Below are 57,671 nucleotides of genomic sequence, written 5' to 3'. Positions count from 1 at the left end.
CTGCGCTCGATCGGCTGAATGCGGACCGCAATCCGATGACCGCCGTGCTCGACTTCGGCGATGCGCTGCGCGACGAACCGGTCGAGCGGATCGTCGCGCGGCTGCCGGCGTTGCTGCAGGTCAAGGACCTGCATGAACTGTCGGCGCTCGTGTTCCTGTGCCTGTCCGGGTCGCGCGCCGAAGACCGGCCGCGTCTCGTCGAAAGGATCGACGCAGCCATCGCGGGCACCGATGACCCGGCACGCCTGCTGGCAATCGCGTACGGGACGTTCGCCGCGGGGCGGGCGCAACCGGTACCGTTTGGCGACCCGGCGCGGATCGCACTCATCAACGACGTATTCGGCGCGCTGAAACGGCGGACGTCGGCACTCGGCGTACCGGTTACGGAAGGGTCGCCGTGGTACGAGTTCTTCACCGCGTATCGGCTAGGCGAATCGGCATCCCGCAACGGCCAGTAATCGCTCGTCAATAGACGACCTCGCAAACGCAATGGCGAATCCCCATCGCCGTTCACCACTCACCGTGCATTGTCCCGGCCATTCATTGGCGTACTCACACCGCGACGAATAAACACCGATTCGATTTTCGATCTATTCGTCGAATTGAATCCGGTCGCCCCGTGTTAAATTCCCGCCCGGCCACAGAGCCAATTCAAATAACCCAAATCAAAAGACCAAATCATGAAATCTCTTTTCCGCCACGCCGCGCTGGCATTCGTGACGATCGGCTTCCTGTCGGGCTGCGCCAGCAGCGTGACACGCGACGCCAGCGATCCGGACGGGGCCGCCGTGACCGCATCGACGACGAAATTCGGCACGAAACCCGTGATCGTGAAGGTCACGCTCGACAATGCCGCGCAGGAAGCGTTGAAAGACAACCTGAAGTTCGACGCGAAGAAACTGCAGGAAAAAATCGAAAGCGCGCTGGATGCACGCAAGCTGCTGGCAAAGGCGGATTCGACCGATGCCATGCATCTGAACGTCGAAGTCAACAGTATTCGCGTGCGCTCGAGCTTCTCCGCCGTCATGTTCGGTTTCATGGCCGGCAACGATCACGTCGACGGCACCGTGACGCTGCTCGACGCCGACAACCACCCGATCGACCGTTTCAAGGTGTCGGCATCGTATGCACTCGGCGGCATCGCCGGCGGGATGGACGATACGCGCATGAACTGGCTGTACGAGAAGTTCACCGAGAAGACGCTGACCACGCTCGAACCGGCGGCCGGCGCGCAGCAGGCTGACGCGGCACCGGCTGCTTCGAAGAAGCTGTAAGACTCGACGCTCGACGGGCCGCGGATGCGCGGCGCGTCGAGCCACGGCGGCATCCCCGTGCCGCCGGCGACGAACGGCCGCGCCGAGCGCAAGCCGGGCGTCAAGCAATGCGCGAGTGAATGCCCTGTGCTCGCATGTGGCAGCGTTCCTATTCCGTTGAACCAGCCGATATGAACCGGATTGCGGCCGCGCCCACCGACCGCCACAAGGCATTCACGCCCGCATGCACCGCGCTGAAAAAGCGGCCGCTCGCAAAAGGAGCGGCCGTCAAGGAGAGATCCCTGTTCGGGATACCGGAGGACACCACATCTCGCCGGTATGCGTATTGTTGACGAGCGGTATTCCGCTGACCATCAGACCAGTCTGATTCGCAGCCCTTCCGAATGTCGGTCACGGTCCTGCTCCACGCGCGTTCACCGAATCCGCAACACGCCGTTACGTTCTCGAAGGGAACCGCGTTGCGCGGCAACCGGTCGAAACGCCGCATGACCGTCGACGGTTTCTTCGCCGCGGCGGACAATCCCTTCTCCTTCCCCGCTCGTTCACCTCCACTCATCCCTTTCATGCTGAGCATCGGTCCCTTCTCGATTCGCGTCGTCGCGGTCGCCGTCGCCGCGCTGCTGGCGTGGCTCGTCGCGCGTTTCATCCAGCGCCGCCCGCCTGACGGACATCACAAGACCGCCTCGAGCCTGATCCTGGACGTGCTGCTGCTCGGGCTGATCGCCGCGCGCGCCGGCTACGTCGCGCAGTGGTGGCCGGACTATGCGGCATCGCCGCGCTCGATCGTCGCGCTCGGCGACGGCGGTTTCGACTGGCGTATCGGTGTTGCGACCGCCCTGGTGTTCGCGGGCTGGCGCTTGCGCCGCCTGCCCGCGCTGCGTCGACCGGTGTTGGCCGGCATCGTCGCGGGCCTCGGTGCGTGGGGGATCGCGCAAGGCACGCTGGCGACGTTGCAGCAGAGCGCCGCGCCGCTGGCCGCGCTGCAACTCCGGGCGCTCGATGCCGCGCCCGTGTTGCCGGCAAGCTTCGTCGGCAAGCCGGTGGTCGTGAACCTGTGGGCGACGTGGTGCCCGCCGTGCCAGCGCGAAATGCCGATTCTCGAACAGGCGCAGCGCGACCATCCCGGCATCACGGTGCTGATGCTCAACCAGGGCGAAAATGCGCAGGTCGTGCGCGCATTCCTCGAACAAAAGGGCCTGCGCTTCGATCACGTGCTGCTCGATCCGTCGCTGCGTGCGATGCATGCGTACGGCTCGCGCGGGCTGCCGACCATCTTGTTCTTCAACGCGCGAGGCGAACTCGTCGAGTCGCACATGGGCGAGCTGACCGCCGCGCGGCTGAAGGATGCCATCGCGCAACGCTTCGGGCAGTAACGCCCGCGGGGCGGCCGGTTGGGCGGCACCGGAATCAGACACGTCCGATAGGCCCTGCGGCGCGTCGTCCGTACACTCGGGCCCATGAATTCGCTGAATCCGACCGCCTTCGACACGGTACGCGATGCCGTCCGGCAATGCGTGCATCGTCCGTCGTTCATCCGCAAGCTCGACGTCGCGGTACTCACGCTGATCGTCGCGAGCGTGCTCGTCGTGATGGCCGACAGCGTGCAGGAACTGCACGCGCAATACGGCCGCACGCTCTACGCGGCCGAATGGGCGTTCACGCTGCTGTTTTCGGCCGAATACCTGCTGCGTCTGTTCACCGCGAAGCGGCCCGCCGCGTATGCGCGCAGTTTCTTCGGCATCGTCGATCTCGTGTCGGTACTGCCGACCTATCTCGCGTTCTTCTTCCCCGGCCTGCATGCGCTGATCGACGTGCGGCTGCTGCGCTTGCTGCGCGTGTTCCGCATTCTCGGGCTGTCGATCTATCTCGAGGAAGGGCAGATGCTGATCCGCGCACTCGCGCGCGCGCGTCGCAAGATCTTCGTGTTCATCGGCGGGATGTTCGTGCTCGTCGTGATTCTCGGCACGGTGATCTTTCTCGTCGAAGGGCCCGAGCACGGGATCACGAGCATTCCGGTGGGGGTCTACTGGGCGGCGGTGACGATGAGCACGACCGGCTACGGCGATCTCACGCCCGTCACGCCGCTCGGCCGGCTGATCACGTCGTGCGCGATCCTGCTCGGCTACGGGATCATCGCGTTTCCGACGGGGATCATGGGCGCGGAACTCGTCGCGTCGGCGCTCGAGCGCAAGCGCGCGGGCGATGCACGTGCCGGCTGTTGTCCGCATTGCGGCAGCGTGTTGCCGAAGGACGATGCGGCCGGTGCCGCGGCGCACGATTCACGCCCGGCCACGCCATCGGCGGAATAAGACCGGGCCGCTTCAGCTCGACTCCGCGACCACCGGCACGGGTGCCAACCCCTTCTTCGTCATCCGCCCTGCCCGCCGAACGTCTTCACGAACTCCGACAGGCCCGTCAGCATGATCTGCACGCCGACGCACAGCAACAGGAACGCGGACACGCGCATCGCGACCTTCGTGCCCTCTCCACCGAGATAACGCGCGAGCGTCGTCGCGCGGCTGTAGGTCTGCCAGATCGCGAACGCGACCAGTGCCGCGACCGCCACCGACACCACACCCGACAACAGATAGTCGGCGGCCGTATGCGCGCGGTTCGCATGCAGCGCGATACCGGCCGCGATCGAGCCGGGCCCGATCGTCAACGGCACCGTGAGCGGAAAAAACGCGCGCGCCATCAGCTTCTGCAAGTCGTCACCATGCACGGCAACGTCGCCGCCCGCCGGCACGTCCGGCGCGTTCAGCATCGACCAGCCGGCCACCGCCACCGCGAAGCCGCCGCCGATGCGCAGCGCCTCCATCGAAATCCCGAAGAAGTTCAGCACCGGCGCGCCGACGAAGAAGATCACGAGCAGCGTGAAAAACACGTTCGTCGCGAGCTGCTTCGACAGCGTCGCGCGCTCGGCTTCGGTCAGCGATTGCGTGCGCTCGAGAAACACGAACGCCATGCCGAACGGGTTGATGATGCCGATCAGGCCCGTGAAGCCGAACAGGATTTCAGGGATCAGGCGGTCGAGCTGCATCGCGATCGTGCTCTCCGGTGACGAACGGGAATAAAAAAGCGGCCAGTCGAGAAGACCGGCCGCGAAGAGGAGATATCTCCATGATCCGGCACACGGGGTATGCCGGGCCGCAGAAACCGAATTGTCGGGAATGTGAACCGGGAAGGGAATCAGCCGAGTCCGATTCTGTCGTCGCAGACCATCAGCATCGCGACGGCCGATCCCGGACAGACACCCTGAAACTGGCTGGACGCCAACAACGGCTCGGGCACATCCTCGCGGGCAATACGGACGAAACCGTGCCCGGCGAAGTAGTCTTCCGCCGTCGTGGTCAGCAACCCGATCGACCGGACGGCCCGCGCGCGGCATTCCGCGAGCAGGCGGGCCACCAGCATCCGCCCGACGCCGGCGCGACGCGCGTGCTCGACGACGGCGATCGAACGCACGAGCGCATGGCGTCCGTGGAACTCGATTCCGCCACACCCCACGATGCCGGATGCCGCGTCGGCCACAACGAAATGCGGCAGAGACAAGGCGACGCCCTCGGTCGGCAAACCGCTGGCTCGAAGCAGTGCTTCGATCGAGGCCAGATCGGACTCGGTCGCTTGACGAACAGGTACCATGGTTCCACTCCCGGTTTGCAGTGACGTCGCTGTATCCAGCACGCTCCAGCCAATCCAACGCCGCGCAACGAAACGTGCCTGAGCGTCTCGGCGTTGATTCGACAACGAACGCTAGATACGCGCTTGATTGACGCGTTTCGACAGTGCCTCCGCGCTTTCTTTCCGCTCGCTGTACCGGTCGACCAGATAGGGGCCGACGTCGCGCGTCAGCAGCGTGAACTTCACCAGTTCCTCCATCACGTCCACCACCCGGTCGAAATACGCCGACGGCTTCATCCGCCCGGCTTCGTCGAACTCCATGAACGCCTTCGCCACCGACGACTGGTTCGGGATGGTCAGCATGCGCATCCAGCGCCCCAGCACCCGCATCTGGTTCACCGCGTTGAACGACTGCGAACCGCCGCTCACCTGCATGACCGCGAGCGTCTTGCCCTGCGTCGGCCGCACGGCGCCGACCGACAGCGGGATCCAGTCGATCTGCGACTTCATGATCCCGGTCATCGCGCCGTGCCGTTCCGGCGAGCACCACACCATCCCTTCCGACCACATCACGAGTTCGCGAAGCTCGACCACCTTCGGATGATGCTCGGGCGCGTCGTCGGGCAGCGGCAGGCCGCTCGGATTGAACACGCGCACCTCGGCGCCCATCGCCGTCAGCAGGCGCCCGGCTTCCTCGACCAGCAGGCGGCTGAACGAACGTTCACGCAACGAACCGTAGAGCAGCAGCAGTCGCGGCGGATGGGTCGACGGCGACGCCGGCCGCAGCCGGGCGGCGTCCGGCACGCGAAACAGCGCGGCATCGAGTTGCGGCAGATCGTTCACGTGGTCGGTCATGTCTGGATTCCCTGGTGTGTGCTCAGGTCCGGCGCGCGTACCAGTCCTTCGACCGGTTGACGATGCGCACGACCAGCAGCATCGCCGGCACCTCGATCAACACGCCGACGACGGTGGCCAGTGCCGCGCCGGAATGGAAGCCGAACAGGCTGATCGCGGCCGCGACCGCCAGTTCGAAGAAGTTGGACGCGCCGATCAGCGCCGACGGGCATGCGACGTCATGTTGCTCGCCGACCGCACGATTGAGCCAGTACGCGAGCGCCGAGTTGAAAAACACCTGGATCAGAATCGGCACCGCGAGCAGCGCGATCACCAGCGGCTGCTTCAGGACCGCTTCGCCCTGGAACGCGAACAGCAGCACGAGCGTCGCCAGCAGCGCGGCGATCGACCACGGGCCGATCTTGGTCATCGCGGCGTCGAACGCCGCGTTGCCGTGCGCGAGCAGCCGCTTGCGCAGGATCTGCGCGAGGATCACCGGCATGACGATGTACAGCACGACCGACGTGAACAGCGTCGCCCACGGCACCGTGATCGCCGACATGCCGAGCAGCAGCCCGACCAGCGGCGCGAACGCGATCACCATGATGCTGTCGTTCAGTACGACCTGCGACAACGTGAACAGCGGATCGCCGCCCGTCAGCCGGCTCCAGACGAACACCATCGCCGTGCACGGTGCGGCGGCCAGCAGGATCAGCCCGGCGACGTAGCTGTCGAGTTGTTCCGCCGACAGCAGCGGTGCAAACAGATGGCGGATGAACAGCCAGCCGAGGAACGCCATCGAGAACGGCTTGACCAGCCAGTTCACGACGAGCGTGACGCCGATGCCTTTCACGTGCCGGCGCACGTCACGCAATGCGCCGAAGTCGACCTTGACGAGCATCGGGATGATCATCACCCAGATCAACAGCCCGACCGGCAGATTGACCTGTGCGTACGCCATCCGGCCGATCTGCTGGAACAGGCCGGGCAGCCACTGGCCAAGCGTGATGCCTGCCACGATGCATGACGCGACCCAGACCGTCAGGTAGCGTTCGAAGAAGCTGATCGCGGGTTTCGCGGCGGCCGCTCCGGGCGGCGTGACGGGGGACGTGTTCATCTGACAAGGTTCGTTTTCGAAGCCGCCGGCGGTCGCGTGTCGCGCACGCCGCGCGGCGCATGATCAGTTTTGCGAGATCCCGACCAGCGCTGCCTGGAGTTCGGCATCGCTGATGCGATCGAGCGGCAGCGCCAGCAACTGCAGCATCCGGTAACCGATCGCCTGCCGCGTCAGTTCGAACGCGAGACGCTTGCCTTCGTCGCCGCCCGTCGCGTTCGACGGATCGGCATAGCCCCAATGGATCTTCACGGGGCTGCCGGGCCAGTACGGGCACGGCTCCGACGCCGCGCTGTCGCACACGGTGATGACGACGCGCATGCGGGGCGCGCCGTCGCCGACGAATTCATCCCAGTTCTTGCTGCGGTAGCCGTCGACGTCGACGCCCGCGTTCGTCAGCGCCGCCAGCGCGAACGGATTGAGGCGGCCGCTCGGCGCACTGCCGGCGCTGTAGGCCCGCACGTCCTTGCCGAGTTTCGCGGCCCAGTGGTTGAGCATGCCCTCGGCCAGCACGCTGCGGGCTGAGTTGTGGGTGCAGAGGATCAGGACGTTCGTGGTCATGAAAGGCGGGCGCGAGCGCGCTTCAGGATTCGCAGGCGCCGGACGGCGCGCATGCCGGCACCGGCGAGCAAGGATTGCCGCCGCAGCAGTTCTCCGTGAGGTAGGCCAGCAGGCCGTTCATCGTCGCGAAGTTCGCGCAATAGAACACGAAGCGGCCTTCCTGCCGGCTGGTCACGAACTGCGCATGCGCGAGTTCTTTCAAGTGGAAGGACAGCGACGACGGCGGGACCTCGAGCAGCGTGGCGATCTGGCCGGCCGGCATGCCTTGCGGCCCGGCCTGCACCAGCGCGCGAAACACCGCGAGGCGCGACTCGTGCGCGAGCGCCGCGAGAGCGGCAAGGGTCTGGTTCGTTTCCATTATTCGATAATAGTCGAAATATGGAAACCAGGGAAGTCGCGTCGAGGCGCGCGTCGCCCGAGAGCGCGCTGTCCCCGAGAAGAGATGCGCCGGGCCCGCGCGCCACGCGTCTAGGTCAGCGCCCGATCAATCGCGTGTGGCTCGGCAGATCGACCGACAGATCGGTGCCGCCCGCGGCCGGCCGTGACGTGTCGCGCGTCACCGCGAGCCATTGCGTGAACTCGGCGGCAGTCATGCCGACGGCCTGGGCCGAACTCGACACCGGCGCGACTGCCGGCGCGTCCGCCACGCGTGCGGCCGGCTGCGCCTGCAGCGTCGCCTCGCGGGACGCGGTGGCTGCGTTCGGCGCCGCGTCCCGCGCCTTCTTGCCGCGCAACGTGGCGGCAGGCTTCGCCGCCGCACGCGCCGCGATCGCGACCGCGACCGGCTTCCTGCTTGCCGGCGATGCGCGTTCCGCAACCGGCGCCGCGGCTTCCGCAACGACGGCATCCGATGCGATGACCATCGCAACGGCAACCGGCGCGCTCGCCGACGCGCGGCCCGCCTGCGCCGCACGCGATTCCGCGGACACGGTTTTCGCCACGACGGTCGCCGCACGGGCCGCCTGTTCACCCGCCGACGCAGCACGATCGGCCGATACGATCGCGACTTCCGCGGATCGGCCGGTCGCCTGCGCAACCTCCGTGGCGGCGACCGCAGCCGTGGGCGCCACCGAGATCGACGCCTCGTACACCGCGCCGTGCCCGGCCGCATGCTGACGTTCATCGACGAAATGCGTCGCGAAGATGCACGCCGCGCCGAACAGCGCGCACGCCATCAGCGTCAGCCGCCAGCGGCGGCGCAACGGATGCGGCCTGACCCACGCGCGGTTATCCGAACCGAAATCCTCCGCGCGCACGGCCTTCGCGGCCTTGTGCGCCTTCGTTGCCCGCGACGCGACCGCGGCCTGCGCCGAGGCCGGCGGCGCCGCGTGACGCGCGCGCTTCAGATCGAACACGACCGGAGTCGGCCGGCGGCTCGCCACGAACGGCCGGCGTCGCCGGCCGTACGGCGGCGGCACGTCCGAGAACGGAAGTGCGAGCGGAATCGCGTATTGCCCGGTGATGTCCTGCATGCTCATGATGTCGACGACGCATTGCGCGACCTCCGCCGCCGCAATCCGTGCTCCCGTAGTTGAACGAATGGCTCCGAGTATCGCCGTCGCACCGGTTGCGGTAAATCGGACTGCGTCACCTTCAGTCCGATCCGGCAGTCAGCCTGGTCCTACCGTCCCCGAGGGCCGGAGCGGACGATGCGTCGCCGCGCCGCCGACGTCGCCGTCGCCGTCGCCGTCGCCGTCAGAACCGGCCGCGCAGGCCGATGAACACTTCGTTCGACGACAGCTTCGCCTTCAGCTGCTCGTCGCGCGCGTTGATGCGGTTCGCGAACGTGTTGAAGCCTGTCTCGACGTTGCCCATGTCGACATAGCGATACCCGAGGTCGATCGAGAAACGCTTGTTGATCGCATAGCTCACGCCGGCGCCGGCCGAGTAGGCGAGGTTGGTCTGCGTCTTCGATGCGAAGCGGCGCGCGTCGTTGGTCTGCCAGCCGTCGGCCGACACGATCGCGACACCGATGCCGAGCGTGCCGTACACGGAGAAGCCGCGGCCGAGATCGACATCCTTGTAGCCGTTCAGCATCAGGCGTTGCGCCGACACGTGGAATTCGTTCGCGTTCGCATCGAACGGCGCCCAGTAGCTGACGAAGTTGTTGTTGCGCTTGAACACGTATTCGCCTTCCGCGCGCCAGCCGTTGCCGAACTGGTAGCCGAGGCCGAGCGAGCCGGTGACGTTCGAGCCCGTCTCCGGGCCGCCGACGCGGCTCGCGACGCGCGGGCTCGTCAGCTCCATGTTCACCGCGTTGTCGAACGCGCCGATGATGCGGCCCGTCGCGTAGTAGCCGGCGTCGCTCATGTCGGCGGCCTTCTTCGGTTCCAGCACGGCGACATTGTCGGCGAAAGCGGCACCCGAGAACAGCAGGGCGAGCGTGGAGGGCAGGGCAAAGCGCTTGATCATGATGAATCCGGTTCCTTGACGATGAATGGCTTGTCGGAGAAACCGTCATCGTAGGAACCGCGCGACGATCGTTGCACCCGGTCGCGTACGGGTCGCGCCTCCGTAGCGCTACGGAGGCGACCCGCCCGCGAGCGCCGCGTAATCGCGCACGAGCTCGACCAGCGACGCGACCTGCAGCTTGTCGAACACGTTCGCGCGATAGGTTTCGACCGTGCGCGGCGACAGCCCGAGCGCGCGCGCGATCGCCTTGTTGCTCCAGCCGCGCACGATGCCGTCCAGCACCTCGCGTTCGCGCGCGCTCAGCGTGGCGACACGGGCCGCGCGCACGTGGTCCGCATCGCCCTGCCCGCGCCGCGCGGCCTGGCGGCGCAGCGCCTGCTGGACCGCGTCGATCAGCTCGTCGTCATCCGCCGGCTTGCGCAGGAAATCGAGCGCGCCGCGCTTGAACGCGCGCCGGCACGCGTCGACGTTGCCGTGGCCCGTCATCACGATCACCGGCAGGTCGCGCCGTGCACGCAGTGCGTCGAGCGCGTCGAGGCCGCTCATCCCCGGCATCCGGATGTCGAGCAGCACGCAGCCGAGCGCCACGTCATCCGCATCGGCAAGAAAGGCCGATGCGTCCGCATAACGGCGCGTCGCGACACCCACCGTGCGCAGCAGCAGCGCGAGCCCGTCGCGCACGGCTTCGTCGTCGTCGACGATCGCGACGACCGATGCGTCGTGCGTCGAATGCCGCGAATCGTTCATGCGGCCTCCCCTGCCAGCGGCAACAGCAGCGCGGCCTCGACGCCGCCCGACGGCCGATTGCGCAGCGTCAGCGTGCCGCCCTGCCGCTGCGCGAGCGTGTCGCACAGCGGCAGCCCGAGTCCGAGCCCGCGTGCACGCGTCGTGAAGAACGGTTCGAACAGGCGCGGCAGCGCGTCTTCCGGCACGCCGGGGCCGTTGTCGACGACGCTGAAGCGGTAATGCCCGCCGACGCGTGCGCCGCTGATGCGAATCTCGCCGCGCGATGCGCGCGCGCCGGCGAGCGCGTCGCGCGCGTTCTGGATCAGGTTGTGCAGGATCTGCTCGACCGCGATCGGCTCGGCGAACGGCCGCGCGCGCGCCGCCGCGTTGTGCCAGCCGAGCGCGATGTGCTCGCGCGCGCAGTCGTCGCGGTACAGGAACAGCAGCGCATTCACGATCGCGTCGGGATCGAGCGTGCGGCGCTCGCCGCCGTGCGCGGTGGTCACCGCTTCACGCATGCGCTCCAGGATCGCCGCCGCGCGCTTCGCCTGCGCGACGCTCGTCTGCAACGCACGGCGCACGCTGTCGCGCTCGGCCGGCTGGTCGAGCATGCGTTCGGCCGCACGCGTGTGGCTGACGATCGCCGTCAGCGGCTGGTTCAGCTCGTGCGCGAGGCCGGCGGCCATTTCGCCGAAGGTGTCGAGGCGGCCGAAGCGGTCGAGGCGCGCACGTGCATCGGCACGGCGCCGTGCCTCGCGCAGCCGCCATGCGCCGAGCGCACCGGCCGCGAGCAACGCGGCCACCGCGTTCCACAGCGCGATCGACAGCCACGGCAGGTCGGCGGCCGTCAGCGTGCGCGTCGTGCGCAGCACGAAGGCCTGCGGCTGCGCGGGCAGGTGTTTCTCGAGATGCATCGTCCACAGCGGTTGCGCATCGCCGGGCGTGGGCGACAGCAGGTCGATGCGGCGGTCGCGCAATTCCAGCGCCGCCGACGAGATTGCCGTGGACCAGTCCCCCGGCTGCAGCATCCGGCGCGGATCGACGCGCACGGCCCAGCCGGTCCCGGCGACGAGCCAGTACGCAGCGGGGCCGTCGAATGCCAGCGTGAACGGCTTGCCGGGCCGCCGCAGCGGCAGCGCGGCGGGCGCCGGCCCGCCATCGGTCTGCCAGCCCGCGCCGGGCCGCCAGTACGCGAGCCCGCCGAGTTGCGGCATGCGTTCGCGCAGGTTGTCGAGCATATGCGCGGGCGGCGAAGCGAGCGACGACGCGCCGAGCGTCGCGAGAATCGCCTCGTGCTGCGCGGCTTTCTGCGCGAGCAGGCGAATCGTGATGCTCGAATCCTGGAAGAAGCGGTCGTACGCGTCGGAGACGGCGCGCGAGACGACCAACGCGGTGCCGGCGAGGCTCAACGCGAGCCACGCAGCCAAGGCGGCGAGTCGGACGGACGGTTTCATGATCGATGGTAATGCGGCCATGCGCGACGGGTACGGGTCGCGCCGCGCGGCAAGCGAAGCGGTTGAGGGTGACGACGAGCGCGCGCATGGGACAAAGTGCCGTCCCTGCGCGCCGGATCGATTGCGCTCATTGTCGGCAAATTGGCACTTCCCGTGGTCCGAATGCCGTTATGTTTGCCGTCAGACCCGTCCCAAATCCGGCCACCATTCGCGAATGGCCGTGCCGCGTCGACGACATCGTCTCGCACCTCCACTCGCACGGCGGCGCCCGCACCGGGTCGCACCGCGAACACGATCGCGGCCGACCACGCGTAATTTCAGACCAGGCTGATTTTCTTCCCACTCCGAACCGAACACAATCGGCCTGCCTGTCCTCCGGAGCCTCCGGGAGCACAGGCTCCATAGTCGATACTTTCTCCCGCCTCCCCTGGCGGGAATTTTTTTGGACGGCGTCACGCCGAACCCTGCCCGGAACCCGTCCGGCCATGATCCCGCTTCCGTTCATCCGATCGCGCATGCATCCCGCCACCGCGCCACACCGGCCTGGGCCGTCCACATCGTGACCGACGCTTCCTCCACCGCCATCGCGATCCTGACGATCGACCACCCGAGCCGCGGCTCGTTCGACGATCGCCTGCGCCGCGCCGGACATGGCTACGACCGGCTGCGCATCGAGGACATCCTGCGCCGCGCCGGCTACCGGCCGTCGCGCTTCGAGTATCTGCCCGATCTGCTCGCAGCCTGCAACACGCGCGCGTTCGATCTGTTCATCGTGCAATGCGAGACGGCCTGCCGCCGCACGACGGACGCGATCCGTGCGCTGCGCGCGCGTTTCGCCGGCACCGTCGCGATCCTGTCGATCAGTCAGCGCGACACGGAACTCGCGCGATCCGCCTGCTTCACGGCCGGCGCGAACGAGCATCTGCCGTACGCCGTGCCGCCGGACCTGCTCGTCGCCAGCATGGCAACGTGGCTGCGCTGGTCCCATCATCGCGCGATCCATCATCGCCACTGGCGCATCGGCAGCTTCGAATTCGACACGGCCACGCGCAGCGTCATCGTCGCTGGCCGCGAGCATGTGCTGACGGAGAAACACTTCCAGATCATCACCGCGTTCTTCCTCAACATGGGCCGCGCGCTCGACCGCGCGCACGTGAGCCAGCTCGTGTGGGGTTCGCTCGTCGCGGCATCCAGCCGGCGGCTCGACACGCACGTCGCGTATCTGCGCGACCGGCTCGAACTCGACGGGCGGCACGGCGTGCGGATGATGACGATGTACGGGGTCGGGTATCGGCTCGTCGCGTGCGAACCGGGCGGGCCCGATTCCGATGGCGCGCCGCCGCAATGACGCCGCGCGCCCCCGCAACCCTGACAGGCCCCATTGCGCGCTGATCGGACTCCATTATCATGGGGGCACCCAGGCCGACCGCCCCGCTCCCGATGGACCACCGCGCCACACCCGATCACGCCCGCGCCGCCGCCGGACACGCGTCCGCCGCGCCGACCCGCGTCGGCCGCCGCCAGCGCGCACTGCTCTATGCCGGCGGCGCGGCCGTGACAGTCACGATCCTGCTCGCCAGCGGCCTGATGCTGTATACGATGGCGCGCGATGCGATCCAGGCGCGCTATACGACGTTCGCGGTACGCCAGTTCCTCGTCCAGATCGAATTCAAGATGCGCACGACGGGCATGGACACGCTCGTCACGCACGACGAAGCCGTATGGAACACGCGCGCGACCGATCCGGCGCGCGTCGCCGCACTCCAGGCCGGCCGCGGCCGACTCGTGATCCAGGGCAGCCCGGCCTTCCCGCCGACGCTCGTGCTGGCCGACCTGTCGCCCGCGCAACCGGCCGCGCGCTACGCTCAGGATCTCGCGATGGCGAGCGACATGAGCTATCGGGTCGGCGCGTACGTCGCCAAGCACGACGCCGACCGCGCGATCGCGGGCTACGCCTATCGCCCCGACCACAGCTTTGCCGTCGTCATCCCCGAACCGATCCCGCCCGATCCGCTCACCGCGTCGCCCGCCACCGATGCAGCGACGCTCGTCGCGAAAGTCGCCGCCGGCATCGACACGCCGCCGCCCGGCCAATACCAATGGTATGCGCCCGTCTACGATCCCGTACAGCGCCGCGACGTGTTCCGGATCGCCGGTGCCGTCTACGATGCGCGTGCGCCCCGCGCCGTCTTCCTGTCGACGCTGCCGGTCGACGTGTTGCGCACCCGTCTGTCGACGGGCGGCACGACCGACGCCGCGATCGTCGCCGACGCGCACGGCCGCACGCTGCTGCGCGCGGGCATCGCGGCCGACGACGACGCCACCCGCGTCGCACTCGAACGCCTCGGCGCGCCCACGCACGAGGCAGCCAATCGCAGCGGGCCGCGCACCGCGTTCGGCGACGGGCTGTTCTCGCTGAGACAGCCCATTCCCGAAACCGACTGGACGCTCGTGCAGGCGTTCACGCTGCGCTCGCTGCTCGCGACGATCGGGCTGCACGCGGGCTGGTACGTCGCGGTCATGCTGGCCGTGATCGCGCTGGTCTGGTGGCTGCTCGTGCGCTTCGACCGCCGCGTATTGAAACCCGACGACGCGCGCACGCGCCGCGTGATCGACAGCGAGAACCTGAACCGGACGATCGTCGAGGCAGCGCCGTCCGGTATCGCGCTGCTGTCGCTCGCCGACGGCGCGGTGCTGCTGCAAAACGACACGATGCGCGACTACGATGCGCGGCGTGCGGGCGAACCTTCGTTGCCGGCGCGGCTGCTCGCACGCTTCGACCGCTCGCCCGCCGCCGCCGCGTGGCAACCCGATCTGCACGTGACGCTGCCCACCGCCGCCGGCGAGGCCGTCGACCTGCTCGTCAATCTGGTGCGCACGCGCTTTCGCGACATGGACGTCGTGCTGTGCAACTTCTCCGACATCACGTCGCAGAAGAACATCGAGCGCCGGCTCGACGAAGCGGCGCGCGCCGCCGACGCCGCGAACGACGCCAAATCGGCGTTCCTCGCGACGATGAGCCACGAGATCCGCACACCGCTCAATGCGATCCTCGGCAACCTCGAGCTGATCGGCCGCGAGCCGCTCGCCGATTCGCAGCGCGAGCGGCTGCATACGGTCGAGGGCGCGTCGTCGGTGCTGCTCGACCTGATCAACGACATCCTCGACCTGTCGAAGATCGAAGCCGGCCAGATGACGATCGAGGCGATCCCGTTCGATCTCGCGGAGACGGTCCGGCAGACCGGCGCGATGTTCGAGCCGCTCGCGGCCGCGAAGGGGCTGCAGTTCGACGTGTTCGTCGACGATGCGCTCGCGTCGCGCTACGTCGGCGACCCGACGCGCATCCGGCAGATCGCCGCGAACCTCGTCGGCAACGCGATCAAGTTCACGAACCACGGGGAAATCACGCTCGAGGTCTACCTGCGCGACGACACGAACCCGGAATCGCCCGTCGCGATCGGCGTGAGCGACACGGGCATCGGCATGACCGACGCGCAGCGCGCGGCGCTGTTCCGCCCGTTTACGCAGGCCGACACGTCGATCACGCGCCGTTACGGCGGCACCGGGCTCGGCCTCGCGCTGACGAAGCAGCTCACGCAGATGATGCAGGGCACGGTCGACGTGAAGAGCGAACCCGGCAAGGGCAGCACGTTCGTCGTCACGCTGCCGCTGCGCGCGGCCACCGATGCGCAGGTTGCCGAACATGACGCCGCGCGGGCCGACGATACCGCGCTGCCGGCCGTCGCCGCGCGCGTGCTCGTCGTCGACGATCACCCGGTGAACCGCACGCTGCTGCAAGGGCAACTCGTCACGCTCGGCTATGCGGCGGACGCCGCCGACGATGGCGCGGCGGCGTTGCGGCGCTGCGCGGAGACGCGCCACGACCTCGTGATGACCGATCTCAACATGCCGGGGATGGACGGCTATACGCTCGCGCGCGTGCTGCGTGCCCAATATCCGGGGCTGCCGGTCGTCGCCGTCACCGCGCACGCGAGCGCGGCCGAGCATGCGCGCTGCGCGGAAGCGGGCATCGCCGCCGTGCTCGTGAAACCGGTGCTGCTCGATACGATCGATCGCACCGTGCGGCGTTACGCGCAGACGGCAGCGGCGCAGGCGCCCGCCGCGCGCACGCTCGTCGATCTCGCGCAAGGTCCGCTGCCGCCGGACGTGCACGCGTTGCTCGAAACGAGTCGAGCGCAATCGGTCGCGGCGATGCACGACGCGGCATCACGCAACGATATCGCCGCGCTGCGTCACGAACTGCACTCGCTGCGCGGCGCGTTCGCGACGATTCACGAACATGCCGTGGCCGACGCGATCGGCGAACTGCAAGCCATCGTGCACGGCGGCGACCTGACGTCGTTCGATGCGCGGCTCGCCGACGCGGACGCCCTCGCGCGGGAAGCACTGCGACGGCGCGCAACGCAGGCGCCGACTGCCTGATTCCCGCACGGCCGGCCCTCGCGCGCCGGCCTCCCCGATCCCTCGCCTTTCGTTCTGCGGCGCATGCCCGCGGCGCGTCGTCGCGCGCGTAGGACTGGGCCTACACGGTCGCTATCTCGAATCAGCCCTGGACGACTGATTAGGACGAGGCCGATCCCTACCATCGGTTTGTGAACTGACAAACTGAAAGGAGTAGGGGCATGAACAAGACTTATCGCAGCGTCTGGAACGCCGTGACCAGCACATGGACGGCCGCCGCGGAAACGGCGAAGTCGCATTCGAAGGGATCGGCGCGCGCGGCGCGGCAAGCGGTGATCGCGATCGCGCTGGGTGGCGCGGCGATCGGCAGCGCGGCCGCGGCGGAAGCGTGCATGACGGCGGACGGGTCGAGCGGAACGGTCGATGCGGCGGGGGTATGCACGGCGGCAGGCGGTGGTGCGATCGGCATGATGGGCACCGTCGGCACGATGGCGACTGACGATACGACCTTCGTAAAGGTCAACGCTACTGCAAATCCTGCAAGCGCAACCGGCGCCAATGCGGTCGCCATCGGTCAAACCGTGACTTCCGCGGGTTCGAGTTCAGTTGCCATCGGCTCCAACACGACGGCCAGCGGCCTGCACTCGGTTGCGCTTGGTGCGGGAGCAAAGAACGCAGACGCCAGCGACCGGCAAATCGCAATCGGCGGCCAAGCGCAAACCACCGGAAGGTACACGATCGCGATGGGCTACCTGGCATCGGCAACGGTCGAAGACGCTCTGGCATTCGGACGCGCGTCTTCCGCAACGAACACCGGCGCGGTGGCGATCGGCGCCACTGCAACGTCGGGCGGCACGGGCTCGACGGCCATCGGCCAGTCAGCAGCCATCGCCAACGGCGCAAACAATGCCGTCGCGCTCGGGATGAACGCACGCGTGGCGAATTCGAACTCGGCCGCCATCGGATCCAATGCGTCCGCCTCCAACAATTATTCGACTGCGTTCGGCACGTCGGCCACCTCGACCGGCACCGCCAGCATGGCGCTCGGCGCCAATTCGACGGCAACCGGGAACTACAGCGTTGCTCTCGGCAGCGCCATTGGTACCGGTCGCGCTGCGGTGGCAACCGGCAACGCGTCGGTCGCGATCGGCACCACGTCCAGCGCCGGCGCCAACAACGCCGTCGCATTGGGCTTCGGCACGGTTGCGGATCGGGACAACACCGTATCCGTGGGTGCCGGTGTTCCCAATATCGACGGGAACAAGTTCACGCGCCAGATCGTCAACGTCGCCGCCGGGACGGAAGACAACGATGCCGTGAACGTCGGCCAGATGAAGACGGAGTTGTCGACGAAGGTCGACGATACGTACGTCAAGATCGATACGAGCAACAGCACGGTCGCCGCGCAAGCGGGTACGGCCGCGCTTGCGATCGGCACGAACACGAGCGCCTCGGGATCTTACGCGACGGCCGTCGGTAACAGCGCACTCGCCAGCGGCAACAACAGCACGGCACTCGGCTTCCAGGCCAGCAGTGCGGGCGGCGCCGCCGTCGCGGTCGGCAATGGCGCGAACGCAAGCGGCTCGCACGGCGTTGCACTGGGCGTCAACGCAAGCGCGTCCCATACCGATTCGGTGGCGCTCGGCGCCGGCGCGGCCACCGATCGCAACAACAGCGTTTCGGTCGGCTCGTCGGCGCTGCGTCGGCAGATCACCAACGTGGCCGCCGGCACGCAGGACACGGACGCGGTAAACCTCGGCCAGATGACGGCCGAGTTCACGAAGACGAACAACGCGATCGCCGCGACCAACCTCACGGTCTCCAGCCTGAGCACCGGCTTGTCGACGACGAGCAACGCGGTTGCCGGCCTGAGCACCGGGCTCTCGGCCACCAACAGCACCGTCGCGGGTTTGAGCACCGGCCTCTCGTCGACCAACGGCACGGTCGCCGGCTTGAGCACGGGCCTCTCGGCCACCAACAGCACGGTTGCGGGCCTGAGCACGGGCCTCTCATCGACCAACAGCACCGTCGCGGGCCTGAGCACCGGGCTCTCGTCGACCAACAGCACCGTCGCGGGCTTGAGCACCGGGCTCTCGTCGACCAACAGCGCCGTCGCGGGTTTGAGCACCGGGCTCTCGTCGACCAACAGCACCGTCGCCGGACATACGTCGCAGATCAGCGACATCGACGACAAGCTGAGCAAGCTCGAGAGCGGGACCAGCGGTCTCGTGCAACAGGCGAATCCGGGGGACGACATCACGGTCGGCGCGAACACCGGCGGCAACGCCGTGGACTTCAGCGCGACCGGCGGCACCGCACGCACGCTCAAGGGCGTCGCGGCAGGCGACGTGTCGGCCGCCAGCACCGAAGCCGTCAACGGCTCGCAACTGCACGGCGTGTCGGACAGCGTCGCGGCAGCAATCGGCGGCAACTCGAAGGTGAACTCCGACGGTTCGATCTCCGCGCCGTCCTTCACCATCGGCGACGGCAGCGGCGGCACGAAGATCGTCAACTCGGTCGGCGACGTCGTCACCAATCTCGACGGCCGTGTCACGACCAACGAAGGCGACATCAAGAAGCTCGCCGACGACATCGGCAGCGGCACGCTCGGTCTCGTCCAGCAGCCGAAGCCCGGCGACGACATCACCGTCGGCGCGAACACCGACGGCAACGCCGTGAACTTCAGCAGCAAGACCGGCGCGCGCACGCTCAAGGGCGTCGCGGCAGGCGACGTGTCGGCCGCCAGCACCGAAGCCGTCAACGGCTCGCAACTGCACGGCGTGTCCGACAGCGTCGCGGCAGCAATCGGCGGCAACTCGAAGGTGAACTCCGACGGTTCGATCTCCGCGCCGTCCTTCACCGTCGGCGACGGCAGCGGCGGCACGAAGATCGTCAACTCGGTCGGCGACGTCGTCACCAATCTCGACGGCCGTACGACGACCAACGAAGGTGACATCAAGAAGCTCGCTGACGACATCGGCAGCGGCACGCTCGGTCTCGTCCAGCAGGCCAACCCGGGCGACGACATCACCGTCGGCGCGAACACCGACGGCAATGCCGTGAACTTCAGCAGCAAGACCGGCGCTCGCAAGCTCGCAGGCGTCGCGGCAGGCGACGTGTCGGCAACGAGTACCGAAGCCGTCAACGGTTCGCAACTGCATGGCGTGTCCGACAGCGTCGCGGCAGCAATCGGCGGCAACTCGAAGGTGAACTCCGACGGTTCGATCTCCGCGCCGTCCTTCACCGTCGGCGACGGCAGCGGCGGCACGAAGATCGTCAACTCGGTCGGCGATGCCGTCACCAATCTCGACGGCCGCACGACGACCAACGAAGGCGACATCAAGAAGCTCGCTGACGACATCGGCAGCGGCACGCTCGGCCTCGTCCGACAGGCCAACCCGGGCGACGACATCACCGTCGGCGCGAACACCGACGGCAATGCCGTGAACTTCAGCAGCAAGACCGGCGCCCGCAAGCTCGCAGGCGTCGCGGCAGGTGACGTGTCGGCGACGAGTACCGAAGCCGTCAACGGTTCGCAACTGCATGGCGTGTCCGACAGCGTCGCGGCAGCAATCGGCGGCAATTCGAAGGTGAACTCGGACGGCTCGATCTCCGCACCGTCCTTCACCGTCGGCGACGGCAGCGGCGGCACGAAGATCGTCAACTCGGTCGGCGACGCCGTCACCAATCTCGACGGTCGCATGACGACCAACGAAGGCGGCCTCAAGAAGCTTTCCGAGCAGTTCGAAAGCGGCACGCTCGGCCTCGTCCAGCAGAATCCGACGACGGGCGGCATCACGGTCGGCGCAAACACCGGCGGCTCGGTGGTGAACTTCACGGGCACCGGCGGCGCGCGCGTGCTGTCCGGCGTCGCGAACGGCGTGGACGACGACGACGTCGTGACGGTGTCGCAGCTCCGTGCAACCGGACTGATCGACTACACGGGCAAGGAAGTCGGCGCGGTCACGTACGACTCGGGCCTGAATTTCGACACGGTGACGTTCGCCGGCACGTTCGGCACGAAGCTGCAGCGCGTCGCCGCTGGCGAAATCAGCGCGACGAGCATGGACGCGATCAACGGCAGCCAGTTGTTCAACCTGCAGGAGCAGTTCGCGAAGCAGTACGGCGAACTGAGCGGCCAGTTCGGCGACCTGTCGAACCGCTTCGACGATCTGTCGGACCGTCTCGGCGAACTCGAAACGAACCCCGGCACGGGCGGCCCGGGCACGGGCGACGGCTCGACCGTCGTCGGCGAAGGCGCGGTGGCAACGGGCGAAAACGGCTCGGCGATCGGCGACAGCGCGCTCGCGTCCGGCGAGAACAGCTCGGCTGTCGGCCAGGGGGCGGTCGCATCGGGCAGCAACGGTTCGGCCATCGGCCAGGGTTCGACGGCATCGGGCAGCAACAGCTCGGCCGTCGGTCAGGGCGCGGTCGCGTCGGGCAACAACGGTTCGGCCATCGGCCAGGGCTCGGTCGCGTCGGGCGAAAACGGCACGGCGCTCGGCCAGGGCGCGGTTGCATCCGGCAAGGACAGCACCGCACTCGGCCAGGGCGCATCGGCCACCGGCAGCGGCTCGGTCGCAATCGGCCAGGGCTCGGTGGCGGCGGAAGCCAACACCGTCTCGTTCGGCAACGGCACGGAAGAAGGCAACCGCCGGCTCGTCAACATCGCGGACGGCATCAACGCCAGCGACGCGGCCACGAAGGGCCAGCTCGACCGCGCGATGGAATCGGTCGACCAGCGCTTCAACGACACGAACCGCGCGATCAACGACGTCGCGAAGAACGCGTATGCCGGTATCGCGGCCGCGATGGCGATGCCGAACATGACGCCGTCGCAACCGGGCAAGACCGTCGTCGCGGTCGGCGCCGCGAACTTCAAGAGCGGCTCGGCGATCGCCGCCGGCGCCACCTACCGGTCGCGCAGCGGCAACTGGCTCGTGAACGGCGCGACGTCGATCACGTCGGTCGGCGACGTGGGTGTCCGTGCGCAAGTCGGCTACGAGTTCTGACCGAAGGGCTCCGCGCAAGCGGAGTGCCGCCCCGACGCGGAAGGGCATCGCCCCTTCCGCTTGTCGGCCGACGGCCAGTGGCGATTCCCGCGAGTTGCCACCGGCCGTCGGTGCGACGGGATCGCGACCGCCAGCGGTATCGCCGGCGGCCGTGCCCGTGTGCCGACTTCCACCCAGCCTCGACAACGCCTACCGCAACCCGCCGCATGGCGCGGCGCGACGCGCAATCTCAACATGAACAGAACCTTCCCCATCCGCATCGTGATCGCCGACGACCATCCGGCGGTCGTCATCGGCGCGCGCTACGAATTGTCCGCGACGAATACGGTGTCGGTCGTCGCGACCGCGCACAATTCGACGGAACTGATGGACGCGCTCGCGCAGCATCCGTGCGACGTACTCGTGTCGGACTACGCGATGCCGGGCGTCGAGCACGGCGACGGCCTCACGATGTTCACGAGCATCCTGAAGCGCTTTCCCGGCCTGAAGATCGTCGTGATGACGATGATGGAGAACGCGGTCGCGCTGCGCGCGCTGATCGACATCGGCATCGCGTGCATCGTCAGCAAGTCGGACATGCCGAATCATCTGACGATGGCGATTCACGCGGCCTATACGAACGGCCGCTACCTGTCGCCGTCGATGGACCGGATCATGCGCAACACGGGCAGCGTCAGCGGCAGGCCGCCGGCACTGTCGGCTCGCGAGGTGGAAGTCATCCGCCTGTTCGCGTCGGGGCTGTCGGTCAACGAAATCGCCGACAAGCTGAGCCGCAGCAAGAAAACCATCAGTACGCAGAAGAGTTCGGCCATGCAGAAGCTCGGCATCGAGCGCGACGTCGACCTGGTGCGTTACGCGATCTCGTGCGGGCTCGTGACCGACCACGGTTATTCGACATCCGCACGCGGCGACGGCGCAAACGGGTAACGCCGCCGCGGAAGACCGAAACAAAAAGCCCCGGCGCCTTGCGGCCGCCGGGGCTTTCGCGCGTCGGTGCGATCCGGCGCGCTGATCTTCGCCGGCACGTTCCCGTGCCGCCGGTGTCGTCGCACCTGCCGTCAGGCCGGATCGACGCCGCCCTCCTCCCTGGTTTCGCCGCCGCGCCCTTCGCTGGCCGACGCGGCGACGATCCCGTGCTCGATCGCGTAGCGCAGCAGGTCGATGTCCTTGTCGATCCCGAGCTTTTCCATCGCGCGCGCCTTCTGCGTACTGATGGTTTTCTTGCTGCGGCTCAGCTTGTCGGCGATTTCGTTGACCGTGAGGCCCGACGCATAGAGCCGCACCACTTCGAGTTCGCGGTCGCTGAGATCGCGCTTCTGGTCGGCGGCCCGCGCGCTCGAATGCGACGTGAGCGTGCGCACCACCTTCTCCACCGACGGCGAGTAATAGGTGCCGCCCGTCGCGGCCGCGTGAATCGCGGGAATCAGATGATCGATCGTGTCGGACTTGCTGACGATGCACTCGATGCCGAGCCGCGTCAGCGCGCCGACCACGGCCGGATTGTCGAGCATGGTCAGCACGACCAGCTTGACGGCCGGGTGATTGCGCTGGAGATAGGAGAACAGCGTGATGCCGTCGCCGTGCGCGCTGCCCGGCATCGCATAGTCGGACACCACGACGTCGCATACGCCGGCCTCGACGAGCCGGATCAGCTCGGTCGAATTGACTGCCTTGCCGGTCAACCGGATCGTCGGCACCGACGACAGCCCGTGCTCGACGCCGACCAGCATCGCCGGGTGGTCGTCGGCCAGTACCACGCGTATCAGATAGCTTCCCATAGTCGTCCAGATTTGCGCGGCAACCGTCGCGGCCGGCTCGCCGCCCGCGGGCGGCGCCGACCGCGCGCAGCGCGGCGTCGTGGATCGTAATTGGGCGCTATCTTCGCACGAAAACGGGGCCGTCAGCCATCGCCCCGGCCGGCGGCCGCCGCCGCCGCACCGCGCACCGCCATGAAAAAAACCGCCGGCTCGTGACGAGCGGGCGGTTCCAGGTACAGGGCGGGCGGGTGGGTGGGAGCGTCCTTCCATCGGCTCAGTGCCGATCGAGTCCCCGCACGTACCGGTGGAGCGTCATGCGTGACGCATTACTTCGCATCGATCCGGATCTCGACGCGGCGGTTCTGCGCGCGGCCTTCCGCGGTCGCGTTGGGCGCAACCGGGTCGGCGGCGCCGAGGCCTTCCGACACGAACGACTGCGCCTTCAGGCCGTTGCTGCTCAGGTAGTTCATCACGTTGCGGGCCCGCGACGCCGACAGCGCCAGATTGTGCGTCTTGCTGCCGGTCGAATCGGTGAAGCCCGTGATGGCCACGCGGCGGAATTCGATGCCGCCGTTGATCTGCACGAAGCGGTCGAGCTGGCTGCGCGCCTCCGGCGTCAGTACCGCGCTGTCGAACGCGAAGTTCGCGTCGCCCTGCAGCAGCACCTGGCGCTGCTGAACCGGCTGCGGCGCCGGTTGCGGTTGCGGTGCCGGCGGCGCGGCCTGCACGACCGGCTGCGGCTTGCCGCACATGAACGTGATCTCGCGCGGGTCCTTCATCGGTGCGCGGCTGTACACGCGGTCGATCATCTCGAGCGGCGTGAAACCCTTGCCCTGGCAGAATTCTTCCGCCGCACGGGCGCAGGCGTTCGCGCTGCCGAGCAGCCCATCGCAGCTCACGCGAAATACGTTGTCCGGCTTGCCCGGAATCGACACCGCCCGGATGTCGTAGGTGACGCCCGATTGCGTCGTGCACGCACCGAGCGCCATCGCGATCGCGCCGATCGATGCCGCGCGCAACAACAAGGTTTTCATGGTCATGGTGAAACGTCCGCCGTGACGGCGGACGCCTGGAAAAAGTTGAATGGAGTCAGTCGGATCGACGTCGCGGGCGGGGCGCGATGCCCCGCCCGGCGACTTACCACTGATACGAAGCGCCCACGCCGACGGTGTTGCCGCCGCTCGACATGCCCACGCCGGCCTTCATCTTCAGGTTCTGCGTGATGCGGGCCTCGCCGCCGAACGCCACCGCCTGATAGCCCTTGTAGGTCGCGCCGCCGATACCGAACGACACCGTCTTGCCCGGATCGACACCCGGAATCATCGTCAGCGCGGTGGCCGCGGCGATACCGGAGTACGCGTTGCGCGACAGGTCGTTCATCTGGCCTTGCACCCCGCCGAGCGCGCGGTCGAGCTGCCCCTTCGTCGCGACGTCGGTCGCATTCACACCGTCCGACACGTTCGAGATCGTGCGCGTCCGGTCGATCGAGCCGACCGACACGGTGTCGTCGCTGTAAGCGGTCGAGCCGGCGCCCAGTGCGACCGAGTTCGAACCCGACGCATTCGCACCCTGGCCGATCGCCACCGACTGGCTGCCCGACGCGTTCGAGCCGGAGCCGATCGCCGTCGCACCTTCGGCAGCGCTCTTCGCCCCCGAGCCGATCGCCACGCCGTTGCCTTGCGACACGCCTGCGTTCGAACCGATCACCGTGGCGTTGTTCGCGCCGGTGCCGATCGTCGCGCCCGAGCCCGCGGCCGTGTTGCCCGTGCCGCTGCCGGCGTTGGCGCCCGTTGTGCTGCCCGTGCCCACGTCGGTACCGGCGAAGTAGTCGTTGCCGGAACCGCCGTCGCCCGGATTGCCCGTGCCCGGGTTCCGCTCCAGTTCGCCGACACGGTCGTCGATGCCGCCGATACGGTCGCTCAGTTCGCTCAACTGCCCGAAGTTCACCGCGTCATACCGGCTCGCGCCGTCCGCGACGTTGCCCAGGCGCACCGGTGCCGCGCCCGAGCCGCCGAGGGTCACCGAACCGTAGTTCGGCGTGCCGTCCTTGTTCAGGTCGTAACGCACCGCGAGCGAATCGGTCGCGCCGTACTGCGCGGCGGCCTGGACTGCTTCGGCCACGGTCTTGTACTTGCTGCCGTTAACCTCGATCGACGTATCCGCGAGCTTGCCGTCCGCATCGACCGTCGTCCCGCCGCCGATCACGTCCGCCACGCTCTGCGCGGTGCCGTGCAGCTGCGCACCGTTGATCGCATCGCGGCTCGTCGCGCTCACCGCACCCGCGCCCACGCCGGTCAGCACCCGGTCGCCCGCCGTGCCCGCGAAGTTCACGGACGTGCCGTCCGTCTCCTTCGCGACCGTGATCTCGCGCGTGTCCGCGTCCTGCTGGACGAGGCCGATCGAGCCGTGGACGAGGCTGCTCGAGATGTTCTCGATCGCATCGCCGACGTTGTCGTACGTCTTGTCGTTCACGGTGTACGTCGGGTTCGTCACGTTGCCGTTCGCGTCGACGGTCGAACCGCCGCCGAGCGACTTCGCGACGCTCTGCGACACGCCGTGCAGTTGCGCACCGTTGATCGCGTCCGTGCTGGTGGCCGATACCGCACCCGCCTTCACGTTCGTGATCGTCGTACCGTTCGCGCCCTTCAGCGTGATCTGGTCGAAGTTCGCCGAACCGTTCGCCTGCTTGTCGTACGTCACCGCGAGCGACGTCAGGCCCGCACCCGGGTTCGTCGGATCGATCGGCGTGAGCACACCCGCGCTCTGCAGTTGACCGACGTTCACCGCGTCATGCTTGTCCACGCCGTCCGCGACGTTCTTCAGCGCCACCGGAGCCGTCGCGCCCGCGCCGCCCAGCGTCACCGAACCGCGGTTCGCCGTGCCGTCCGCGTTGCGGTCGTACGTCACCGCCGCGATCGACTGGCCGCTCACCGGGTCGACCAGACCCGAATCGGCCAGCTGCTTGTTGATCACGGTGATGTTTTCCGTGTTCGTCGTCGTACGGCCGTCGAGGTTCGACAAGGCGTCGCCCACGTTGTTGTACGACTTCGACTTCGACGCATCCGCCGGATCGGCCAGCGAGTACGACGGGTTTGTCAGCTTGCCGTCCGCGCCCACGGTCGAGCCGCCGCCCAGCGAATCGGCCACGCTCTGCGCCGTGTCGTGCAGTTGCGCACCGTTGACCGCGTCCGTGCTCGTGGCCGTGACCGCGCCCGCCTTCACGTTCGTCAGCGTCGTGCCATCCGCGCCCTTCAGCGTGACCGTGTCCTTCGCGGCACCGTCGTATGCGACGGCGAGCGACGTCAGGCCTGCCCCCGGGTTCGACGGGTCGACCGGCGCAACCAGGCCGGCATCCTGCAACTGGCCGAGGTTGATCGCGTCGTGACGCTCCGTGCCGTCGGCAACGTTCTTCAGTGCGACCGGCGTCGTGGCGCCTGCGCCGCCGAGCGTCACGGTATCCTTCGCCGCGCCGTCGTACGTCACCGCCATCGACGTCAGGTTGCCCTTGCCGTCGTCGCCCACCACGCCCGCGTTCTTCAGCTGGCCGAGGTTCAGCGCATCGCCGTCGTCCGTTGCGTCCGCCACGTTCTTCAGCTGCGTCGGGCCGGCGCCGTGGCCCAGCGTCACCGAACCGTAGTTCGGCGTGCCGTCCGCGTTGCGGTCATACGTGACCGCCGCGTTCGCCTTGCCGTCGTCGCCGATCAGGCCCGAACCCTTCAGCTGCGCAACGTTCACCGCGTCCAGGTCGGCCACACCGGCCTTCACGTTCGACAGCGTCGTGCCGGCCGCGCCCTTCAGCGTGACCGTGTCCTTCGCGACACCGTCGTACGCGACGGCGAGCGACGTCAGGCCCGCCCCCGGGTTCGCCGGATCGACCGGCGCCACCAGGCCCGCGTCCTGCAACTGGCCCACGTTGATCGCATCGTGACGATCCACGCCGTCCGCGACGTTCTTCAGCGCCACCGGAGCCGCCGCGCCCGCGCCGCCCAGCGTCACCGAACCGAGGTTCGGCGTGCCGTCCGCGTTGCGGTCGTACGTCACCGCCGCGATCGACTGGCCCGTTGCCGGATCCACCAGCCCCGAATCGGCCAGCTGCTTGTTGATCACGGTGATGTTTTCCGTGTTCGTCGTCGTACGGCCGTCAAGGTTCGACAGTGCGTCGCCCACGTTGTTGTACGACTTCGACTTCGACGCATCCGCCGGGTCGGCCAGCGAGTACGACGGGTTCGTCACCTTGCCGTCCGCGCCCACGGTCGAGCCGCCGCCCAGCGAATCGGCCACGCTCTGTGCCGTGCCATGCAGCTGCGAGCCGTTGATCGCGTCCGTGCTCGTGGCCGTCACCGCACCCGCCTTCACGTTCGTGATCGTCGTGCCGGTCGCGCCGCCTTGCAGCGTGACGCGATCCTTGGTGTCGTCGTCATAGCCGACGGCCAGCGGATTGCCCGAACCGCCCGAGTTGTCCGCGACGTACTGCTTCAACTGGTTGTAGTTGATCGCGTCATGGTCGTCCGTCGCATCCGCGACGTTCTTGATCTGCGTCGGGCCCGCGCCATTGCCCAGCGTCACCGAGCCGTAGTTCGGCGTGCCGTCCGCGAGACGGTCGTACGTCACCGCGGCGATCGACTTGCCATCGTCGCCGATCAGGCCCGAGCCCTTCAGCTGGCTCACGTTCACCGCGTCCAGGTCCGCCACGCCGGCCTTCACGTTCGACAGCGTCGTGCCGTTCGTGCCCTTCAGCGTCACGGCGTCCTTTGCATTGCTGTCGTACACCACGGCCAGCGATTCGCCCGTGACCGGATCGATCACGCCGCCCTTCGACAGCGAATCTTCCAGGTTGCCGACACGCGTGTTCGTCGTGAACAGCTGCGAGCCGTTCACGGCGTCCTTGCTCGTCGCCGACAGTTCGCCATCCTTGACGTTGTGGATCGCCACCGGCGTGGTCGCGCCCGTGCCGCCCAGCGTCACGCTGTCCTTCGCCGCACCGTCGTACGTCACGGCCATCGACGTCAGGTTGCCCTTGCCGTCGTCGCCCACCAGGCCCGCGTCCTTCAACTGGCCGAGGTTCAGCGCATCGCCGTCGTCCGTCGCGTCCGCCACGTTCTTCAGTTGCGTCGGGCCCGTGCCATGGCCCAGCGTCACCGCACCGTAGTTCGGCGTGCCGTCCGCATTGCGGTCGTACGTGACCGCCGCGTTCGCCTTGCCGTCGTCGCCGATCAGGCCCGAACCCTTCAGCTGCGAAACGTTCACCGCGTCCATGTCGGCCACACCGGCCTTCACGTTCGACAGCGTCGTACCGGTCGTGCCGGCCAGCGTCACGGTGTCCTTCGTCGCGCCGTCGTACGTCACCGCCAGCGACGTCAGGTTGCCCTTGCCGTCGTCGCCCACCAGGCCCGCGTCCTTCAACTGGCCGAGGTTCAGCGCGTCGTGGTCGTCCTTCGCGTCCGCGACGTTCTTCAGCGCCACCGGAGCCGTCGCACCCGCGCCGCCCAGCGTGACCGAACCGAGGTTCGGCGTGCCGTCCGCGTTACGATCGTACGTCACCGCGGTGATCGACTGCCCGGTCACCGGATCGACCAGCCCGGAATCGGCCAGTTGCTTGTTGATCACGGTGATGTTTTCCGTGTTCGTCGTCGTACGGCCGTCGAGGTTCGACAGCGCGTCGCCCACGTTGTCGTACGACTTCGACTTCGTCGCGTCCGCCGGATCGGCCAGCGAGTAGGCCGGGCTCGTCACCGTGCCGTCGGCACCCACCGCCGCACCGCCGCCAAGGGCATCGGTCACCCCCTTCAACTGGCTGACGTTGACCGCGTCGGTTGCCTGCGTGCCTGCCGCGACGTTGACGATCTGGCGTTCCGCCCCTGCACGGCCGACGGACACTGCGTTCGCACGATTCGAGAACGCGTTCGCGCCGAGCGCGACGCTGTTGGCCGCGCCCGCGGTCGCGTTCGCACCGAGCGCCATCGCGCCTTCGACGCTGCGCGCGACGTTCGCACCCGTGCCGATCGCGACCGCGTTGGTCGAGCCGGCCCGCACGTTCGCCGCGCTGCCGAGCGCGACCGAGCCGTCGCCGATTGCCTGCGCGCCGTTGTTGCCGACCGCCAGCGCATAGTCGCCGTTCGCCTGCGCGTTCGCACCCAGCGCGACGGCTTGCGTGCCGTTCGTCTGGACGTTCGAACCCATCGCGACCGAGTAGTCCTGGCCGGCGCCGGTTTGTGCGAAGCTGCCGATTGCGACCGAGTTGTTCGAACCCGCGCCGCTCTGGAGGCCGACCGCCACTGCGTTGGCGCCGCTTGCCGCCGTCGACGATCCGATCGCGGCCGCCGTTGCCGTAGCCGGATCCGCGCCGTTCAGCGAAGCGACGTTGTTGCCCTGCAGACCTTCGATCGCGACGAGCGGGTCGCTGACATCCTGCGGCTGCATCGAACGCGAACTCACTTCGTCGATCGCAGCCTTCGTCTTCTTGTCGATCTCCGACGAGAAGGTATCGATCGCTTGCTGCGTCTTCGAGGTCACCGACGTCGACAGGTTGTTCAGCGCCGCATAGAGCTGGCCGCCGTTGACCGCGTCGGTGCTCTGGAATGCGACGTCGCCGTCCGCCACGTTGACGATTTTGCGTTCACGGCCCACGTCGCCAACCGACACGACGTTGTTCTGGTTCGCGACCGAGTTGTAGCCGATCGCGACCGAGCCGTTGCCGGTCACGCGCGCACCGCTGCCGAGTGCCAGCGAGTTGGCGCTGGTCGCCCGCGCGTCGGAACCGATGGCGACGGCGAGCGCGCCGCTTGCGACCGCCGGCGTGCCCGTGACCGGGTCGGCATTGACCTTGACGAAGCGCAGGTTGCCGCCGGACATCTCGTCGCGAAGATCCGACAGGCCCGTGTTCAGTTGCTTGACGTTGACCGCGTCCAGGTCGTCGACGCCCGTCGCGACGTTCTTGATCTGCGTCGGGCCTGCGCCATTGCCCAGCGTCACCGAGCCGTAGTTCGGCGTGCCGTCCGCGTTACGGTCGTACGTCACCGCGGCGATCGACTTGCCGTCGTCGCCGATCAGGCCCGAGCCCTTCAGCTGGCTCACGTTCACCGCGTCCAGGTCCGCCACGCCGGCCTTCACGTTCGACAGCGTCGTGCCGTTCGTGCCCTTCAGCGTCACGGTGTCCTTTGCATTGCTGTCGTACACCACGGCCAGCGATTCGCCCGTGACCGGGTCGATCACGCCGCCGTCCTTCAGCGAGTCCTTCAGGTCGCTCAGGTTCTGGTTCGTTGCGAACAGCTGCGAGCCGTTCACGGCGTCCTTGCTCGTCGCCGACAGTTCGCCTTCCTTGACGTTGTGGATCGCCACCGGCGTGGTCGCGCCCGTGCCGCCCAGCGTCACGCTGTCCTTCGCCGTGCCGTCGTACGTCACCGCCAGCGACGTCAGGTTGCCCTTGCCGTCGTCGCCCACCAGGCCTGCGTCCTTCAGCTGGCCGAGGTTCAGTGCGTCGTGATCGTCCGTTGCGTCCGCGACGTTCTTGACTTGCGTCGGGCCAGCGCCGTTGCCCAGCGTCACCGTGCCGTAGTTCGGCGTGCCGTCCGCGTTACGGTCGTACGTCACCGCGGCGATCGACTTGCCGTCGTCACCGATCAGGCCCGAACCCTTCAGCTGGCTCACGTTGACCGCATCCATGTCCGCTACGCCGGCCTTCACGTTCGACAGCGTCGTGCCGCTCGCGCCGGCCAACGTCACCTTGTCGCGTGCCGTGCCGTCGTACGTCACGGCCATCGACGTCAGGTTGCCCTTGCCATCGTCGCCCACCAGGCCTGCGTCCTTCAGCTGGCCGAGGTTCAGTGCGTCGTGATCGTCCGTTGCGTCCGCGACGTTCTTGATCTGCGTCGGGCCCGCGCCGTTGCCCAGCGTCACCGTGCCGTAATTCGGCGTACCGTCCGCGTTACGGTCGTACGTCACCGCGGCGATCGACTTGCCGTCGTCGCCGATCAGGCCCGAGCCCTTCAGCTGCGAAACGTTGACCGCGTCCATGTCGGCCGCACCGGCCTTCACGTTCGACAGCGTCGTGCCGCTCGCGCCGGCCAGCGTCACCTTGTCACGTGCCGTACCGTCGTACGTCACCGCCATCGACGTCAGGTTGCCCTTGCCATCGTCGCCCACCAGGCCTGCGTCCTTCAACTGGCCGAGGTTCAGGGCGTCGTGATCGTCCGTTGCGTCCGCGACGTTCTTGATCTGCGTCGGGCCTGCGCCGTTGCCCAGCGTCACCGCACCGTAGTTCGGCGTGCCGTCCGCATTACGGTCGTACGTCACCGCAGCGATCGACTTGCCGTCGTCCCCGATCAGGCCCGAGCCCTTCAGCTGCGAAACGTTGACCGCGTCCAGGTCCGCTACGCCGGCCTTCACATTCGACAGCGTCGTGCCGTTCGTGCCCTTCAGCGTGACGGTGTCCTTCGCGTTGCCGTCGTATACGACAGCCAGCGATTCGCCCGTGATCGGGTCGATCACGCCGCCGTCCTTCAGCGAGTCCTTCAGGTCGCTCAGGTTCTGGTTCGTTGCGAACAGCTGCGAACCGTTCACCGCGTCCTTGCTCGTCGCCGACAGTTCGCCTTCCTTGACGTTATGGATCGCCACCGGCGTCCCGGCATTGCCCAGCGTGACCGCGCTCTTGGTTGCATCGTCGTACGTCACGGCCAGCGACGTGAGATTGCCCTTGCCGTCGTCGCCCACCAGGCCCGCGTCCTTCAACTGGCCGACGTTGACCGCGTCCATGTTCGCCACGCCGGCCTTGACGTTCGACAGCGTCGTGCCGCCCGCACCGGCCAGCGTCACCTTGTCGCGCGCCGCACCGTCGTACGTCACCGCCATCGACGTCAGGTTGCCCTTGCCGTCATCGCCCACCAGGCCCGCGTTCTTCAACTGGCCGAGGTTCAGCGCGTCGTGATCCGCCTTCGCGTCTGCAACGTTCTTCAGCGCGACCGGCGTCGTGGCGCTCGCGCCGCCCAGCGTCACCGAACCCATGTTCGGCGTGCCGTCCGCGTTGCGGTCGTACGTCACCGCAGCGATCGACTTGCCGTCGTCGCCGATCAGGCCCGAACCCTTCAGCTGGCTCACGTTGACCGCATCCATGTCGGCCGCGCCGGCCTTGACGTTCGACAGCGTCGTACCGGTCGCGCCGGCCAGCGTGACCTTGTCCTTCGTCGCACTGTCGTACGTCACCGCAGTAATCGGCTTGCCCGTCACCGGATCGATCAGCCCCGAATCCTTCAGTTGGCTCACGTTCACCGCATCGGTGTCCGCCGTCCCGGCAGCCAGATTGGTGATGCGTCGCTGCAACGCCGACGAACCGACGGAGACCGTGTTGTCTGCGGTCGCGATGCTGCCGCTACCCAGTGCGACCGACGACACGCCGGTCGACGACGCATTCGCGCCCAGCGAAACGCTCGAATTGCCCGACGCAAGCGCAGCAGGCCCGAATGCGAGCGTATTCATCCCCGATGCGGACGAACGGGTGCCGAGCGCAACGCTTTGACTGCCGGCCGGTCCCATTGCGGTCGCGCCATCGCCGATCGCATAGTTGGCATAGTTCGACTTGGCGCCGAACCCGATCGCACCGCCGCCAGCGTACCCGCTCGTGCCGGCTTGCGCGTTCACGCCGATCGCCATCGTGCCGTACCCGCCGCCGCTGGTATTGGCCGTGGCACCGTTACCGATGGCGATGTTTCCGCCAGAGCTTCCCGACTGAGCCACCGCTCCGCTTCCGAGCGCGACAGATCCCGATCCGCTGGCCGTCGCCGCGGTACTCGTCGCGTTACCCAGAACCTTGATGTAGGTGTTGTCCGTCTTCGTCGACAGCGCCGTGTTCATCTGGCCGACGTTTACGGCATCCGTATTGGCGATGCCGGCCTTCACGTTCGACAGCGTCGTGCCGCCAGCGCCCTTCAGCGTGACCTTGTCCTTCGTCGCGCCGTCATAGGTCACCGCGTTCGGATCGCTGCCGCCATTCGCGGCCAGCGCATCGAGCGCGTCGCCAACGTTGTGGTAGTCGGTTCCGGCGACCTTGTAGGTCGGCTGCGTGACGTTGCCGCTGCCGTCGACCACCGCGCCGCCGCCGAGTGCCTTGGTCACGCCCGACAGCTGGCCAACGTTGACCGCGTCGGTGGCTTGCGTGCCGGCCGCGACGTTCACGATCTGGCGCTGCTGCGTCGCCGAGCCGACCGAAATCGTGTTGTTGCGGGTCGCGCTCGAACCGGAGCCGAGCGCCATCGCACCGGTCACGTTCGCGGCGACCGCTGCTTGCGTGCCGAGTGCAACGGAATTGGTGGCCGATGCGCCAACGACCGCGCGATCGCCAATGGCAACGGCACCATTCGCGCCGGCATTCGCCTGATTGCCCAATGCAGTTGCGTGACTGCCGCTTGCCGATGCCATACGACCCAGCGCCGTTGCGCCTTCACCATTGGCCACCGTACCGGAACCGAGTGCCGTCGCGGACAGGCCCTGTGCGGAAGCCGCATTCCCGATAGCTGTCTCCGCGCCCATGGTGCCGGCCACGGCCGCATTGCCGATCGCGACGCCATTCGTGCTGCCCACGCTGGCCGCCGCGCCCGTCCCGCGAACGTTGACGTACGTGTTGTCGACCTTCTTCGACAGCGCCGTGTTCATCTGCCCGACGTTCACGGCATCCGTATTCTGCGTGCCGGCAGCCACGTTGACGATCTGTCGTTGCAGCGACGTCGACCCGACCGACACCGCATTGTTGCGATCGCCCACCGAGTTCGCGCCGAGCGCAACCGCATTCGTACCGCTGGCCAGTGCACCACGACCGAGTGCCGTCGAGGTCGCGCCCGTTGCACTTGCCCGCTCACCCAAGGCAACGCTCGACGCCGATGTCGCGTTCGCGAGCACACCGATCGCAACGGCGTTCGTGGTTGCATTCGCTGCATAACCGATTGCGGACCCATAGGTTCCGCTGGTGCTGGCACCGCGGCCCACCGCAATGGCGTTCGCGCCGACGGCACTTGCCGTCATGCCGAGTGCCGTGGCACCGTCGGCGCCCGAATAGGCGCCATAGCCGACGGTAGTCGCATTGGTGGACAGAGCCGCCGCACCTCGGCCCATTGCCGTCGAATTGCTCCCCGTCGCGCGTGCGCTCACGCCGACCGCCACGGTCTCGCTGCCCGTCGCGTTCGCAAGGGTGCCGAGCGCAACGGCATTCTGCCCCGTTGCAACGGTATTCCCGCCGAGCGCGACGGCCGACGTGCCGCCGGCGTTCGCATTCGCCCCGATTGCCGTCGCGCTGCCGCCCGCGCGTGCCGCCGTCGCAGTCGCATACGTACCGGTATTGGTCACAACATACGGGTTCGCCGTCCCCGCAGCCGCAATCGCCGCGTTCAACTGGTTGACGTTAACGGCATCCGTCCCGGCCGTACCGGCAGCCAGGTTGTTGATGCGGTGATTCGTCATGTTGAAGTTGCTGTCGACGTCCACCGGGCCGCGAAGGTGCACGCCCGAGCCGCCCAGCAGGAAGAGATGGCCGTCGACGGTACCGCTGATGCCGGCCTCGGTCGCCGCGCTTGCCTGACCGACACCACCACCGTTGACGTTGCTGTTGTTGTACAACTGAAACGACCTGACGTGACCTTCGCTCAGTCTGAAATTGGAGATCGCCGTACCGCACGCCGCAGTCGTCCTGGTTCCGACCGTGTTGCCGCCGCCAAAGGTCGTCCCATAATAGCCGCTGCCCGCCGGCGCACACAGCGACAACGATCCACCGCCATTGGCGGCCTGCGCCATCGCGTCGTTCGCCATGGCGCCACCACCCACACCGGCCATCACGGCGACCGCCGCGGTGACCGACGAACGCATCGTCGTATTCGACTTCGATTTCGTGCGCATCCGCGCCGTTTCGGCTGCCGCCGTCCATGTACCCGTCGTCGCGTTCCAGACGGTGCGATAGGTCTTGTTCACGTTGTTTGCCTCAGTAGAAAAAAGGGAGAAGGACGCTCCTCGTCCACCATTGGCAATGTATTGATCGCCCGTCGTTTCGATAATCAGACGGCCGGACGTCACATGACTTATTTCGTAGGCCTGGTCCTAACATGACGTTGCTTGACAATCGGTCATGTCAAACGCGGCGCGACATTCCGTTCTCTTGAACGATTCCGTTTGACACGGCTGCGTTGCAGGACGTATATACGCAGCGCGCGACCGATTGCATGAATAGGACTTGTCCTATCCTTCGCGCGCGAGTGTTTCGGACTGCCCTACATACAGCCTCGTCCACTATCCCGATAATTTTCCCGTTCCCCGAGCCGGCGGCGCATCGCGCTGCCTTCAATCGGCTCGCGGAGATCGTCCGCGTTCCGGCCTCGCCGCGGCGCGTCCCCGATTCGCGCATTGATTCACCAGTCTTCGCCTCATGCCCATTCGCCACCTCTTCGCGTCCCACACGGACGCCAGCGCGCCGTTCGCATCGATCGACGACGACACGCGCGACCTGAGCCTGCTGAACCGGTATCAGCGCTTCACGCTGTACGGCGGCGCGGTCGTGCTGTCGCTCGTGATCCTGATCGCGGCAGGCATCCTGCTCGTCGGCTCGGTGCGCGACTACATCGCCGAGCGGCGCGACCTGTTCGCGACGCACAAGGCGCTCGTGCAACTCGAAATGGACGCGAAACAGGCGTCGATGCGCCGCGCGGTGATCAATGCCGAGCTGCTGTGGAACGGCCATCCGCCGCATGCGCGCGAAGCCTCCGACGCGCTGCGCAGGGACGGGCACGTCCTGCTCGCCCCGATGCCCGGCGTGAGCGAGATCTTCGTGGCCGCGTCGCCCAAGGCGCTCGCCGAGCGCGAAACGGATCGCTACGTGCAGCTGATGGAGCGCCAGACGATCTCGGTCGCGGCCGCCGAACGCCAGACCGGGCGCGCGGTACGCGGTTACGCATACAGCCCCGACCGCAACGTGATCGCGATCACGCCGCCGCCGTCGATGCCGTATCCCGACCTGCTCGCACGCATCGGCGTGCCCGACACGCCTACGCTGATCGAACACCTCGCGTTCGACGCGGCCGACTGGTCCGATCCGGCCATCGCGCGCTACTGGCGCCTGTCGCGCCGGATCGCCTGGCAGGCGCCGGCGATCGATCCGCTGACCGGCAAGACGGTCTTCCGTCTCGTCGAACCCGCATTCGACGGCCAGCAGCATTTCATGACCTTCGTGAGCGACTTCGACGTCGACGTGATCGCCGAGCGGATGAAACATGCACCCGGCGATGCCGTCGCGATGTTGATCGACGAAAACGGCCGCGTGCTGCTGGATGCCGATCGCACCGGCGACGCGGAGGACGGCGCGGCCCTGATGAAACAAGCGCTGGCCGAAGGCACCTGGCGGCGCGGCCTCGCGCATTTCGACGAAAGTTACCGTCACGGCATGTTCACGATCACCGACCGGATTTCGGACACCGGCTACGCGATCGTCTATGCGTACTCGTGGCGCACGATCGCCTTTGCGATCTGGTCGACGATGCTGCGCGAGTTCGGCACGACCGCGACCATCCTCATCGTGCTGTGGACGCTCGTGATCGCGTTCGACCTGCGGGTGTTCGCGCCGCTGTTCCGTCGTTCGCGCCGCGTGTTCGAAAGCGAGCGGATGAGCCGCACGATCGTCGCCACCGCGCCGTTCGGCATCGGCCTCGTGTCGCCCGATACGCAGCAGGTACTGCTGCGCAACCGGATGCTCGAGCTGTACGACCGCGAGGCCGGCGATCCGCCGCTGCACGAGCGGCTGCTGGCTCGCTACCGCGAGCGTGCGGACGCGTCGCCGGTGCAGCTCGACGTCGAACTGCCCGTGACGCTCGACGACGGCCGCGCGCGCGACCTGCTCGTCAACTTCGTGCGCGTCCGCTACAAGGGCAAGGAAGCGCTGCTGTTCAGCTTCTCCGACATCACGACGCGCGCCGACGCCGAACGCGCACTCGACAGCGCGAACCGCGCGAAGTCGACGTTCCTCGCCACGATCAGCCACGAGATCCGCACGCCGCTGAACGCGATGCTCGGCAATCTCGAACTGCTCGACAAGGCGCCCGACCCGAGCCGCCAGAAGCCGCGCCTGCATGCGGTCACGTCCGCCGCGCGCATGTTGCTCGACATGCTGAACAACGTGCTCGACATGACGAAGATCGAAGCCGACCGGATGACGCTCGAAGCGACGGGGTTCGGGATCGACGAGCTGATGCGCGACGTGGCGGACCTGTTCGAGCCGGTGGCCGGCGCGAAGGGCGTCGCGCTGCGTATCGACGTCGATCCCGCGGCGACCCGCACGTATGTCGGCGATCCGATGCGGGTGCGGCAGATCGTCGTGAACCTGGTCAGCAACGCGATCAAGTTCACCGATCGCGGCACGGTCGCGCTGTCGGTGTCGGCGCCGCCGGGCGATGCGACGCCCGTGACGATTCGCGTCAGCGATTCGGGCATCGGCATGACGGCCGACCAGCTTGCGCACGTGTTCGAGCCGTTCGCGCAGGCCGACGAATCGATCGCGCGCCGCTTCGGCGGAACGGGCATCGGCCTCGCGCTGAGCTACAAGCTCGCGGAGTCGATGGGCGGGCGCATCGACGCGGACAGCGTGCCGGGCGTGGGATCGACGTTCGTCGTCACGTTGCCGCTGCCGCTCGACAGTCAGCCGGGCGCCGCACACGCGCCGTCCGGCGAGGATGCGCCGAACGTGCGCGTGCTGTTCGTCGACGACAACCCGGTCAACCGTTCGCTCGTCCACGATCAGCTGGACGTCCTCGGCTATCAGGCCGATATCGCATCGAACGTCGCCGAGGCGCTCGATCTGGTGGACCGTCACGACTATCCGGTCGTGCTCACCGATCTCAACATGCCGGGTCTCGACGGGTACGCGTTCGCACGCGTGCTGCGCGAGCGCGGGCGGGTGCAGCCGATCCTGGCGGTGACCGCGCATGCCGAACCGGACGAGTTGCGCCTGGCGTGGGAAGCGGGCATCGACGAGATCGTCACGAAGCCGACGTCGCTGAAATCGCTCGAACAGGCGATCGCGAGGTACACGGGCACGTGGCGTCGGCCGGTCTATCCGCCTGCACCGGCGCGTGCGTCCGGCCCGCTGCCGAAAGACCTGCATACGGTGCTCGCCGATGCAACGCGACGCTCGAGCGCGACCATCGCCCGGGCGCTGCAGGACGGCGACCTGAAGGTCGCGCGCTCGGAGATTCACAGCATGCGGGGCGCGTTCGCGATGATCGGCGAGCGGGAGATTTCGGGGCTCTGTGCGTCGATGGAAGCGCTGGCGCTGGCGGGCGATGCCGCCGCGTTCGCGCGGGAGTTCGAGCGCTATCGACGGAGCGCGAACGAGATCCTCATGCGGCGGGCGGCGGGCTGATCGAAATCGCCGACTGAAACGATTGCTGACACATCCGGAAGGAATCGATCATGCGGCCGGCCGGCTCGATTGCGCCGCACACGTTGTGCAGCAGGCATTCGAGGCATTGACCTGATGGCCATCGCGGATGATTTCGTACATGACTGCCCTCTGACACCGCGCGATCTCGGCTACAGTGGTTGCACGTTTTCGCCTGGACTCCGACATCATTTCGACATGCCAAGCATGTGACGGACTGATCGTTGGCATCCACTGCGTAAACGAGCGCGGCCCGCAGGTGATACAGCACCCACGGGCCGCTGACCACAACCAACTCAACGCAGGAGTTGACCATGGCTGGCGCGCATCATAACGCACCGATGTATTTCCGCGATTGTTTTGTCTCCCCTCAATCGTCTTTCCAATCTGGCCGCGTCGTCCCGCACATCAGGCTGACCGACATGGCGCCGCCTGTCGTGTATCTGTGGACGCAGCTGTCCGGCCGGTGGATCGAGGCTGCCGGCTTCGATCCCGGGCAGCGCCTGCGGATCGAGGTGTCGCACAAGCGGCTAGTGATCACGCCGATCGAAGACGCTGGCTGCACGTCGGATGAACAAGCGGGATGCCCCGGTATCGATCGTGGAACCCGGCGGCAGCAACGTTCGGTGATGACGGAGGAAGCGTAATGAACTACGACGCATCGAAGCAGCACACCGACGACGTACCGGACGATTTCGACTACTACGATGTCGGCGAACTGGCAGCCAAGTCCGTACTCGTACTTAAGCTCAACGCATTGATGGCATCGCGCGGCCTGACCGAAGAAGAGGCCGCGGCGCTCGCGGAAATGGCCCGGCCGGTCGTGACCCCCGAGCAGCGCGAGCGGCTCCGCAACGTGACGCTGGATCAACTGATGCTGACGCTCGCCTCGTTCGGCCAGCATGTGGAGATCGTCGTACGGCCTGCGCGGGAAGGCGGGCCGGCGGGGATCACGGTTTCGGTGTGACGGCCATCGGGCGGGCTTGAAGGAGTGTGTGGCGGCCGGAAGCGCCTCGGCGCTCGCATGAGGCAGCGTTAGGAGTAGTGCTATCGAATACATAGCATGACGACGGCCGGGCCCAGCGGCCGACGCCGAAGCGGCTCCGGCACCACACTCGTTCAATTTAACGTGAACGATCGTCACAACCAATCGGACCAGGCTGATTCTTCTCCTGTCGTGGCGGCATCCTCGGCCATGCCATCGGTGGCGCATCCGATCGACTCCAATCCGTTACCTGAATCCGCCGCCTCCAGTCCACGCGTGCCACGCGCCATCGATCCCCCAAAGCAGACGCGGCGACCGTCCGGTCACGCATCGAAATGACATCGGCCCGCGCTCGAATCGAGCAACGGGCCGACGTATGTGACACATACCCGGAAAGCGGGCCGCTTACTGCTGAATCACCGCCTGCTGCGCCAGCTTGTCCACCAGCGCCGTCATCGCACGCTGCTGCGCCTGTGCTTCGAGCTGCTGACGCAAGACGTTTTTCGCCGCGTCGAAGGTCGGCACGGTCGTCGCACGCTTCTCGTCGAGTTTCACGATCGCGAACGCGTTGCCGATCCGGATCGGGCCCGCGACGGCGCCCGGTTGCAGCGACGTGATCGCCTGCGCGAGCGGCACGGGCAGGCCGCCCGTCTTCCCTTCGGCCACCGGCGTGCGCAACTCGACCCACTGCGCGACACCGCCATTCGGTGTCGTGTTGTATTTCTTCGCCACGGCGTCGAACGCGGCGCCCTGCTTCAGCTCCGCGACCAGTGCGTTCACGTCGGCCGGATCGGCCACGGCGATCACGTCCGCGCGATATTCGAACTGCGCGGCATTCGCGACGACGTCGTCGTAACGCGCCTTCACCTGCGCATCGGTCACCGCTTGCGGGTGCAGGTTGTCGCGCAGATAGAGATCCGTCGCCGCCACCGTGCGGGCGCGCATCACGACGCGGTTCACTTCCGGCCGGCTGCCGTAGTTGGCCTTTTCAGCCGCCTGCTCGACCAGATGCTGGGCGATCAGTTCACGCTTGGCCTGTGCACGCAGTTCCGGCGTGGCGGTCAGCCCGGTGGTTTCGATCATGCTGTCCACGTCGCTGCGCGCAATGGGCGTGTCGTTGACGACCGCTTCGACGCCCGACGGCAGCGGCGTTTCGGTTTTCGTGCCTGCGGCGCGCGCGACGGGTGCGCCGCAGGCGCATGCGAGTGCGATCAGCGTGGAAACAATGGATATGTGGTGCTTCTTCATGAGGGTTCCTTCATCGAGGGAGGGAGTTGCCGCACGCGATGGCGGTCGGGAGAAAGCGCGGCGGTTTCGCCGCGGGCAACCGAACGGATCGGTGCCGGACAGGCCGCGCGCGAACGATCGCGTCGCGGCCGGACCTGGAACGAGAACCGGTCGACCCGGTCTCGCATGGGATGGCACAGCGGCCGCCGGCGACGCAACGGCGGCCGTCGGCGCGGAAGACAGAGATGAATGCCCTGCGCTCGCATGTGGCAGCGTTCTCCCAACCTGCGACCCAAATGGGGCAGACGCGACCGAGCCCACCGGTCGCCGCAGGGCATTCACGTCTCGCCATCCGGCTCGGCCCGCTTAGGCTGCATCGTTCGATTCGGGCGCACGCGGAGAAAAATGCGCCGCCCGGCGAACGGGCAGCGCGTCCAACGAAGCGGAGCTTCGGATACGAGGTGTCGGGCGCACACCATGCGACCGCCCGACGTTTGCATTGTCGAAGTTCGAACAGCGTCCGCACAATCAGCCGGGTCCTATTCCGCACGACATCACCGTTGAATCGTCGAGGTCTCGCGCGCATTCATCGTCACGGCGAGCGGCGGGAATGCGGCGACGCTGCGCATCGCGCCGTAGAACTTGTTCATCGCGACGTCGATCCCGTAGTTCGGCAGCGTGCGGCCAAGCCCGTGCGAGAACAGCGTCTCCGGCTGCAGCGGAAAACAATGGTCGAGCAGGAAGCGCGCACCGGCCGGCGAGATCGTATACGCGCAGATCCCGTAGAACTCGAGCAGGTTCATCACGAGCACGGGGCCGCGATCGATACGGAAATCCTCGACGGCCTGCGCGAGCGACGCCTCGTCGAAACGCATCGTCACCGGCGTGCGGCTGTTGAAGATCGAGCCGCGCAGGATCGAATCGAAGTTGTAGCCCCACGCGACGAAGTCGTAACGGCCGGCATGCGCATGCAGGAACCGCATCGCGGTGTCGTCGAAGTCGGGCCTGAAGATCGCGTCGTCTTCAGCGACGGTCACGAGCGCGTCGCCTGCGGCGATCGCGGTCCACAGCCGGTGCGTGGTCATCGCAATGCCGATCGCGCCGCGCGTATAGGGCAAGCCCGGTGCGAACAGCCCGCTTTCCTCGATCGTCGCGTCCGACAGCGCGCGCCCGTCGACCGCGTCGACGAACGCAAAATCCAGATTCGGGTTGTTCGCGCGAAATGCGTCGCGACGGCCGGGTTCGTCCTCCAGCGAAATCACGCGCAGCGTGCGGGATACGGTCGGCATGCACGCGTCGGACACCGAGGCGGAATGCCGGGCGGTCGGGCCGGGCCGATCGGTAACGGGTGTCGACATCGTCACCACCCCGTCACGACCGACACGCCGAACACGATACCGAGCACGATGCCGACCGAGCGCCCTTGCAGAATCGGCTGCAACGCCGCGGGCTCGAAAAACGGATCGACCGCTTCGTGCCGGTTGCGCCACGCCGCGAGCAACGGCGGCGCCAGCAACGCCAGCGCCATCAGCAGCGCGGTTGCGCCCATCACGACCGCGCCGGTCGACGTCCAGCGCGTGCCGAACTCGACGACGACATGGACGAGCGCCACCGTCGCCGCACTGGCGATCATGCCCATCACCGTGCCTTTCACCAGATGATCCGCGTCGCTCATGGTTCGTTCTCCCAGTAGGTTGGCGGCCGAACGCCGTCGGCCGGAATACCCCGTATTAAAGGGATGCGCGACGCGAATCTCTGTCAGACGAGTCCGATTGGATAGCCGGACACGCAAAAATAGGACTGGGCCTACACGCACGGCGCGGAAATCCGTCAACGCGATGCAGATTAGGACTGGTCCGATTCAGTTGCCGAAACGGCATGCCTAAAGTGGCAGTCGACACGGAGCCGGTGTCGTCGAGCTTTCTCTCGTCGCCCGGCTCCACGACCGACAACCCGACCGTCCGCATGCCGTCACGCGGACGACTCACCGGAGCGACTTCCATGCAGACCACCTTCCCCGACACGCCGCCCGCAGCCCGCATGCAGCCGATGCCGATCGCCCGCGAGGACATCGTGTCGCCGGCGATTCATGCCGACGACAACGCCGTCGCGACGCTGACGCAGGCACTCATCGATCGCGGCGCCATCGCGGATGCCGTGGATCTCGCCGCGCGGCACTGGCACGCGCACCCCGACTCGGCGCATGCCGCGTTCAACTGCGGCTACGCACTGCAGATCGCCGGGCGCCACGCCGACGCGCTCGCGCCGTATCTGCGCACGTACGAACTGGCGCCCGCGTGGCCGTCGCTGAAGAACAACCTGGCACTGGCGATCCGGCTGACGAACGGCGACCCGGATACCGAATACGCGCTGCTCGAACATGCGCTCGACGACGACCCGAACGACGCGCAGGCATGGACCAATGCGGTCGTCACGCGGCTCGAACGGCTCGATCTCGACGGCGCGCTGGATGCCGCCACGCAGGCGTACGCGCTCGCCCCGGAAAGCCCGCTGGTCGCCAACAACACGGCGACCGTGCTGAAGGAAGCCGGACAGTGGGATGCCGCCGAGGCCTATGCGCGGCGCGCCATCGATCTCGCGCCGGACAACGCGGCCTACCGCCACAACCTGTCGCTGCTGCAGCTCGCGCGCGGCGACTTCGCGTCCGGCTGGCGCAACTACGAAGCACGCTGGGACGGCTCCGGCGAACTGCGCGGCCGCCTGCCGGTGTTTGCCGGGCCGCGCTGGCGCGGCGAATCGCTTGCGGGCAAGACCTTGCTCGTCTGGGGCGAACAGGGGCTCGGCGACGTGCTGCAGTTCTGCCGCTACGTGCCGTTGCTCGCGGAGCGCGTGCGACGCGAAGGCGGACGCCTCGTCTGGAACGCGTTCCCGGTGATGGGCGCGCTGCTCGAGCGCAGTCTCGCGCAACACGTCGACGTGTACGACATCGCGACGCAACCCGACGCGCTGCCGGCCTTCGATTTCGAACTGCCGCTGATGAGCATTCCGTGGATGCTCGGTCTCGACGGCGACACGCTCGCCACGCCCACGCCCTATCTGCACGCCGACCGGGCCGCGACCGATGCCTGGCGCACGGCGCTCGCCGACGAGACACGCCTGAAAGTCGGCCTCGCATGGACCGGCAGCGTCACGCATGCGCGCAACCGCTACCGCCGCGTCGGCCTCGACCGCTACGCCGATGCGTTCGCCGGCCTGCAGGACAAGGTCGCGTTCTATTCGCTGCAGCCCGGCGCGCAGCACGACGTCGAAGCGGCGCGCGCGCGCGGGTTCGTGGTGAAGGACTGCACACACGAATGGAAAACGCTCGACGACACCGCATCCTTCGTCGGCGCGCTCGACCTCGTGATCACGGTCTGCACGTCCGTCGCGCACCTGAGCGGCGCGCTCGGCCGCCCCACGTGGGTGCTGCTCGATGCGAATCCGCACTGGGTCTGGCAGCACGAGCGCCGCGACAGCCCGTTCTATCCCGACGCGTCGCTGTACCGGCAGCCGACGTTCGCCGACTGGGGGCCGGTGCTGAACGAAGCGGCCGACGATCTCCGTGCGCTCGCCGCCTGACGGCGCCGCCCGATTCCACACCGCCGCCGGGCCGACGACGCGCGATCGCCGTCGGGCCCGGCGCGACACCGGAGCCTCGCCATGCACTACAACATCTGCGTCGTCCGGCCGCCGGGCTACGCGCATTCCGGCGCATTCACGGAACTCGCCGAAGTCGTCGCCTACGGACTCGACGATCTCGGCCACACCGTCCATATCAGCGAGAACGCGATGATGCCCGACGCGCGCAATCTGCTGATCGGCTGCCATCTCGCCGATCCCGACGCGACCGCGCACGTGCCCGACGACACGATCGTCATCAACACCGAGCAGATTCACGTCGACGAACAACCGTGGAACGAGAAGATTTACCGCTGGGCGTCGCGTTACGAAACCTGGGATTACAGCGAACGCAATCTCGCCAAATTGCGCCGCCTCGGCATCGCGCATGCGCACTATCTGAAGCTCGGCTTCCATCCGGCGCTGCGCCGCATTCCGCACGACGTCGAACAGGACATCGACGTGTTGTTCTACGGCACGATCGGGCCGCGACGCGCGGCGATACTCGACGCGCTGCAGGCGCGCGGGCTGAACGTCGGCATCGTCAGCGGCGGCATCTACGGCGCGCCACGCGACGCGGCCATCGCGCGCGCGAAAGTCGTGCTGAACCTGCATCACTATGCGTCGCAGATATTCGAGGTCGTGCGCGTGTTTTATCTGATGACGAACGGCAAGGCCGTCGTCGGGGAAGTGTCGCCTGCCACGGCCCTCGATCCGGACTATGCAGGCGGGTTTCAGGCGGCGCCGTACGACGGACTGGTCGACGCATGCGTCGAGCTGGTTCGCCATCCGGAGCGGCGTCGGGCACTGGAGGCGGCCGCGCTGGAAACGATCGGCCGGCATCCGCAGGCACGCACGCTCGCACCGCTGCTGCGGGAAGCGGTTGCCGCATCGTGACGGGACGCGTCCGATCCGTCGCGCGTGGCCGCCTTGTCCACACCGTCGGCTGCCATTCCGAAGCGGCGTCAAGCGACTCGCCCATCGGCCCATCCAATTCTTCTTTCACAATCGTTGACAGACAGCTAAGACGCGTCTGATTCCCTGCACCCCGCCCATTCGACACAATGGCTGCGCTGGATGGCTAACACGCCGTCACCCGGCAAGTAATGCGAATTTCGTTGCGATTGGCGTCGTCGTTTTTTCGTTCTCGAATCGATGTTTTTTGTACGGAGTGCGTATCGATTTCTCGTCGATCACCTTCCGCATCGATCAGACGCCATGGGCGAAAACCGTTTTACATCGGGCGCGCGCCGGTGATTCCCGGTCACGAACAGCTCGATTTTTCGTACATGTCCCATGGTTTCGGGACAAGACGGCACCTAGACTCGTCTTCCTCTCCGGATACGTCGGCAGTTGGCCCGCCGAGCAGCGTCCCGTGACCGGGCAGACGAGACGGCGCCCCATCGCGCCTAGCGGATCAGGTTGGAAGGGAAGAGAAACATGAATGGCAGGCAGCCCACAGGCAGCGAAATCACCGTGTGCGCGGTAGACGTCGCCGCGATCGTCGCGATCGCGGCCTGGGCGCATACCGGTTCGTTCCGCGATCTCGCATCGATCCGCGTCGAATCGATCCTGGTCGGCGTCAGCGCGCTGCTCGCGGCGTTCCTGCTTCGCCTCACCGGCGCCGGCATGGACGGCCGGCGCCTGCCTGCCACACGCGCCGCATTGCGCTCGCTCGCGCTGTGGTTGGTCGTGCAGGGCTTCGTGTTCGTGAAGATGATCGCGCTGACGACGCTCACGGCCGTGTTGCTGCACTGGTTCTTCGACTGGACGATCGGCGTCGCGATCGCGCTCGTGGTGTTTCGCATCGCCCTGAGCGTCGCGCGGCGGCGCAGCCTGCGCGCGACGGTCGCGCCGTGCCGCGTCGCGATCGTCGGCGACGGTGCGCGCATCGAGCGCCTGGCCGCCACGCTGCGGGCGAATGCCGCGCCGCAGTATCGACTCGTCGGCGCATACCTGACCTCGGGCGACATGCCGGAGCTCGACGGCGACGCACGCATTCTGGACACGCTGCCGTCGTTCTCCGCCTGCGTGCGGCGTGCACAGGCGGAAGAAGTCTGGATCGCGCTCGCGATCGAGGACGACGCGGTCGAGCCCGTGATCGACGAGTTCCGCAACGATTTCGTCGAATTGCGCCTGATGCCCGATGTCAGCAAGCACGCGCTGTTCGGCAGCCGCATCGACGAGATTCTCGGCGAGCCGGCGATCTCGCTGGCCGCACCGCCGCTGTCCCGCGGCGCCCGGTGGACCAAGGCGATCTTCGATCGCGCGTTCGCGGCGGTGGTGTTGATTCTGCTGATGCCGTTGCTGCTCGCGATCGCCGCCGCGATCAAGCTGAGTTCGCCGGGCCCGGTGCTGTTCACGCAGAAACGGCGCGGCGGCGACGGCGGCACGTTCGACATCTACAAGTTCCGCACGATGCGCGCGCATGCCGAATCGCCCGGAACCGTCGTGCAGGCGACGCGCAACGACCCGCGCGTGACGAAGGTCGGCGCGTTCCTGCGCCGCACGAGCCTCGACGAGCTGCCGCAGTTCATCAACGTGCTGTTCGGCGACATGTCGGTGGTCGGCCCGCGCCCGCATGCGGTGGAACACGACGCGCAGTACCGCACGCTGGTCGACGGCTACATCCATCGCTACCGGATCAAGCCCGGCATTACCGGCTGGGCGCAGGTGAACGGATTGCGCGGCGCGACCGAGCGGGTCGAAAGCATGCAGTCGCGCGTCGATTACGACCTGTACTACCTGCGCAACTGGTCGTTCGCACTCGACCTGCGAATCATCGCGGCGACGGTGCTCAAGGGGATCGTGCATCCCAATGCGTACTGAGCGGCCACGCGGCCCGGGGCGGCATCGCGGCCGCCGATTGATGTGACTGCGGCGCAGTGCCGACGCCACGGCCGCGCTGCGCGGCGCTCCTGGAAGGAACCCATGACCAATCCGATCGTACCGGCGGCCGTACGCCGCCTTGCCGCGCCCATGCTCGCCCTGACGGCCTGCGTGTGGCTGTCCGGATGCGCGCTGGCGCCCGGCATGAAGATGAGCCCGTCGTATCTCGGCTGGCTGGCGGACGACCCGCACCCCGCGCCCGCCTCCGCCGACGGCCCACGCGAAACCCGCGACGGCTCCGGCGGTGCGCCCGCCGCGCCGCAACCGCCGGGCGCTGCCTCCGGCGCGATGCCGCCCGTCGTCATGATCGACCCGGCGCTGATCGCGCGCCAGCATGCGGCGCACGAAGCGGCGGCCGCGTCGCTGGCGGCGCTCGCCGGCGCGCGCGCACCGGCCTACCGGATCGGCCCGGGCGACGTGCTGCAGATCACCGTCTGGGATCATCCGGAACTCGCGGCCGCGCAGGGCGGCACGCCGCAGACGCCGTCTCGCGCCGCCGATCCCGTCGCGGGTTTCGTCGTCGACGATCGCGGTAACCTGACGTTTCCGTATGCGGGCACGCTGAAGGTGGCTGGTTCGACGGCCGCCGAGGCACAGGCGAGCGTGCGGCGCGCCCTGGCGTCGGTCTACCGCGATCCGCAGGTGACGCTGCGCGTCGCGTCGTTCCGTTCGCAGCAGGTCTACATCGACGGCGAAGTCCACACGCCCGGTGCGCAGCCCGTCAACGACGTGCCGATGACGCTCGCCAGCGCGATCGCCCGCGCGGGCGGCTTCACGCCCGCCGCCGACCAGAGCGACGTCACGATCGTACGCGGCGGCATACCGGTTCACATCAGCCTGACCGGCCTGCTCGAACGGCGCACCGATCCGTCCGGCATCGTGCTGCGCGACGGCGACCTGCTGCGCGTCAATGCGCGCGACGACAACGGCGTCTACGTGATGGGCGAAGTGAACCGGCCCATGCTCGCGCTGCCGAAGCGCAACGGCCGCCTGACGCTCAGCGACGCGCTGCTGCAGGCCGGCAGCATCAACTCGAACACGGCCGACGCCGCGCAGATGTTCGTGATCCGCGGCGCGCACAGCCGCGCGCCGACGATCTTCCATCTCGACGCGCGCTCGCCGGTCGCGATGGTGCTTGCGAACCAGTTCGAACTGGAGCCGAAGGACATCGTCTACGTCGACGGCAACGGGCTCGTCCGCTTCAGCCGCGTGCTGAGCCTGCTGCTGCCGAGCGTCAACACGGGCGTCGCCGCCGGGATCGCCGCGAAATGAGCGCGCGCCCGTTCCTGCTCGTCGTATGCGAAGGCAACCTCTGCCGCAGCCCGCTCGCGGCCGCGCTGCTCGCGGCGCGGTTGCCGCAGGCCGACGTGGAATCCGCCGGCCTCGCACCGCCGCCGCGCCGCCCGGCCGACCCGCTCGCGTGTGACATGGCCGAAGCGCGCGGCCTGACGCTCGACACCCACGCCGCCCGCCCCGTGACGACCGCGCTGTGCACGCGCGCCGACCTGATTCTCGCGATGGACGACGGCCAACGCCGCGTGCTCGAGGCGCGCCACCCGTTCCTGCGCGGGCGCGTGTTCCGGCTCGGCGAATACGCGCGTGCGTCGGACGACGCGCGTCCCGGCCTCGACATCCCCGATCCGTATCGCGGCACGCGCGCGGATTTCATCCGTTGCGCGGCGCTGATCGATCTCGCCGTTGCCGGCTGGCTGCCGCGCCTCGCCGCGCGCTGGCCGGCCCACCCCGTTTCCGTCTCCCGGTCATGAACACGCCCTCTTCCTCCGAACGCGAGATCGACCTGGTCCGCGTGCTCGACGTCCTGCGCCATGCGCGCTGGACCGTCGCGTCGATCGTCGCGGCCTGCGTCGCCGCCGGTACGCTCTATGCGTTCGTCGCGCCGCCCACCTATCAGGCCGACTTGATGATCCAGGCCGACGATGCGAGCGACGCCGCATCGAAGAACCTGCTCGGCGACGCCGCGTCGTTCTTCAACGTCGGCTCGCCCGCGTCGGCCGAAGCGCAGATCCTGTCGTCGCGGCTCGTCGTCACGCGCGCGGTGGAAGACCTGCGCGCCTACATCGTCGCGAAACCGTCGCGCGTGCCCGTGATCGGCGCGTTCGTCGCGCGTTTCAACGACGGCGCGGTGTCGCCCGGCCTGCTCGGCTTCGGCGGCTATGCATGGGGCCAGGAGCGCGTGGACGTCGCGCGCTTCGACGTGCCGACGCGCGCCGAAGGCGACACGTTCCACGTCGTGCGGCTCGACGCCACGCGCTACCGGCTGACCGGCGCCGACCTGACGGCCGACGCCGTCGGCCGCGTCGGCCGCGCGGAAACCTTCGCGACGCGCTACGGCCCGCTGCAGATCGAGATCACCGGTTTCGACGCGCTGCCCGGCACCCGCTTCAGGCTGGTCCGGCATTCGCGCGCGGAAACGATCGACACGCTGCGCACCGCGCTCGACGTGCAGGAGAAGGTCAAGCAGTCGGGCGTGCTGGTCGCGTCGCTGCGCGGCGACGACCCGGCCGACCTCAGCGCGACGCTGAACGCGGTGGCGAACCGCTACGTCGAGCAGAACATCGCGCGCCGTTCCGCCGAAGCGGCGCAGTCGCTGACGTTCCTGAACGGACAGTTGCCGATCGTGAAGCAGCAGCTCGAACGGGCGGAAACGCATTACGCGTCGCTGCGCAGCCGCACCGGCTCGGTCGATCTCGCCGAGGAAGGCAAGCTCGCGCTCCAGCAAGGCGCGGACCTGCAGACGCGCGCGCTCGAGCTGCGGCAGAAGCGCGACGAACTTTCGCGCCGGTTCCTGCCCACCCACCCCGACATGGCCGCGCTCGACGCGCAGCTCGCGACACTCAGGCGCCAGCAAGGCGCGCTCGACAGCCGCATCGCACACCTGCCCGCGCAGCAGGCCGAGGAAGTGCGCGCGCAGCTCGACGTGAAGGTCAACACCGACCTGTACACCGCGCTGCTGAACAACATCCAGCAGCTCGAACTCGTGCAGGCCGGCCGCACGGCCAGCGTCCGCGTGGTCGACGCGGCCGTCGCACCGGCCGATCCCGTCCGGCCGAACCGGCCGGTCGTGATCGCGGCGGCCGCGCTGGCCGGCCTCGCGCTCGGCATGCTCGCCGCGTTCGCGCGCGAGTTCCTGTACGGCGGCCTCACGGCCGTCGACGAGATCGAACGCCACACGTCGCTGCCGGTGCGCGCGGTACTGCCCGCCGCCGCGCGCCAGCGCCGCCTGATCCGCGCGGTCGAACGGCGCGACGCGGGGTTGCACGTGCTGGCCTACGACGATCCGGACGAACCCGCGATCGAAGGGCTGCGCAGCCTGCAGACCGCGCTGCACTTCTCGCTGGCCGACGTCCCGCATCCGCTCGTGCTGGTCACCGGCCCCGCGCCCGGCACCGGCAAGTCGTTCGTATCGGTCAACCTCGCAGCCGTGCATGCGGCGAACGGCCAGCGCGTGCTGCTGATCGACGGCGACCTGCGCAAGGGCTATCTGCATCAGTACTTCGGCCTCGAACGCGGCGCCGGTTTCGCGGAACTGCTCGACGGTCGCGCCCGAGCGGACGACGTCGTCCGCCGCGGCGTCGCGCCGAACCTCGACTTCCTGCCGACCGGCGAACTGCCGGCCGCGCCGATCGCGCTGCTGCAGCACGCCGGCACCGGCGCGCGGCTCGCGTCGCTGCGCGAGCGCTACGACCTCGTGATCGTCGATGCCGCGCCGCTGCTCGCGGTCGCCGACGCGACCTGGCTCGACACGCACGCGGACGCGACCCTGCTCGTCGCCCGCGCGGGGTCGACCCGCGCCGGCGAACTGGTCGAGTCCGCGCGACGGCTGCCGCAACGGCCCGCCGGCTCGCTGGGCGTGGTGCTGAACGGCCTCGATCCGCGCTCGGGCGCGTCCGCATTCGGCTCGAAATACGGCAGCTATCGCTACGAGGCCTATCGCTACACGTGCGAGACGCGCTGCACGTATCCGGCCCGTCTGCGCGCGGCCCTTCAACGCCTGCTCCGGAGGTCCGCATGACCGACATCGAACTTGCTCCGCCGCCCGCCACGCGCACGGCCGCCCGCCCCACATCGAACCTGGCCGCGCCCGCAGCCCGCGCCGCACGGCCGACGCGCATCGCGCTGGTCGTCGAAGCAGCCGGCGGCGGCGTCGCCGTGCACCTGAGCGACCTGATCGCAGGCCTGCGGACACGCCCGTGCGTCGAGATTCATCTGATCGCCCCGCTCGGCGAACGCTTCGACGAAACCATGCTGTCCGCCGCCGCCGCGCAATGTCACGCGTTCCACCGGCTGCCGCTGCAACGCGCGGTCGGCCTGCACGACCTGCGCGGCGCACTGGCGTTGCGGCGGTTGCTGCGCAAGCTGCGGCCCGACATCGTGCACAGCCACAGCTCGAAAGCCGGCGCGCTCGCGCGGCTGTGTCGCGGGCCGTGGAAGCAGGTCTACACGCCGCACGCGGTCTATACGCTGAACCCGGCGCTGTCGCCTGCGAAGCGCGCGTTCTACGGCGGCATCGAGCGCGTGCTCGGCAATGCCTGCTCGGACGCGGTGATCGCGGTGTCGCAGGACGAGGCCGATCACCTGCAAGCACTCGGCATTGCGCACCAACGGATTCGCGTCGTCGAGAACGGCGTCACGCCGCCGCGGCTGCTCGCGAGCCAGGCCGCGCGCATCGCGCTCGGGCTCGCCGACGACACGTTCGTCGTCGGCTTCGTCGGCCGTTTCGATCATCAGAAGGGCGTCGACCGCCTCGTGCGCATTGCACGCGCGCTGGACCGGCGCCACGGCCGCCGCGTGCAGGTCGTCGCGATCGGGTCCGGCGATTTCGCCCGCGCGGCGGGCGACGAGGCGCGCGACCTGCCGCTGAACCTGTACGTCGCGGGCCGCGTCGACGACGCGCGCCGCTACTTCGCCGCATTCGACCTGCTCGCGCTGCCGAGCCGCTACGAAGGCTTTCCGTACGTCTGCCTCGAAGCCGTCGCCGCGCATGTGCCGATGGTCGCGACCCAGGTCGCGGGCGCGGCCGAACTGATCGCCGCGCACCACGTCGGCCTTACCGTGCCGAACGACGACGATCCGACCGTGTTCGCCGCGGCGGTCAGCCGGCTGGTCGAGCACCCGGCCGCATTCCGCATGATGCGCGATCGCTGCGCGCAAGCGTCCCCGCATTTCTCGGCCGACGCGATGGTCGACCGCACGCTCGCCGTCTATCGCGCGCTTCTGCAGGAACACGCATGATGAAACGCTCCGTTCACGTCGTGCTGCTGCACGCCTACAGCGCACGCAACTCCGGCGACGGACTGCTCGTCGACCTGTCGGTCGCACTGCTGCGCGAGGCGTTCGGCCCCGACACGCAGGTCTCGATCGTCGCGGCCGATCCCGCGTCGTTCCCCGGCTACCCGGACGTGCATCCGGCGCCGGTGCTCGCGGCCGGCGGCGCCGGCCGCCTGATCGGCGCGGCGATGGCCACACTGCCCGTCGGCGCGAACCCGGCGCTCGCCGGGCTGCGTGCGCTGCTGCGTCGTGCGGACCTGATCGTCGGCGTCGGCGGCGGCTATCTGCGCGCGCGCAACGCGGTCGAAGCGCTCAAGCTCGAGGCCGGGCATCTCGTGCAGATGCGCGCGGCCCGCGCGGCGGGCAAGCCGGCCGTCTATCTGCCGCAGAGCATCGGGCCGGCTGCCGGCAGTCCGGTGCTCGCCGCGCACCTGACGTCGCTGCTCGCGGGCTTCGACGCCGTGTTCGTGCGCGACGACCGCTCGGCCGAGCTGCTCGCCGCCAATGCGAACACGCGCCGCGCCCCCGATCTCGCGGTGCTCGAATTCGCGCACCGGGCGAACGACCTGCGGATGCGCACGCATGCAGCCGCGTCGACGCCCGCCCACGTCGCATTCGTGCTGCGACGCCCGCCGGCGTGGAGCGACGCGCAACGCGCGCGCTATCTCGCGGCGACCGACGCGCTGATCGAGCGGCTCGGTACGCTCTGCCGCATCACGTTCGCGGTGCAGAGCACCGGTCGCGGCAACGACGACGCCGCGTACTACCGTGAACGCGGATTCGACGCCACGCGCACGCTGAAGGACGTGCTCGCCGACGACACCCCCGACGCGGTCGTGTCGGTGCGTCTGCACGGTGCGCTCGAAGCGATCCTGCACGGCGTGCCCGCGTACCACCTGAGCTACGAGCGCAAGGGTTTCGGCGCGTACGCGGATCTCGGCGTCGGCCACTGGGTCGCGAACGCGGCCGATTTCGACGCGGGCGCGGTGTGCGACACGCTGCTCGCGCCCCATGCACTGAGCCGCTTCTGGATGCAGGCCGACGCCGGGCTCGCCCGTCTCGCACGCGAACGCGGAAAGATCGTCGCCGCACTGCGCGATGCGCTCGACCGCGAGGCAACGCGATGAGCGCCGCATGGTTGCGCCTCACGCTGCGCGTCGGCGCGCTCGGGCTGAAGTTCATGCTGACGATCGTCGTCGCGCGGACGCTCGGCTTCGATGCGGTGGCCGCGTACGGTTTCGCGCTCGCGATGTCGGTCGTCGCGTCGAAGGTGCTGGGGCTCGGCTTCAGCACCGAGATCAACCGCCGGCTGGCCGGCCCCGATCCGCACGACGCGGTGCGGACCTGCGTGCGCCTGTCCGTGCTGTACGCCGGGGTCTACGCGTTGCTCTGCGGCGTGGCCACGCTGCCGATCGCCGCGCCCGGCGCGCTGCGCGACGTCCCGCTCCTGCTCGTCGCGCTCGTGGCGTGCGCCGAGCATGCCGCGCTCGAAGTCAATACGTGGCTGTTCTCGCTGCATCGCGCGCGCGCCGCATCCTGGCTGCTGTTCGTCCGCACGGGTGCATGGGCCGGCGTCGCGATCGGCGCGCTGACGCTGCGCGCGATCGCGTCGGTCGAGGTTCTGTTCGCGATCTGGATCGCCGCCGACGTGCTGGTCGTGGCGATCGGCTGGATCCTGATCGCCGGCGCCGCGCGCCGCTTGCCGGCCATGCCCGCGCTGTCGGCGACGCGCGTGCGGCTCGCCCCGGTGTGGCGCGACGGTGTGCCGTTTTTCGTCGCGCTGCTGCTGCTGTCGGTGTTGCAGTATCTCGAGCGCTTCGTCGCGTCCGCGCAGCTCGATGCGAACGCGCTCGGCCACTATGTGTTCGTCTGGTCGATCGCCAATGCGATCCAGACGGTCGCGGCGGCGACCGTCGTCGCCGTCGCCGCGCCACGCGTCGTGCGCGCGCTCGACAGCGTGCACGCGGCCGCGCCCGCGTTCCGCGCCGAGCTCGCACGGGCCCTGCGTGCGTCGCTCCTGCTGACCGGCGCCACCGCGCTCGCGATCGCGCTCGCCCACCCGTGGCTCTTCCGGCTTGCGCATGGCGGCGACGATGCGCGGTCGACCGTGCTCCTGCTGATCCTGCTGCCGTCGTTCGTCCTGCGTGCTGCCGCCGACGTGCTGTGGGCGGCGGCAGTCGCGCTGCGTGCGGGGCGCACGGTCGCATGCGTGATCGCCGCGCTGACGGTTGCATGCGTGCCGATGTCGATCGCACTGGTCCAAAGCGAACATGAGCTCGGCGCGGCGTGCGCCCATCTGGTTGCGAGCATCGCGGTAACGGCGTGGCTCGCGTGGATCGTCACGTCGCGCCTGCCCGCCGTGCGCGGCAAGCGCACTCGAGCCGGCCATGCTGCGTAACGTCATCCGAAGCGCGATCCGCAGCGGGCCGCTGCTGAGTCCCGGCCTGCGCGACGCGATCGCGGCGCTCGTCGCGTTGCTGTACGTGGGCGTCTACGCGAATGCACGCGCGCTGCTGCCGGAATTCATCTTCCGCGATGCGGACAAGATCCAGACCCAGATCGGCGGCGGCTCGACCTACGACGGCTCGTCGTTCGACGCGGTCGGCAAGCTGTACCAGGCGCTCGGCAGCGCGGGCACCGCCGTGTTCGTCGTCGCGCTCGGCGTCGCGACGATCTGGATCGCGCTGCGCGAGACGCGCCGGCTCGGCGGGCTCGTCATCTATCTCGCGCTGATCGCGCCGTGCCTGTTCTTCAACCTGTTCGTCGCGAGCAAGGATACGATCGTCGCCGCGATGTCGATCGCCGTGCTCGCCGTCGCGCGCCTGCGCGGCACGGCGCGGCGGATGCTGATCGTTGCCGTGCTGTATCTCGCCTACGCGGCGACGATCCGCAGCTACTTCGCGCTGATTCTCTCGATCGCGTTCGCGGCGTGGGTATTCCGGCGCGTGTCCATGCTGCCGAGGGTGGCCGGCGCGCTGCTGCTCGTCGCGGTGCTGGTCGCGCTGCCGAACGGCGTTTATACGCTGCTCCAGCAACCGCGCGACCTCGCGGTCGACTATCTCGTCTATTCGTCGCCGTTCGGCGCGCGCACGAGTTTCCACAATCCGCTGCCGCCCGATTCCTTCGTGCATTTCGTCGGCAATTACGCGTATTCGGTCGTCCGGCTCAACCTGCCGGTGTTTTTCTCGTTCGATCCGAAGGGCTGGGCGATGCAGGCGCTGATCGCGCTGTTTCTCTGCGCCGCGTGGCGCCGCCTGCCGGTGCGGCGCATCGACGGCCACGCGATCGCACCCGCACGCGACGGCGAGTTGCTGGCTTGCGTGGTGCTCGGCCATGTCGCTGTGTCGATGCTGTTCGAGCCCGATCTCGGCAGCTACCTGCGGCACCTGTCGAGCGTCGCGCTGCTGGCCGTCGCGCTGTGGTCGGCCCGCACGGGACCGAGGTCGCCCTGATTACCGGGGAAGCGGCGCCGTGCGCAGCGCGGCACGCAATGCGTCGAGCGCCGGCTTCGGCGACCGGTCCGCATGCATGACGCCGTAGGCGCGTTGCGCCGCGTCGCCGGCGCTTGCGGTATCGGCCCACTCGTAAACCGAAATCAGCGGCGTATGCAGTTCGCCGCGCGCATCGAGCAGCGCGCGCAGGCGATGCGCCTGCCGCTGCTCGCCATCGCCGCCCGTCGACGCCACGCCGACTTCGGTCACGATGGCCGGCAGCCCATAGCGCGTGTCGATGTCGCGCGCGGCCGCGCGAATCTGCGCGGGCGTCATCCCGTACGCGTGGTACGACACAGCGTCCAGACAGCCCGGTGCGGCCGCATGCACGCCCGCCAGCAAGCGGTCCGGCACGCTGCCCGGCAGCGGCGCGCGCGCGAACCCGAAGCCGACGACCGGCACGCCCGGCGCCGCGTCGGCCAGCGCGCGGCACAAGGCTACGGCGAATGGTGGAAAGGTCCGCGCGACATCGCCGGTCGGCCAGTAGCGCGCGAGGTCGGGTTCGTTCCAGAGTTCGACGGCGATCAGGTCGTGCCGATGCCGCGCGGCCAGCGCCGCGATCGCATCGGCCATCCGGCGGCCCGCGAGCGCGAGCGCGTCCGTCTTCGTTTTCGCGTCGTGCGCCGGCACGAGCGGACCCAGCGCGCGCACGGTCAACAGCACCGGCAGGCCCGCGGAACGTGCGGCCGCGAACGCCTCGTCGAGTTGCGCCCGATAAGCCGCCTGATCCAGACGTTCGGCCCACGCGCCGAAGCGGACGAACGCGAAGCCGGTGTCGCGAATGTTGCGCGCATCGTCGCGCGTCAACGACTGGATCTTGACCTGCACGCCGACGCGCGGCTCACCGCCCGACGCGCCAGGCCAGCGCGCCGTATCAGCGGCACCGGCCGCAGCCGCCAGCATGCAGCCGGCGGCGGCGATCGCCAGCTTGCGAATTCGATTGGACATCGCGGACAAGGCCCCCCCCTTCTGTCATGGAACGCGCACGAGCCGCGTCGATCGGCGCCGGTCACAATACGAAGAATATGGCGACGGTGACGCATATCGCGATGATCAGCAGACCCATGCAAGGATTCCCTCAAATCCCGACAGCATCGCCTGTGTCGCGCATGTGGGCAATCGGACCGGTCTTAGCCGCACCACCAGGAAAACGTGGGCGGCCGGGCGCGATGGGCGCGCTCAGCGTTGGTAGATTTGGGCTTGATCGGATTGCGGCGCAACTGTCATTTCATCGACGGTCAACGCGCGGGATACCCTGATTGATGACCGGGTCCCGGAAAACGTTGTCTTGCCGGCACGATCACGCTTTCATCGGTAAGCACGTCCCTGAGCGCGTACGTGCCGTTACCTGTCCGCTCACCGAAACTCGGCGACGCGAATGCGCGTCCGGAGGATTGCATACGGGAAGCAGAATACGCGGACACCGGCGAGCGCGGATCGCCGCTGCAACAATGCTCCGTGACATCACCCGGCAGCCCGTTCATCGTGTCGAAGGTCACGCAATGGATCAGAAAGCGCCCTTCCTGCCGGTTCGTGCGCAAGCGCCGCGAGCGCGGCGACGATTTCGTTCGCTTCCCTATTTCGG

At 68.2% G+C, this 57,671-nt stretch carries 40 protein-coding genes (2 of these 40 running past the window's edge); 21 read left to right on the top strand and 19 right to left on the bottom strand.

Going from position 1 to position 57,671, the window contains the following annotated elements; all coding sequences use genetic code 11:
• Positions 1–458 carry the final stretch of a hypothetical protein gene (locus WJ12_RS21665; protein ID WP_034189609.1) on the top strand. It extends 532 nt beyond the left edge of the window, so only the last 458 of its 990 coding nucleotides appear in the window; the start codon falls outside the window, past its left edge; its stop codon occupies positions 456–458.
• Between the two features lie 222 nt (positions 459–680).
• Complete coding sequence (locus WJ12_RS21660; RefSeq protein ID WP_059560027.1) at positions 681–1,274, top strand: DUF4410 domain-containing protein; 594 nt, start codon at positions 681–683, stop codon at positions 1,272–1,274.
• Positions 1,275–1,422: 148 nt separating this feature from the next.
• Here the strand turns inward: WJ12_RS21660 and WJ12_RS36040 are convergent, their stop codons facing one another.
• Complete coding sequence (locus WJ12_RS36040) at positions 1,423–1,848, bottom strand: hypothetical protein (RefSeq protein ID WP_156444809.1); 426 nt, start codon at positions 1,846–1,848, stop codon at positions 1,423–1,425.
• Here WJ12_RS36040 and WJ12_RS21655 point away from each other — a divergent pair.
• Both WJ12_RS21655 and WJ12_RS21650 read left to right on the top strand, forming a co-directional pair.
• Complete coding sequence (locus WJ12_RS21655) at positions 1,838–2,647, top strand: TlpA family protein disulfide reductase (protein WP_059560118.1); 810 nt, start codon at positions 1,838–1,840, stop codon at positions 2,645–2,647. The genes WJ12_RS36040 and WJ12_RS21655 overlap by 11 nt on opposite strands.
• Before the next feature lie 84 nt (positions 2,648–2,731).
• Complete coding sequence (locus WJ12_RS21650; RefSeq protein ID WP_059560029.1) at positions 2,732–3,583, top strand: ion transporter; 852 nt, start codon at positions 2,732–2,734, stop codon at positions 3,581–3,583.
• Between the two features lie 59 nt (positions 3,584–3,642).
• Here the strand turns inward: WJ12_RS21650 and WJ12_RS21645 are convergent, their stop codons facing one another.
• From WJ12_RS21645 to WJ12_RS21600, 10 genes are all read right to left on the bottom strand, one after another.
• Positions 3,643–4,314 (bottom strand): MarC family protein, encoded by a 672-nt coding sequence (locus WJ12_RS21645; RefSeq protein ID WP_059560032.1) that lies wholly within the window; start codon positions 4,312–4,314, stop codon positions 3,643–3,645.
• A gap of 149 nt (positions 4,315–4,463) precedes the next feature.
• On the bottom strand, positions 4,464–4,916 hold the full coding sequence (gene arsN2, locus WJ12_RS21640; protein WP_034189613.1) for an arsenic resistance N-acetyltransferase ArsN2: 453 nt from the start codon (positions 4,914–4,916) through the stop codon (positions 4,464–4,466).
• A gap of 111 nt (positions 4,917–5,027) precedes the next feature.
• The gene (gene arsH, locus WJ12_RS21635; protein WP_034189614.1) at positions 5,028–5,750 is read right to left on the bottom strand and encodes an arsenical resistance protein ArsH; all 723 of its coding nucleotides are present in this window, start codon (positions 5,748–5,750) and stop codon (positions 5,028–5,030) included.
• Between the two features lie 22 nt (positions 5,751–5,772).
• The gene (gene arsB, locus WJ12_RS21630; RefSeq protein ID WP_059560034.1) at positions 5,773–6,846 is read right to left on the bottom strand and encodes an ACR3 family arsenite efflux transporter; all 1,074 of its coding nucleotides are present in this window, start codon (positions 6,844–6,846) and stop codon (positions 5,773–5,775) included.
• Positions 6,847–6,909: 63 nt separating this feature from the next.
• On the bottom strand, positions 6,910–7,404 hold the full coding sequence (locus WJ12_RS21625; RefSeq protein WP_059560036.1) for an arsenate reductase ArsC: 495 nt from the start codon (positions 7,402–7,404) through the stop codon (positions 6,910–6,912).
• Between the two features lie 22 nt (positions 7,405–7,426).
• A complete protein-coding gene (locus WJ12_RS21620) occupies positions 7,427–7,762 on the bottom strand; it encodes an ArsR/SmtB family transcription factor (RefSeq protein ID WP_059560038.1) in 336 nt (111 codons plus the stop codon).
• A gap of 115 nt (positions 7,763–7,877) precedes the next feature.
• On the bottom strand, positions 7,878–8,876 hold the full coding sequence (locus WJ12_RS21615; protein ID WP_226103865.1) for a serine protease: 999 nt from the start codon (positions 8,874–8,876) through the stop codon (positions 7,878–7,880).
• A gap of 223 nt (positions 8,877–9,099) precedes the next feature.
• Positions 9,100–9,816, bottom strand: a complete 717-nt coding sequence (locus WJ12_RS21610; protein ID WP_059560042.1) for an outer membrane protein — start codon at positions 9,814–9,816, stop codon at positions 9,100–9,102.
• A gap of 108 nt (positions 9,817–9,924) precedes the next feature.
• The gene (locus WJ12_RS21605; RefSeq protein WP_059560044.1) at positions 9,925–10,563 is read right to left on the bottom strand and encodes a response regulator transcription factor; all 639 of its coding nucleotides are present in this window, start codon (positions 10,561–10,563) and stop codon (positions 9,925–9,927) included.
• Complete coding sequence (locus WJ12_RS21600; RefSeq protein WP_059560048.1) at positions 10,560–11,996, bottom strand: sensor histidine kinase; 1,437 nt, start codon at positions 11,994–11,996, stop codon at positions 10,560–10,562. Before WJ12_RS21600 ends, WJ12_RS21605 begins: the two co-directional genes overlap by 4 nt.
• Before the next feature lie 559 nt (positions 11,997–12,555).
• On the opposite strand from WJ12_RS21600, the gene WJ12_RS21595 reads away from it, so the two are divergent.
• The 4 genes from WJ12_RS21595 to WJ12_RS21580 all read left to right on the top strand — a co-directional run bounded on the left by WJ12_RS21595 (position 12,556) and on the right by WJ12_RS21580 (position 22,357).
• Positions 12,556–13,344: a response regulator transcription factor gene (locus WJ12_RS21595; protein ID WP_226103864.1), complete on the top strand. Its 789-nt coding sequence runs from the start codon at positions 12,556–12,558 to the stop codon at positions 13,342–13,344.
• Positions 13,345–13,403: 59 nt separating this feature from the next.
• Positions 13,404–16,439 carry a hybrid sensor histidine kinase/response regulator gene (locus tag WJ12_RS21590; RefSeq protein WP_226103863.1) on the top strand — a complete coding sequence of 1,012 codons (3,036 nt, stop codon included), beginning with the start codon at positions 13,404–13,406 and terminating at the stop codon, positions 16,437–16,439.
• A 200-nt stretch (positions 16,440–16,639) separates the two neighbouring features.
• Positions 16,640–21,430, top strand: coding sequence for an ESPR-type extended signal peptide-containing protein (locus WJ12_RS21585; RefSeq protein WP_059560056.1), 4,791 nt, complete (start codon positions 16,640–16,642; stop codon positions 21,428–21,430).
• A gap of 234 nt (positions 21,431–21,664) precedes the next feature.
• Positions 21,665–22,357, top strand: coding sequence for a response regulator (locus WJ12_RS21580; protein WP_034189625.1), 693 nt, complete (start codon positions 21,665–21,667; stop codon positions 22,355–22,357).
• A 131-nt stretch (positions 22,358–22,488) separates the two neighbouring features.
• Here WJ12_RS21580 and WJ12_RS21575 read toward each other — a convergent pair whose 3' ends face one another.
• The 3 genes from WJ12_RS21575 to WJ12_RS21565 all read right to left on the bottom strand — a co-directional run bounded on the left by WJ12_RS21575 (position 22,489) and on the right by WJ12_RS21565 (position 35,136).
• Positions 22,489–23,208 (bottom strand): response regulator, encoded by a 720-nt coding sequence (locus WJ12_RS21575; protein WP_034189626.1) that lies wholly within the window; start codon positions 23,206–23,208, stop codon positions 22,489–22,491.
• Between the two features lie 305 nt (positions 23,209–23,513).
• On the bottom strand, positions 23,514–24,227 hold the full coding sequence (locus WJ12_RS21570) for an OmpA family protein (RefSeq protein ID WP_059560059.1): 714 nt from the start codon (positions 24,225–24,227) through the stop codon (positions 23,514–23,516).
• A gap of 97 nt (positions 24,228–24,324) precedes the next feature.
• A complete protein-coding gene (locus WJ12_RS21565; RefSeq protein ID WP_069245816.1) occupies positions 24,325–35,136 on the bottom strand; it encodes a YadA-like family protein in 10,812 nt (3,603 codons plus the stop codon).
• A gap of 451 nt (positions 35,137–35,587) precedes the next feature.
• Between WJ12_RS21565 and WJ12_RS21560 the strand changes: the two genes are divergently transcribed.
• The 3 genes from WJ12_RS21560 to WJ12_RS21550 all read left to right on the top strand — a co-directional run bounded on the left by WJ12_RS21560 (position 35,588) and on the right by WJ12_RS21550 (position 39,554).
• Complete coding sequence (locus WJ12_RS21560; RefSeq protein WP_059556323.1) at positions 35,588–38,569, top strand: ATP-binding protein; 2,982 nt, start codon at positions 35,588–35,590, stop codon at positions 38,567–38,569.
• 332 nt (positions 38,570–38,901) lie between these two features.
• On the top strand, positions 38,902–39,234 hold the full coding sequence (locus WJ12_RS36035; RefSeq protein ID WP_059556324.1) for a SymE family type I addiction module toxin: 333 nt from the start codon (positions 38,902–38,904) through the stop codon (positions 39,232–39,234).
• The gene (locus tag WJ12_RS21550; protein ID WP_034189630.1) at positions 39,234–39,554 is read left to right on the top strand and encodes an XRE family transcriptional regulator; all 321 of its coding nucleotides are present in this window, start codon (positions 39,234–39,236) and stop codon (positions 39,552–39,554) included. Before WJ12_RS36035 ends, WJ12_RS21550 begins: the two co-directional genes overlap by 1 nt.
• Positions 39,555–39,977: 423 nt before the next feature.
• On the opposite strand, the gene WJ12_RS21545 is transcribed toward WJ12_RS21550, so the two are convergent.
• From WJ12_RS21545 to WJ12_RS21535, 3 genes are all read right to left on the bottom strand, one after another.
• Complete coding sequence (locus tag WJ12_RS21545; protein WP_034189631.1) at positions 39,978–40,820, bottom strand: peptidylprolyl isomerase; 843 nt, start codon at positions 40,818–40,820, stop codon at positions 39,978–39,980.
• A gap of 533 nt (positions 40,821–41,353) precedes the next feature.
• Positions 41,354–42,088, bottom strand: a complete 735-nt coding sequence (locus WJ12_RS21540; RefSeq protein ID WP_226103861.1) for a glycosyltransferase family 25 protein — start codon at positions 42,086–42,088, stop codon at positions 41,354–41,356.
• Between the two features lie 71 nt (positions 42,089–42,159).
• Complete coding sequence (locus WJ12_RS21535; protein WP_059556326.1) at positions 42,160–42,474, bottom strand: hypothetical protein; 315 nt, start codon at positions 42,472–42,474, stop codon at positions 42,160–42,162.
• A 365-nt stretch (positions 42,475–42,839) separates the two neighbouring features.
• On the opposite strand from WJ12_RS21535, the gene WJ12_RS21530 reads away from it, so the two are divergent.
• The 10 genes from WJ12_RS21530 (at position 42,840) to WJ12_RS21485 (ending at position 56,047) form a co-directional block, all read left to right on the top strand.
• Positions 42,840–44,378 carry a tetratricopeptide repeat protein gene (locus WJ12_RS21530; protein WP_051701022.1) on the top strand — a complete coding sequence of 513 codons (1,539 nt, stop codon included), beginning with the start codon at positions 42,840–42,842 and terminating at the stop codon, positions 44,376–44,378.
• A gap of 81 nt (positions 44,379–44,459) precedes the next feature.
• Complete coding sequence (locus WJ12_RS21525; RefSeq protein ID WP_059556327.1) at positions 44,460–45,314, top strand: CgeB family protein; 855 nt, start codon at positions 44,460–44,462, stop codon at positions 45,312–45,314.
• 543 nt (positions 45,315–45,857) lie between these two features.
• Positions 45,858–47,246, top strand: coding sequence for an undecaprenyl-phosphate glucose phosphotransferase (locus WJ12_RS21520; RefSeq protein ID WP_059556328.1), 1,389 nt, complete (start codon positions 45,858–45,860; stop codon positions 47,244–47,246).
• Positions 47,247–47,348: 102 nt separating this feature from the next.
• Positions 47,349–48,578: a polysaccharide biosynthesis/export family protein gene (locus tag WJ12_RS21515; protein ID WP_069245815.1), complete on the top strand. Its 1,230-nt coding sequence runs from the start codon at positions 47,349–47,351 to the stop codon at positions 48,576–48,578.
• Complete coding sequence (locus WJ12_RS21510; protein WP_034189637.1) at positions 48,575–49,072, top strand: arsenate reductase/protein-tyrosine-phosphatase family protein; 498 nt, start codon at positions 48,575–48,577, stop codon at positions 49,070–49,072. The genes WJ12_RS21515 and WJ12_RS21510 overlap by 4 nt, the downstream gene beginning before the upstream one ends.
• Positions 49,069–51,339 (top strand): polysaccharide biosynthesis tyrosine autokinase, encoded by a 2,271-nt coding sequence (locus WJ12_RS21505; protein ID WP_059556330.1) that lies wholly within the window; start codon positions 49,069–49,071, stop codon positions 51,337–51,339. Before WJ12_RS21510 ends, WJ12_RS21505 begins: the two co-directional genes overlap by 4 nt.
• Positions 51,336–52,559 carry a glycosyltransferase family 4 protein gene (locus tag WJ12_RS21500; protein ID WP_034189639.1) on the top strand — a complete coding sequence of 408 codons (1,224 nt, stop codon included), beginning with the start codon at positions 51,336–51,338 and terminating at the stop codon, positions 52,557–52,559. The genes WJ12_RS21505 and WJ12_RS21500 overlap by 4 nt, the downstream gene beginning before the upstream one ends.
• The gene (locus WJ12_RS21495; RefSeq protein WP_059556396.1) at positions 52,559–53,722 is read left to right on the top strand and encodes a polysaccharide pyruvyl transferase family protein; all 1,164 of its coding nucleotides are present in this window, start codon (positions 52,559–52,561) and stop codon (positions 53,720–53,722) included. Before WJ12_RS21500 ends, WJ12_RS21495 begins: the two co-directional genes overlap by 1 nt.
• The gene (locus tag WJ12_RS21490; protein WP_059556331.1) at positions 53,719–54,993 is read left to right on the top strand and encodes a lipopolysaccharide biosynthesis protein; all 1,275 of its coding nucleotides are present in this window, start codon (positions 53,719–53,721) and stop codon (positions 54,991–54,993) included. The genes WJ12_RS21495 and WJ12_RS21490 overlap by 4 nt, the downstream gene beginning before the upstream one ends.
• Positions 54,983–56,047 (top strand): hypothetical protein, encoded by a 1,065-nt coding sequence (locus tag WJ12_RS21485; RefSeq protein WP_059556332.1) that lies wholly within the window; start codon positions 54,983–54,985, stop codon positions 56,045–56,047. The genes WJ12_RS21490 and WJ12_RS21485 overlap by 11 nt, the downstream gene beginning before the upstream one ends.
• On the opposite strand, the gene WJ12_RS21480 is transcribed toward WJ12_RS21485, so the two are convergent.
• Together WJ12_RS21480 and WJ12_RS36030 are read right to left on the bottom strand one after the other, a co-directional pair.
• Positions 56,048–57,034: a glycoside hydrolase family protein gene (locus WJ12_RS21480; protein WP_059556333.1), complete on the bottom strand. Its 987-nt coding sequence runs from the start codon at positions 57,032–57,034 to the stop codon at positions 56,048–56,050.
• Positions 57,035–57,324: 290 nt separating this feature from the next.
• Positions 57,325–57,671, bottom strand: the 3' portion of a protein-coding gene (locus WJ12_RS36030) for a hypothetical protein (protein ID WP_156444714.1). Its footprint extends 178 nt past the window's final position; only the last 347 of its 525 coding nucleotides appear in the window; its start codon lies off the right edge, out of view; the stop codon is at positions 57,325–57,327.

The organism is Burkholderia seminalis, assembly GCF_001718535.1.
Lineage (GTDB): Bacteria > Pseudomonadota > Gammaproteobacteria > Burkholderiales > Burkholderiaceae > Burkholderia > Burkholderia seminalis.
This window is presented reverse-complemented; position numbering and strand designations above follow the sequence as displayed.

Coding starts and splice junctions, on each gene's coding strand:
- WJ12_RS21660 (WP_059560027.1), top strand. CDS start 681: ATGAAATCTCTTTTCCGCCACGCCGCGCTGGCATTCGTGACGATCGGC.
- WJ12_RS21655 (WP_059560118.1), top strand. CDS start 1,838: ATGCTGAGCATCGGTCCCTTCTCGATTCGCGTCGTCGCGGTCGCCGTC.
- WJ12_RS36040 (WP_156444809.1), bottom strand. CDS start 1,848: ATGCTCAGCATGAAAGGGATGAGTGGAGGTGAACGAGCGGGGAAGGAG.
- WJ12_RS21650 (WP_059560029.1), top strand. CDS start 2,732: ATGAATTCGCTGAATCCGACCGCCTTCGACACGGTACGCGATGCCGTC.
- WJ12_RS21645 (WP_059560032.1), bottom strand. CDS start 4,314: ATGCAGCTCGACCGCCTGATCCCTGAAATCCTGTTCGGCTTCACGGGC.
- arsN2 (WP_034189613.1), bottom strand. CDS start 4,916: ATGGTACCTGTTCGTCAAGCGACCGAGTCCGATCTGGCCTCGATCGAA.
- arsH (WP_034189614.1), bottom strand. CDS start 5,750: ATGACCGACCACGTGAACGATCTGCCGCAACTCGATGCCGCGCTGTTT.
- arsB (WP_059560034.1), bottom strand. CDS start 6,846: ATGAACACGTCCCCCGTCACGCCGCCCGGAGCGGCCGCCGCGAAACCC.
- WJ12_RS21625 (WP_059560036.1), bottom strand. CDS start 7,404: ATGACCACGAACGTCCTGATCCTCTGCACCCACAACTCAGCCCGCAGC.
- WJ12_RS21620 (WP_059560038.1), bottom strand. CDS start 7,762: ATGGAAACGAACCAGACCCTTGCCGCTCTCGCGGCGCTCGCGCACGAG.
- WJ12_RS21615 (WP_226103865.1), bottom strand. CDS start 8,876: ATGCAGGACATCACCGGGCAATACGCGATTCCGCTCGCACTTCCGTTC.
- WJ12_RS21610 (WP_059560042.1), bottom strand. CDS start 9,816: ATGATCAAGCGCTTTGCCCTGCCCTCCACGCTCGCCCTGCTGTTCTCG.
- WJ12_RS21605 (WP_059560044.1), bottom strand. CDS start 10,563: ATGAACGATTCGCGGCATTCGACGCACGACGCATCGGTCGTCGCGATC.
- WJ12_RS21600 (WP_059560048.1), bottom strand. CDS start 11,996: ATGAAACCGTCCGTCCGACTCGCCGCCTTGGCTGCGTGGCTCGCGTTG.
- WJ12_RS21590 (WP_226103863.1), top strand. CDS start 13,404: ATGGGGGCACCCAGGCCGACCGCCCCGCTCCCGATGGACCACCGCGCC.
- WJ12_RS21585 (WP_059560056.1), top strand. CDS start 16,640: ATGAACAAGACTTATCGCAGCGTCTGGAACGCCGTGACCAGCACATGG.
- WJ12_RS21580 (WP_034189625.1), top strand. CDS start 21,665: ATGAACAGAACCTTCCCCATCCGCATCGTGATCGCCGACGACCATCCG.
- WJ12_RS21575 (WP_034189626.1), bottom strand. CDS start 23,208: ATGGGAAGCTATCTGATACGCGTGGTACTGGCCGACGACCACCCGGCG.
- WJ12_RS21570 (WP_059560059.1), bottom strand. CDS start 24,227: ATGACCATGAAAACCTTGTTGTTGCGCGCGGCATCGATCGGCGCGATC.
- WJ12_RS21560 (WP_059556323.1), top strand. CDS start 35,588: ATGCCCATTCGCCACCTCTTCGCGTCCCACACGGACGCCAGCGCGCCG.
- WJ12_RS36035 (WP_059556324.1), top strand. CDS start 38,902: ATGGCTGGCGCGCATCATAACGCACCGATGTATTTCCGCGATTGTTTT.
- WJ12_RS21550 (WP_034189630.1), top strand. CDS start 39,234: ATGAACTACGACGCATCGAAGCAGCACACCGACGACGTACCGGACGAT.
- WJ12_RS21545 (WP_034189631.1), bottom strand. CDS start 40,820: ATGAAGAAGCACCACATATCCATTGTTTCCACGCTGATCGCACTCGCA.
- WJ12_RS21540 (WP_226103861.1), bottom strand. CDS start 42,088: ATGCCGACCGTATCCCGCACGCTGCGCGTGATTTCGCTGGAGGACGAA.
- WJ12_RS21535 (WP_059556326.1), bottom strand. CDS start 42,474: ATGAGCGACGCGGATCATCTGGTGAAAGGCACGGTGATGGGCATGATC.
- WJ12_RS21530 (WP_051701022.1), top strand. CDS start 42,840: ATGCAGCCGATGCCGATCGCCCGCGAGGACATCGTGTCGCCGGCGATT.
- WJ12_RS21525 (WP_059556327.1), top strand. CDS start 44,460: ATGCACTACAACATCTGCGTCGTCCGGCCGCCGGGCTACGCGCATTCC.
- WJ12_RS21520 (WP_059556328.1), top strand. CDS start 45,858: ATGAATGGCAGGCAGCCCACAGGCAGCGAAATCACCGTGTGCGCGGTA.
- WJ12_RS21515 (WP_069245815.1), top strand. CDS start 47,349: ATGACCAATCCGATCGTACCGGCGGCCGTACGCCGCCTTGCCGCGCCC.
- WJ12_RS21510 (WP_034189637.1), top strand. CDS start 48,575: ATGAGCGCGCGCCCGTTCCTGCTCGTCGTATGCGAAGGCAACCTCTGC.
- WJ12_RS21505 (WP_059556330.1), top strand. CDS start 49,069: ATGAACACGCCCTCTTCCTCCGAACGCGAGATCGACCTGGTCCGCGTG.
- WJ12_RS21500 (WP_034189639.1), top strand. CDS start 51,336: ATGACCGACATCGAACTTGCTCCGCCGCCCGCCACGCGCACGGCCGCC.
- WJ12_RS21495 (WP_059556396.1), top strand. CDS start 52,559: ATGAAACGCTCCGTTCACGTCGTGCTGCTGCACGCCTACAGCGCACGC.
- WJ12_RS21490 (WP_059556331.1), top strand. CDS start 53,719: ATGAGCGCCGCATGGTTGCGCCTCACGCTGCGCGTCGGCGCGCTCGGG.
- WJ12_RS21485 (WP_059556332.1), top strand. CDS start 54,983: ATGCTGCGTAACGTCATCCGAAGCGCGATCCGCAGCGGGCCGCTGCTG.
- WJ12_RS21480 (WP_059556333.1), bottom strand. CDS start 57,034: ATGTCCAATCGAATTCGCAAGCTGGCGATCGCCGCCGCCGGCTGCATG.